Annotated in this window: 64 protein-coding genes (1 of these 64 cut by a window edge); 33 read left to right on the forward strand and 31 right to left on the reverse strand. The window is 40.3% G+C overall.

Going from position 1 to position 56893, the window contains the following annotated elements:
* Positions 1-156: 156 nt before the first annotated feature.
* On the reverse strand, positions 157-378 hold the full coding sequence (locus IEV18_RS04155; RefSeq protein ID WP_188391120.1) for a hypothetical protein: 222 nt from the start codon (positions 376-378) through the stop codon (positions 157-159).
* Between the two features lie 87 nt (positions 379-465).
* Between IEV18_RS04155 and IEV18_RS04160 the strand changes: the two genes are divergently transcribed.
* Positions 466-1818: an acetyl-CoA carboxylase biotin carboxylase subunit gene (locus tag IEV18_RS04160; protein ID WP_188391121.1), complete on the forward strand. Its 1353-nt coding sequence runs from the start codon at positions 466-468 to the stop codon at positions 1816-1818.
* Positions 1819-1874: 56 nt separating this feature from the next.
* Here IEV18_RS04160 and IEV18_RS04165 read toward each other — a convergent pair whose 3' ends face one another.
* The 4 genes from IEV18_RS04165 to IEV18_RS04180 all read right to left on the reverse strand — a co-directional run bounded on the left by IEV18_RS04165 (position 1875) and on the right by IEV18_RS04180 (position 6867).
* The gene (locus IEV18_RS04165) at positions 1875-3248 is read right to left on the reverse strand and encodes an FAD-binding oxidoreductase (RefSeq protein ID WP_373281884.1); all 1374 of its coding nucleotides are present in this window, start codon (positions 3246-3248) and stop codon (positions 1875-1877) included.
* Positions 3249-3389: 141 nt separating this feature from the next.
* Entirely contained in the window at positions 3390-3641 is a 252-nt protein-coding gene (locus IEV18_RS04170; protein ID WP_188391123.1) for a YuzB family protein, read from the reverse strand.
* Between the two features lie 181 nt (positions 3642-3822).
* Entirely contained in the window at positions 3823-5526 is a 1704-nt protein-coding gene (locus tag IEV18_RS04175) for a putative bifunctional diguanylate cyclase/phosphodiesterase (protein WP_188391124.1), read from the reverse strand.
* 90 nt (positions 5527-5616) lie between these two features.
* Entirely contained in the window at positions 5617-6867 is a 1251-nt protein-coding gene (locus tag IEV18_RS04180) for a DNA polymerase IV (RefSeq protein ID WP_188391125.1), read from the reverse strand.
* A gap of 340 nt (positions 6868-7207) precedes the next feature.
* Between IEV18_RS04180 and IEV18_RS04185 the strand changes: the two genes are divergently transcribed.
* Both IEV18_RS04185 and IEV18_RS04190 read left to right on the forward strand, forming a co-directional pair.
* Positions 7208-8416, forward strand: a complete 1209-nt coding sequence (locus IEV18_RS04185) for an NAD(P)/FAD-dependent oxidoreductase (RefSeq protein ID WP_188391126.1) — start codon at positions 7208-7210, stop codon at positions 8414-8416.
* Positions 8417-8653: 237 nt separating this feature from the next.
* Positions 8654-9508, forward strand: a complete 855-nt coding sequence (locus tag IEV18_RS04190) for a VanW family protein (RefSeq protein WP_188391127.1) — start codon at positions 8654-8656, stop codon at positions 9506-9508.
* 115 nt (positions 9509-9623) lie between these two features.
* On the opposite strand, the gene IEV18_RS04195 is transcribed toward IEV18_RS04190, so the two are convergent.
* Together IEV18_RS04195 and IEV18_RS04200 are read right to left on the reverse strand one after the other, a co-directional pair.
* On the reverse strand, positions 9624-10979 hold the full coding sequence (locus IEV18_RS04195) for an IS1182 family transposase (RefSeq protein WP_188391128.1): 1356 nt from the start codon (positions 10977-10979) through the stop codon (positions 9624-9626).
* Between the two features lie 121 nt (positions 10980-11100).
* Positions 11101-11637, reverse strand: coding sequence for a YceI family protein (locus tag IEV18_RS04200; protein WP_188391129.1), 537 nt, complete (start codon positions 11635-11637; stop codon positions 11101-11103).
* 167 nt (positions 11638-11804) lie between these two features.
* Here IEV18_RS04200 and IEV18_RS04205 point away from each other — a divergent pair, with 167 nt between their 5' ends.
* The 3 genes from IEV18_RS04205 to IEV18_RS04215 all read left to right on the forward strand — a co-directional run bounded on the left by IEV18_RS04205 (position 11805) and on the right by IEV18_RS04215 (position 14761).
* Positions 11805-12083 (forward strand): phage holin, encoded by a 279-nt coding sequence (locus IEV18_RS04205; protein ID WP_188391191.1) that lies wholly within the window; start codon positions 11805-11807, stop codon positions 12081-12083.
* 61 nt (positions 12084-12144) lie between these two features.
* Positions 12145-13563, forward strand: coding sequence for a hypothetical protein (locus tag IEV18_RS04210; protein WP_188391130.1), 1419 nt, complete (start codon positions 12145-12147; stop codon positions 13561-13563).
* A 214-nt stretch (positions 13564-13777) separates the two neighbouring features.
* Positions 13778-14761: a zinc-binding dehydrogenase gene (locus tag IEV18_RS04215; RefSeq protein ID WP_188391131.1), complete on the forward strand. Its 984-nt coding sequence runs from the start codon at positions 13778-13780 to the stop codon at positions 14759-14761.
* 127 nt (positions 14762-14888) lie between these two features.
* Here IEV18_RS04215 and IEV18_RS04220 read toward each other — a convergent pair whose 3' ends face one another.
* The 7 genes from IEV18_RS04220 to IEV18_RS04250 all read right to left on the reverse strand — a co-directional run bounded on the left by IEV18_RS04220 (position 14889) and on the right by IEV18_RS04250 (position 18600).
* Entirely contained in the window at positions 14889-15746 is an 858-nt protein-coding gene (locus IEV18_RS04220; RefSeq protein ID WP_188391132.1) for a DUF421 domain-containing protein, read from the reverse strand.
* A gap of 31 nt (positions 15747-15777) precedes the next feature.
* Positions 15778-15978 carry a DUF1657 domain-containing protein gene (locus IEV18_RS04225; RefSeq protein WP_188391133.1) on the reverse strand — a complete coding sequence of 67 codons (201 nt, stop codon included), beginning with the start codon at positions 15976-15978 and terminating at the stop codon, positions 15778-15780.
* Positions 15979-15989: 11 nt separating this feature from the next.
* Positions 15990-16340 carry a stage V sporulation protein AE gene (spoVAE, locus tag IEV18_RS04230; RefSeq protein ID WP_188391134.1) on the reverse strand — a complete coding sequence of 117 codons (351 nt, stop codon included), beginning with the start codon at positions 16338-16340 and terminating at the stop codon, positions 15990-15992.
* The gene (spoVAD, locus tag IEV18_RS04235) at positions 16337-17353 is read right to left on the reverse strand and encodes a stage V sporulation protein AD (protein ID WP_188391135.1); all 1017 of its coding nucleotides are present in this window, start codon (positions 17351-17353) and stop codon (positions 16337-16339) included. The genes spoVAE and spoVAD overlap by 4 nt, the downstream gene beginning before the upstream one ends.
* Positions 17354-17833, reverse strand: a complete 480-nt coding sequence (gene spoVAC / locus IEV18_RS04240; protein ID WP_188391136.1) for a stage V sporulation protein AC — start codon at positions 17831-17833, stop codon at positions 17354-17356.
* Positions 17834-17852: 19 nt separating this feature from the next.
* Positions 17853-18311, reverse strand: coding sequence for a hypothetical protein (locus tag IEV18_RS04245; RefSeq protein WP_188391137.1), 459 nt, complete (start codon positions 18309-18311; stop codon positions 17853-17855).
* 85 nt (positions 18312-18396) lie between these two features.
* Complete coding sequence (locus IEV18_RS04250) at positions 18397-18600, reverse strand: DUF1657 domain-containing protein (RefSeq protein ID WP_188391138.1); 204 nt, start codon at positions 18598-18600, stop codon at positions 18397-18399.
* A 165-nt stretch (positions 18601-18765) separates the two neighbouring features.
* Here IEV18_RS04250 and IEV18_RS04255 point away from each other — a divergent pair, with 165 nt between their 5' ends.
* The 4 genes from IEV18_RS04255 (at position 18766) to IEV18_RS04270 (ending at position 23109) form a co-directional block, all read left to right on the forward strand.
* A complete protein-coding gene (locus IEV18_RS04255) occupies positions 18766-19206 on the forward strand; it encodes a hypothetical protein (RefSeq protein WP_188391139.1) in 441 nt (146 codons plus the stop codon).
* Between the two features lie 119 nt (positions 19207-19325).
* Entirely contained in the window at positions 19326-19655 is a 330-nt protein-coding gene (locus tag IEV18_RS04260; RefSeq protein WP_188391140.1) for a YwpF family protein, read from the forward strand.
* 139 nt (positions 19656-19794) lie between these two features.
* On the forward strand, positions 19795-21153 hold the full coding sequence (locus IEV18_RS04265) for a TrkH family potassium uptake protein (RefSeq protein ID WP_188391141.1): 1359 nt from the start codon (positions 19795-19797) through the stop codon (positions 21151-21153).
* A gap of 21 nt (positions 21154-21174) precedes the next feature.
* Positions 21175-23109 carry an EAL domain-containing protein gene (locus IEV18_RS04270; RefSeq protein ID WP_188391142.1) on the forward strand — a complete coding sequence of 645 codons (1935 nt, stop codon included), beginning with the start codon at positions 21175-21177 and terminating at the stop codon, positions 23107-23109.
* A 170-nt stretch (positions 23110-23279) separates the two neighbouring features.
* Here IEV18_RS04270 and IEV18_RS04275 read toward each other — a convergent pair whose 3' ends face one another.
* The 4 genes from IEV18_RS04275 to lepB all read right to left on the reverse strand — a co-directional run bounded on the left by IEV18_RS04275 (position 23280) and on the right by lepB (position 26755).
* Complete coding sequence (locus tag IEV18_RS04275; protein ID WP_188391143.1) at positions 23280-23396, reverse strand: YjcZ family sporulation protein; 117 nt, start codon at positions 23394-23396, stop codon at positions 23280-23282.
* Between the two features lie 114 nt (positions 23397-23510).
* A complete protein-coding gene (locus IEV18_RS04280; RefSeq protein ID WP_188391144.1) occupies positions 23511-24635 on the reverse strand; it encodes a S1C family serine protease in 1125 nt (374 codons plus the stop codon).
* Between the two features lie 67 nt (positions 24636-24702).
* Entirely contained in the window at positions 24703-25863 is a 1161-nt protein-coding gene (locus tag IEV18_RS04285; protein ID WP_188391145.1) for a zinc ribbon domain-containing protein, read from the reverse strand.
* Positions 25864-26227: 364 nt separating this feature from the next.
* Entirely contained in the window at positions 26228-26755 is a 528-nt protein-coding gene (gene lepB / locus IEV18_RS04290; RefSeq protein ID WP_188391146.1) for a signal peptidase I, read from the reverse strand.
* Between the two features lie 202 nt (positions 26756-26957).
* On the opposite strand from lepB, the gene IEV18_RS04295 reads away from it, so the two are divergent.
* Together IEV18_RS04295 and IEV18_RS04300 are read left to right on the forward strand one after the other, a co-directional pair.
* A complete protein-coding gene (locus IEV18_RS04295; protein ID WP_188391147.1) occupies positions 26958-27122 on the forward strand; it encodes an aspartyl-phosphate phosphatase Spo0E family protein in 165 nt (54 codons plus the stop codon).
* 355 nt (positions 27123-27477) lie between these two features.
* Entirely contained in the window at positions 27478-27633 is a 156-nt protein-coding gene (locus tag IEV18_RS04300) for an FbpB family small basic protein (RefSeq protein ID WP_188391148.1), read from the forward strand.
* A gap of 46 nt (positions 27634-27679) precedes the next feature.
* Here the strand turns inward: IEV18_RS04300 and IEV18_RS04305 are convergent, their stop codons facing one another.
* The gene (locus IEV18_RS04305; RefSeq protein WP_188391149.1) at positions 27680-28579 is read right to left on the reverse strand and encodes a DMT family transporter; all 900 of its coding nucleotides are present in this window, start codon (positions 28577-28579) and stop codon (positions 27680-27682) included.
* 118 nt (positions 28580-28697) lie between these two features.
* Here IEV18_RS04305 and IEV18_RS04310 point away from each other — a divergent pair, with 118 nt between their 5' ends.
* Positions 28698-29039, forward strand: coding sequence for a hypothetical protein (locus IEV18_RS04310; RefSeq protein WP_188391150.1), 342 nt, complete (start codon positions 28698-28700; stop codon positions 29037-29039).
* A gap of 23 nt (positions 29040-29062) precedes the next feature.
* Here the strand turns inward: IEV18_RS04310 and IEV18_RS04315 are convergent, their stop codons facing one another.
* From IEV18_RS04315 to IEV18_RS04330, 4 genes are all read right to left on the reverse strand, one after another.
* Positions 29063-29551 (reverse strand): YkyB family protein, encoded by a 489-nt coding sequence (locus tag IEV18_RS04315; RefSeq protein ID WP_188391151.1) that lies wholly within the window; start codon positions 29549-29551, stop codon positions 29063-29065.
* Between the two features lie 209 nt (positions 29552-29760).
* Positions 29761-30330, reverse strand: a complete 570-nt coding sequence (locus IEV18_RS04320; RefSeq protein ID WP_188391152.1) for an SCO family protein — start codon at positions 30328-30330, stop codon at positions 29761-29763.
* A 177-nt stretch (positions 30331-30507) separates the two neighbouring features.
* The gene (locus IEV18_RS04325; protein ID WP_188391153.1) at positions 30508-30708 is read right to left on the reverse strand and encodes a hypothetical protein; all 201 of its coding nucleotides are present in this window, start codon (positions 30706-30708) and stop codon (positions 30508-30510) included.
* A 74-nt stretch (positions 30709-30782) separates the two neighbouring features.
* A complete protein-coding gene (locus IEV18_RS04330) occupies positions 30783-31634 on the reverse strand; it encodes a metallophosphoesterase (protein WP_188391154.1) in 852 nt (283 codons plus the stop codon).
* Between the two features lie 413 nt (positions 31635-32047).
* Here IEV18_RS04330 and cbpB point away from each other — a divergent pair, with 413 nt between their 5' ends.
* From cbpB to IEV18_RS04350, 4 genes are all read left to right on the forward strand, one after another.
* Entirely contained in the window at positions 32048-32503 is a 456-nt protein-coding gene (cbpB, locus tag IEV18_RS04335; protein WP_188391155.1) for a cyclic-di-AMP-binding protein CbpB, read from the forward strand.
* Between the two features lie 157 nt (positions 32504-32660).
* Entirely contained in the window at positions 32661-32903 is a 243-nt protein-coding gene (locus IEV18_RS04340) for a YkuS family protein (protein WP_188391156.1), read from the forward strand.
* A 141-nt stretch (positions 32904-33044) separates the two neighbouring features.
* Positions 33045-33488, forward strand: coding sequence for a TlpA family protein disulfide reductase (locus IEV18_RS04345; RefSeq protein ID WP_188391157.1), 444 nt, complete (start codon positions 33045-33047; stop codon positions 33486-33488).
* Between the two features lie 73 nt (positions 33489-33561).
* Positions 33562-34227, forward strand: a complete 666-nt coding sequence (locus IEV18_RS04350) for a potassium channel family protein (RefSeq protein ID WP_188391158.1) — start codon at positions 33562-33564, stop codon at positions 34225-34227.
* A 42-nt stretch (positions 34228-34269) separates the two neighbouring features.
* Here the strand turns inward: IEV18_RS04350 and rnjA are convergent, their stop codons facing one another.
* The 3 genes from rnjA to def form a co-directional block, all read right to left on the reverse strand.
* On the reverse strand, positions 34270-35937 hold the full coding sequence (gene rnjA, locus IEV18_RS04355) for a ribonuclease J1 (RefSeq protein WP_188391159.1): 1668 nt from the start codon (positions 35935-35937) through the stop codon (positions 34270-34272).
* Positions 35938-35939: 2 nt separating this feature from the next.
* Positions 35940-36155, reverse strand: coding sequence for a DNA-dependent RNA polymerase subunit epsilon (locus tag IEV18_RS04360; RefSeq protein WP_188391160.1), 216 nt, complete (start codon positions 36153-36155; stop codon positions 35940-35942).
* Between the two features lie 439 nt (positions 36156-36594).
* A complete protein-coding gene (gene def, locus IEV18_RS04365) occupies positions 36595-37146 on the reverse strand; it encodes a peptide deformylase (RefSeq protein ID WP_188391161.1) in 552 nt (183 codons plus the stop codon).
* 168 nt (positions 37147-37314) lie between these two features.
* Between def and IEV18_RS04370 the strand changes: the two genes are divergently transcribed.
* From IEV18_RS04370 to IEV18_RS04415, 11 genes are all read left to right on the forward strand, one after another.
* Positions 37315-37983 carry a YkyA family protein gene (locus IEV18_RS04370; protein WP_229733547.1) on the forward strand — a complete coding sequence of 223 codons (669 nt, stop codon included), beginning with the start codon at positions 37315-37317 and terminating at the stop codon, positions 37981-37983.
* 417 nt (positions 37984-38400) lie between these two features.
* Entirely contained in the window at positions 38401-39486 is a 1086-nt protein-coding gene (gene pdhA / locus IEV18_RS04375) for a pyruvate dehydrogenase (acetyl-transferring) E1 component subunit alpha (protein ID WP_188391162.1), read from the forward strand.
* 3 nt (positions 39487-39489) lie between these two features.
* Positions 39490-40467, forward strand: coding sequence for an alpha-ketoacid dehydrogenase subunit beta (locus IEV18_RS04380; protein ID WP_188391163.1), 978 nt, complete (start codon positions 39490-39492; stop codon positions 40465-40467).
* Between the two features lie 19 nt (positions 40468-40486).
* Positions 40487-41755, forward strand: a complete 1269-nt coding sequence (locus IEV18_RS04385) for a dihydrolipoamide acetyltransferase family protein (RefSeq protein ID WP_188391164.1) — start codon at positions 40487-40489, stop codon at positions 41753-41755.
* A gap of 3 nt (positions 41756-41758) precedes the next feature.
* Positions 41759-43165 carry a dihydrolipoyl dehydrogenase gene (gene lpdA, locus IEV18_RS04390; RefSeq protein ID WP_188391165.1) on the forward strand — a complete coding sequence of 469 codons (1407 nt, stop codon included), beginning with the start codon at positions 41759-41761 and terminating at the stop codon, positions 43163-43165.
* 74 nt (positions 43166-43239) lie between these two features.
* Entirely contained in the window at positions 43240-43872 is a 633-nt protein-coding gene (locus IEV18_RS17205) for an MFS transporter (RefSeq protein ID WP_229733548.1), read from the forward strand.
* A gap of 20 nt (positions 43873-43892) precedes the next feature.
* Positions 43893-44426: an MFS transporter gene (locus IEV18_RS17210; RefSeq protein ID WP_229733549.1), complete on the forward strand. Its 534-nt coding sequence runs from the start codon at positions 43893-43895 to the stop codon at positions 44424-44426.
* Positions 44427-44730: 304 nt separating this feature from the next.
* Positions 44731-44838 carry a GapA-binding peptide SR1P gene (locus IEV18_RS04400; RefSeq protein WP_188391166.1) on the forward strand — a complete coding sequence of 36 codons (108 nt, stop codon included), beginning with the start codon at positions 44731-44733 and terminating at the stop codon, positions 44836-44838.
* Positions 44839-44959: 121 nt separating this feature from the next.
* Entirely contained in the window at positions 44960-45916 is a 957-nt protein-coding gene (locus IEV18_RS04405) for an NAD(P)H-dependent flavin oxidoreductase (protein ID WP_188391167.1), read from the forward strand.
* A gap of 209 nt (positions 45917-46125) precedes the next feature.
* Positions 46126-46320, forward strand: a complete 195-nt coding sequence (locus tag IEV18_RS04410) for a YkzI domain-containing protein (RefSeq protein ID WP_188391168.1) — start codon at positions 46126-46128, stop codon at positions 46318-46320.
* A gap of 87 nt (positions 46321-46407) precedes the next feature.
* Positions 46408-47214 (forward strand): inositol monophosphatase family protein, encoded by an 807-nt coding sequence (locus IEV18_RS04415; protein ID WP_188391169.1) that lies wholly within the window; start codon positions 46408-46410, stop codon positions 47212-47214.
* 7 nt (positions 47215-47221) lie between these two features.
* On the opposite strand, the gene IEV18_RS04420 is transcribed toward IEV18_RS04415, so the two are convergent.
* The gene (locus IEV18_RS04420; RefSeq protein ID WP_188391170.1) at positions 47222-47392 is read right to left on the reverse strand and encodes a DUF5325 family protein; all 171 of its coding nucleotides are present in this window, start codon (positions 47390-47392) and stop codon (positions 47222-47224) included.
* Positions 47393-47502: 110 nt separating this feature from the next.
* Here IEV18_RS04420 and IEV18_RS04425 point away from each other — a divergent pair, with 110 nt between their 5' ends.
* Positions 47503-47805, forward strand: coding sequence for a YlaH-like family protein (locus tag IEV18_RS04425; RefSeq protein ID WP_188391171.1), 303 nt, complete (start codon positions 47503-47505; stop codon positions 47803-47805).
* Positions 47806-47862: 57 nt separating this feature from the next.
* On the opposite strand, the gene IEV18_RS04430 is transcribed toward IEV18_RS04425, so the two are convergent.
* The 3 genes from IEV18_RS04430 to IEV18_RS04440 all read right to left on the reverse strand — a co-directional run bounded on the left by IEV18_RS04430 (position 47863) and on the right by IEV18_RS04440 (position 49444).
* Positions 47863-48066, reverse strand: coding sequence for a YlaI family protein (locus tag IEV18_RS04430; protein WP_188391172.1), 204 nt, complete (start codon positions 48064-48066; stop codon positions 47863-47865).
* A 180-nt stretch (positions 48067-48246) separates the two neighbouring features.
* The gene (locus IEV18_RS04435) at positions 48247-48852 is read right to left on the reverse strand and encodes a YhcN/YlaJ family sporulation lipoprotein (protein WP_188391173.1); all 606 of its coding nucleotides are present in this window, start codon (positions 48850-48852) and stop codon (positions 48247-48249) included.
* Between the two features lie 100 nt (positions 48853-48952).
* Positions 48953-49444 (reverse strand): hypothetical protein, encoded by a 492-nt coding sequence (locus IEV18_RS04440; protein WP_188391174.1) that lies wholly within the window; start codon positions 49442-49444, stop codon positions 48953-48955.
* A 212-nt stretch (positions 49445-49656) separates the two neighbouring features.
* Here IEV18_RS04440 and IEV18_RS04445 point away from each other — a divergent pair, with 212 nt between their 5' ends.
* From IEV18_RS04445 to pyc, 3 genes are all read left to right on the forward strand, one after another.
* On the forward strand, positions 49657-49938 hold the full coding sequence (locus tag IEV18_RS04445; RefSeq protein ID WP_188391175.1) for an Fpa/YlaN family protein: 282 nt from the start codon (positions 49657-49659) through the stop codon (positions 49936-49938).
* Between the two features lie 220 nt (positions 49939-50158).
* On the forward strand, positions 50159-51280 hold the full coding sequence (gene ftsW, locus IEV18_RS04450; RefSeq protein ID WP_188391176.1) for a putative lipid II flippase FtsW: 1122 nt from the start codon (positions 50159-50161) through the stop codon (positions 51278-51280).
* A 26-nt stretch (positions 51281-51306) separates the two neighbouring features.
* Complete coding sequence (gene pyc / locus IEV18_RS04455) at positions 51307-54750, forward strand: pyruvate carboxylase (protein WP_188391177.1); 3444 nt, start codon at positions 51307-51309, stop codon at positions 54748-54750.
* 35 nt (positions 54751-54785) lie between these two features.
* Here pyc and IEV18_RS04460 read toward each other — a convergent pair whose 3' ends face one another.
* On the reverse strand, positions 54786-55754 hold the full coding sequence (locus IEV18_RS04460; protein ID WP_188391178.1) for a COX15/CtaA family protein: 969 nt from the start codon (positions 55752-55754) through the stop codon (positions 54786-54788).
* A gap of 867 nt (positions 55755-56621) precedes the next feature.
* Between IEV18_RS04460 and coxB the strand changes: the two genes are divergently transcribed.
* Positions 56622-56893 carry the 5' portion of a cytochrome c oxidase subunit II gene (gene coxB, locus IEV18_RS04465; RefSeq protein ID WP_188391179.1) on the forward strand. It continues 784 nt past the right edge of the window, so only the first 272 of its 1056 coding nucleotides appear in the window; it begins with the start codon at positions 56622-56624; its stop codon lies off the right edge, out of view.

Consider the following 56893-nt stretch of genomic DNA (forward strand, 5'->3'; position numbering starts at 1 on the left):
GCTAAAGAGCATATCCGCTAGATATGAAATTTTGCGTCATACATAATCTGGAACCGCCGTATACGGAACCGTACGTACGGTGGTGTGAGAGGGACGGAGGTTAGTCACCTCCCCCTATCTCAATTAGTGCCCGGCGCCGGTCGCAACCAATATGTTCTATGACATTTTTCTTGATGCAGCGAAGGTCAGTTGTCCGCCGCGCATTTCGTAGATGGTGTCACAGTATTTCAGGAGCTGTTTGTCATAGGTAACCATAATTGCTGCTTTATTTCTCTGTTTTCCCCCTTTGGCGATGAGTTCTGCGGCGTTAAAGGCATTCGATTCGCAAGCCGAAATGACATCCGGGTCGTTCATAAAAGCGAGCGGATACTCTAGCAAATGCAGCAAACATTAATCTATAGTATAATAACTTTCGAATAATCGGCAAAATACAAATTTTTCGTTTTAGCAAAAGGGGTGTGGGAGATGGCTTTATTTCAAAAAGTACTTATCGCCAATCGGGGAGAAATTGCCAGACGTGTAATCCGGACGTGCAAACGGCTCGGAATTGAAACGGTAAGCATATATTCCGACGCGGATCAGTTTGCTCCATATGTGAAGGAAGCGACAGAAAGTGTACATATTGGCGAAAGTCCGGCTCGAAAAAGTTACTTAGATATGGAAAAAGTGATAGATGCTGCAAAGAAGACAGGTGCCGATGCCATTCATCCGGGATACGGCTTTTTGGCGGAAAATCCGGAGTTTGTTTCCCGTTGTGAAGAAGAAGGAATCGTTTTTATCGGTCCCAAAGCTGATGTCATTCGGCTGATGGGCAGCAAGCTGGAAGCAAGAAAACAAATGGGAGAGGCGGGAGTGCCAATCGTTCCCGGTTCGGCAAAAATTTCCTCCTTAGAAGAAGCGCTAAAAGAAGCCGAATCAATCGGATATCCGCTGATGGTGAAGGCAAGTGCCGGCGGCGGGGGAATCGGCATGAAATTGGTCCATAATGAGGAGGAACTAAAAAAAGCCTACGAAATGACGATTAAGCAAGCCGGTTCTTTCTTTGGCGACGAAACGCTATTTTTGGAAAAATATATTGCAAATCCAAGGCATATTGAAGTCCAAGTGGCAAGAGATCGTTACGGGAATAGCGTTCATCTTTTTGAAAGGGAATGTTCCGTGCAGCGCCGGCATCAAAAAGTAATCGAAGAAAGCCCGTCGCCGTTTTTAGACGAGAAAACCCGACAAAGATTATTTTCTGCCGCCCTTTCTGGAGCGGACAAGCTCGGATACACAAATGTAGGAACGATGGAATTTATTTTTGATGAGAACAAAAACTTTTATTTTTTGGAAATGAATACCCGCCTCCAGGTAGAGCATCCGGTTACGGAAGAAATTACCGGGCTTGATCTTGTGGAATGGCAGCTGCGGATTGCGGCAGGGGAAGAACTGCCTGGAAGACAAGAAGAAATCGGACAGTCCGGACACGCAATCGAGGTCCGTTTATATGCAGAAGATCCGAATACTTTTTTCCCGTCTCCGGGGAAAATTACGAAACTTTCATTGCCTGAATGGAAGGTCCGATTGGAAATCGGGGTGGAAGAGGGAGCAGACGTTACCCCTTTTTACGACCCGATGATCGGAAAGATAATCGTTCATCAATCATCCCGGGATAAGGCAATTGAAGGGATGCTGGACGCGCTGAAAGATACAGAAATAGAAGGAATCAAAACGAATGTGCCGCTGTTAATGCAGGTTATGGAAAATGCTGACTTCCGGTCCGGAAATTATACGACAACTTTTTTGCAGGACCTGTTCGCCGCTGCTAAAGGAAAGTAATGTAAAAAAGCCTCTTTTCAAGTGAAAGAGGCTTTTCATGTGGCAATCAGCAAATTCTACAAGTCTTGTAAAGTGCCTGACACCAGTTTATTTGGATTGAGGATGTTTTTCGGATCCAGCACTTGTTTAATTTTTTCCATCACTTGAAGGGCATCACCGTGTTCCTGCTTTTGATATTTCTGTTTGCCGATGCCGACACCGTGTTCTCCAGTGCAGGTCCCGCCCCGTTTTAGCGCGTATTGGACAATTTCTTCATTAAGCTGGTTCGTCTTTTCCATTTCGACCGGATCATCCGGTTTAATCATGAGCAATACGTGATAGTTCCCGTCTCCGACATGACCGACAATGCCTCCCGGCAAGTCGAGCCTCGTTAAAGCTTCCCTCGCATGACGAATTGCTCCCGCAAGTTCGGTAATCGGCAGGCAAACATCGGTTACCATTAATTTTCGGCCCGGATGGCCGTGAATATAAGCGTAAGCCAAGTTATGGCGGGCATCCCACAGTTTATTTCTTTCTGCCGTTTCCGTTTCAAAATGAATTTCACTGCATTGAAAGTCTTGGACAATTTCCCGCATGAAGCTAACATCTTGTTTCAGCCCTTGTTCGTTGCCGTGAAATTCCAAAAATAAGGTCGGCTTCACCGGATAGTTTGTCTTGCTATGTTTGTTCACCTGCTCGATGGAAGGTTCGTCGACAAGCTCTATTCTTGCAATCGGAATTCCTGCCTGAAGGATTGCTACAACCGCTTCAACCGCATCATCAATCGTTTCAAAACAGGCCCTTGCAGCTGTAATATGTTCAGGAATTCCGTATACTCTCAAGGTGATTTCCGTAAAACAGCCGAGGGTTCCTTCCGAGCCGATAAACAGGCCGTTTAAATGGAGGCCGGAGGAAGATTTCGCCGCTAAACTTCCGGTATGTATAATGGACCCGTCGGCAAGGACGACTTCCATATCCCGCACATTATCCCGCATAATGCCATATTTTACCGACATGGTGCCGCTCGCATTGGTGGCTGCCATCCCGCCAATGGTAGCATTTGCGCCAGGGTCTACGGGGAAAAATAACCCGTATTTTTTTAATTCCGCATTTAGTTCTTCCCTTGTAATACCAGGCTGTACGGTAACGAGAAAATCTTTCTCCCGTATCTCTACAATTTGCTTCATTAAAGAGAAATCCATCGATATTCCGTGGTCATAAGGGATAACATGACCCTCCAAACTGGAGCCTAATCCGAAGGGGACAACGGGAACTTCGTATTGATTGGCAATTTTCATGATCTCGCTTACTTCCTTTGTCGTTTTTGGAAAAACGACAACATCCGGATTGCTCGGTGTATGGTACGATTCATCTTTACTGTGCTGTTCGATTACGGTTTCGTTCGTGCTTATCCGGTCTGCATCAATTCTTTCTTTTAACTCCTCAATCATACCGTGAATAGCTGTATTCATCTTTTCTAATTCCCCCCATCAGTTTCCATATTAATGTCAGTATAGCGCGATTATTTAGGGAAGTCTATACAAAAAAATCTGCGGATCTGTAATCCGCAGAATCATCTTTTAGGTACACACTCAAGAATAAAAGTCGTTCAGTTTTTCCAGCTCTTCCTCTACAGCAGCTTTAATTTTTCTGATGCATTCTTCAGCCGTTTTTCCAAAAATGCGCCTGCCATTTACCATTGCATAAGGACCCATGGCACACATGCCGCAAAAATTCATACAATCATAGCTCATTACAGCAACGTCATTGCGCTGAAACACTTCTTCCAGTTCTGCCGCCGAAAGAATGTTGTAATCACATACTTCAACAATGACAATTCCCATATATACACTTCCTGCTCATCGGATGGAATGATTTTTTTCCGTTTTTTTGTTCGTATGCCATTGGACAGCCTTCCTTTGTTTTTTATTGATTATACTAGAAGATGAAGGGAAAGTGCTAATGCAATGCATCCATAAAAAAGCTGCCTTCCTGTTGCAGCAAGGAGGCAGCCATCCAGCATGATCAGTTTTCCAAAGCATAAATTTTCGGTATTTCATCATGTTTCATCGGTTTGCTAAAGTAAAACCCTTGCCCTTCATGGCATTTTTGCTGTTTTAAATATTCGAGATGCTCTTTCGTTTCGATTCCTTCTGCGACAACCCGATAACGCAAGTTTTTGCTCATGCTGATAATCGTATTAACGATTATTTTTCCGTCCCTATCCAAATCATTAATAAAGGATTTATCTATCTTCAGCGTGTCAATCGGCAATTTCTTCAAGTAGCTTAAGGAGGAATATCCTGTTCCAAAATCGTCGATGGATATTTTTACTCCTAATTGCTGCAATTGCTTCAGCAATTGGACAGCATTTTCGATTTCAATAATTGTTCCTTCGGTAATTTCCAATTCCAGATAGGATGCATCAAGTTCCGTTTCATTTAAAATTTTTTGCAAGTCTTGAACAAAATTCGGATCTTTCAGCTGGACAGGTGCAACATTGACGGACACTTTTTCTAAAAATATTCCTTTGGTTTGCCAAAGCTTCATTTGGTTGCAGACGGTCCATAAAATCCATCTGCCAACTTGAACAATTTGTCCGGTCCTTTCTAAAATGGGGATAAATTCTCCCGGAGAAATATGTCCTAACTCCGGATGATGCCATCGCAATAGCGATTCGACACCAATCATTTGGTTGTTTCTCAAATTGACGATGGGCTGGTATACGATGTAAAACTCATCGTTTTTTAAAGCATGATTCACGTTCTGTTCAATTAGGAAGGAACGCTCCATTTCGATATTTTGGTAGGGAGTGCTGAAATGATAGCCATTTCCTCCTTTTTTCTTCGTATGGTACATGGCGATATCAGCTTTGCGAATTAATGAATCGATAAAATGCTTCCCGTTTAATATCGTGCTGCCAAATGTTTCGTGGCAGATACCGATGCTTGCCGTAATCGTAATTTCTTTATCTTCTACGTTGAATGGCGCTCGTATGGATTGAAGCAGGTTTTCGGCTATCTGTTCTGCTTCTTCTTCCTGATCGTTATTGGCTAAAATAATAATAAATTCATCTCCGCCCTGCCTGGAGGCAAAATCGGTTTTTCTTAAATTTTTCCGGATTCGGGCAGCGATTTCCTGCAACACCCGGTCGCCGATATAATGCCCGAAATTGTCATTAATGGCGACAAAATGATCAATGTCAAGAAATAAAACAGTAAAGGATTTCCCTGCCGCTTTTAAATGGACGTGCCGCTCTACCCATTTGCTTAATTGGTTGCGATTTGGCAGTTTTGTTAAAGAGTCAAAGTAGGCCATCGATTCAATATATTCTTCATATTTTTTTCGCGTCGTAATATCATGGCGGATGGAAATATATTGATAAGGTTCCCCATGTTCGTCAAGAAAGGGAACGATCGTCGTATCTACCCAATAATGGCTGCCGTCCTTTGCTTTGTTTTTAATTTCTCCACGCCACACTTTGCCAGATTGAATCGTATTCCACAAGTTGCGAAAAAAGGATTTTGGATGATATCCTGAATTGACTAAACTTTGTTTCTTGCCAATGAGCTCTTCCCGGCTATAGCCGGATATTTCACAAAACTTATCATTGGCAAATTGAATTACGCCATCTTTATCGGTAATGGAAACAATCGTTGATACATTAAGGGCAAATTCAATATCCCGAAGCTTTTTTAACGTCTCATCCAGCTGTGCTGACTTTGTCATTTTTATCTCTCCAATAAATTCTGCTTCCCTTTTTAACGCTATTATACATTTTTTGACAAAATTTTTAAACGGTAATTTAGTACTAACGATTTACGCAAAATGGCCGCCGATCTTTTTGCTTCGGTCCAGGGAGATGCCGGCATCGGTATAGCTGGATGCCCGCAAAATGGCTGTGGAGCCATGTTTATCCCGAATGGCATCCATGACATAGCCAATATTCGTTTTTTTTATCCGGTCTTCAAACAGTTCCAGCTGGGTTTCGCCAACGTCATGCAGATTGGTCAAAGTAACGTAAACGCGGCGAATGTCGCTTTTTCCGTCGTAATGTTCGTGAAATAGCCGCATGCATACATCGTATACATCCATCGTAACGTTTGTCGGCAAATCGATGGAGCGGGAACGGGAAAATCCTCCTCCGGTTTCTTTGGAGTAGCCAATTCCGAGATGGATTGTTCGTCCGGCTTTTCGGGCGGTACGGGCCCGGCGGCAAACTTCTTCACAAAGGTCAAGAATGCAGACAGCTACTTCCTCCTTTGTATAATCCCGAAGGAGGGAGATCCCGTGTCCGAATCCTTTCTGTTCGGTTTTCGTAAAGTTGCCGTATACTGGACTTAAATCAATGCCCCATGCGTGCCAATACATTTGCTCTCCCATCACTCCAAACCGTTTTTTCAGCTGTCCTAAGTCATAGTTGGCCAGCTGGCCGAGGGTGACGATGCCCATCCGATTCAAGTGGCGTTTCAGTCTGCTGCCGATTCCCCAAATAGCTTCTACCGGGAAAGGCCAAAGCTTTTCTTTTACATCTTCATATTTGCACTCGGCAATTCCCGTTTTTTTTCCGTGCAAATCCATGACGACTTTGGCGAGAAATTTATTGTCGCCAATACCGATGGAGGCCGTGATGCCAAAACAATCCAAAATATCTTGTTTTATTTTTTTCGCTATTTCAAACCGGTTTCCAAAAATTTTTTGCAGCCCATCCACAGTGACCCAAACTTCATCGACAGAGTATGGATGGATTGCTTCTTTTGGAGCGTATTGGAGTAGGAGTTTTGTTATTTCAATCGAGACTTGCAGATAATCCGCCATATGAGCCGGAACGATGCGGATGTTCGGATCTTTTGGCAGCTCAAAAAAACGGCTTACATTGCTGATTCCGTATTTTTTCTTTAATGCTGGCGATGCAGCCAAGACAATGCTGCCGGAACGGTTTGGATCGCCTACAACGGCAACCATTGCCTTCATTGGATCGAGTCCCAGCTTTACTGCTTCGATACTGGCGTAAAAAGAACGCATATCGATGCAAAGCACGTCGTGGCGCGGATAAAGGGAATAGTCCATGTTGTTCACCCCTTAAACAGAACATTTGTTCCTATTATATGGAGTTTCAGACAAAATATCAATGGAGGCTATTTCCAATTGTGCTGGAAAGGGATTAAGATTGGCGGCGGGGGAGGGGAAAAAGCCGTTTGAAAAATAACAAAATAAACAATTGGGCGAAAAAGCTTTCTACTAAAAGATATTAGCCTAATTGTGACAAATTTGTTATTATATAAATGTATGGACAAAATATGATAAATTAATTGTATAAGCGACACGTTCATCATTTTTTCTATATTCTGATTGAAAACGCTTATACGCCTAATTTAGTATTACATAATGAAGAAAGGTGGAAGGTTTCATGAGTAAACCAAAGGTTGTTGTTCTCGGCGCTGGGTATGCCGGGTTAGTAACGGTTAGACAACTAACAAAAAAACTATCTCCAGAAGAAGCAGAGATTGTGCTAATTAACAAGCATAATTATCATTACGAAAGTACTTGGCTGCATGAAGTGGCTGCAGGTACGATTAACCCGAACCAAGCCCGCTTTATGATAAGTGACGTAGTAAATCCTAACCGCGTCCGCCTCATTTACGATACGGTACAGGAAATTAAGAAAGACGAAAACCGCGTCGTATTGGAGAACAGCGAAGTTACATATGACTACTTAGTAGTTGCTTTAGGCTTCGTAACAAATACATTTGGCATTAAAGGCATGGATGAGCATGCATTCTTCATTCAAGATATCGATTCTGCACGATTAATTGCTGAACATATCGAATATCAATTTGCGAAATACAGTGCTGGTGAAATTACCGATGACGATGCACTGAATATCGTTGTCGGCGGCGGCGGATTCACTGGCATCGAATTTGTCGGGGAACTGGCAGACATCGTGCCTAAATTATGCAAGAAATACGACATTCCGCGTAACAAAGTGCGAATTATTAACGTGGAAGCTGCACCTTCCATCTTGCCGATGTTTGATAAAGATCTAGTATCTTATGCGATTCAGTCTTTAGAGTCCCGCGGCGTAGAATTTAGAATGGGAGCAGCGATTTCCGAATGTACTCCTGAAGGATTTATCGTTGGCGAAGACAAAGAACTTATTAAAGGCGGTACGATTGTCTGGACTGGCGGGGTAACGGGAAATCCGGTTCTTGGCAAATCCGGCTTTGAATTAGTAAGAGGAAAAGTGAATGTGGATGCAGATCTGCGTGTGCCTGGCGAAGAAAATATCTTCGTACTTGGAGACTGCTCCTGGGTAATGAATAAAGAGACAGGACGCCCATATCCGCCAACAGGTCAGTTAGCTACCCAAGAAGGTGTTGTAGCGGCAGAAAACATTAAAGCGTTAATCCGAAATGAACCTTTGAAAGACTTTGTATTTGATGACAAAGGTACAGTCGCGTCTTTAGGATTTTCCGACGGTATCGGCAATATTTTCCAAGGCAAAAAATTACAAGGAAAAGCAGCAGCAGCAATGAAAAAAGTGGTGGACGACCGTACTCTTTATTTGGTTGGCGGACCAAAAGCTGTACTTAAGAAAGGTAAAGTTCGTCCGTTCTAATCATTGGCTGTTTACAACCTGAATCAAATATGAGGAGGTAGCTTAACCGATGAAAAAATTCTTTTGTGGTCTATTAATTGTCCTTGCATCATTAATTGGTTACCGAATGGTTAGTGACTATCTGGAAGATAATCGGGACTTCCATTAATCCGAAAAACCATCTGGCTAGAAAAGCCGGATGGTTTTTTACATGTTTCTAATATTTATCCTCATAATAGAAATGAGGTGATATGAAACATGTTATTTTCCTTCTTCTTTCTCCTGTTTACTTCGCTGCAGCCGCCCAAATCTTCACCATTGGACGACGGCTTCATATATTTGACTCCTGTAGAAATCCAGCAATACGGTTTATCTTATGTAGACTCAATCTTTATTGACAGGGATAGGCTATTGACTTTAATGAAACAATTGGAAGGGAAAGTTTATAAAGCCCCGATTAATGCCCGAATGACAGAAAAGGGAATTATTCCCGAAAAAAATGGGTTTACATTAGACCGGAGAAAATTTCAGGAAGAATTTTTTAAACATTACTACAGAAACTTACAGACAAAGTTGAATGTTCCTGTCAGGCCGATTTTTCCAAAAGTTAACCAGGGATTATTAAGAGAAATTTCTGAAAGGCAGTTAGGAAGCTACTCTACCTATTACAAACCGTCGAATAAAGAACGTTCTCATAATATCGTTTTAGCTGCAAAGGCGATAGACAATACGGTCGTATTTCCCGGCGAGACTTTTTCCTTCAATGAAACGGTAGGAGAAAGGACGAAAGAGAGGGGATACAAGAGAGCGCCGGTTATCGTCAAAGGAGAGCTGGAAGAGGATATTGGCGGAGGGATTTGTCAAGTTTCCTCTACACTTTTTAATGCTGCAGACATTCATGGAATCCAGATGATTGAGCGCTACACCCATAGCAGAAAAGTGCCATATGTTCCTCCTGGGAGAGATGCCACGGTAAGCTGGTGGGGACCGGATTTTGTTTTTCGCAACATGTTTAATGAACCGATATTAATTCGGGCCAGAGCAAAGGATGGGATAATGTCAGTTGCGGTCTACACTTCTGAGACAGCAGAGTATTTTTCCGGAAAACAGTAAAAAGCGACCTTCCAATTGGAAGGTCGCAGACTGTCGACAAACCCCAACTCAAATGCTTCATTTGAGTTGGGATTTGTCTTTTTTTGCTCATCATTTTCTAAGATTCTTATCTTATTTAGGCTGGACATGGTCTTTTCCATGTCCAGTTTGCCATTTTCTTTAAGTTCATGGCAGCAAAAGTAAGCATCGCTTGCATGGACAATTTTCCCAGTCCCCGAAGGGTTGTCCATCGCATGCCATGCTTCTCTTTTCCATCGGCAAAGACTCGTTCAATCGTTTCTTTGCGCTTCTCATATATGTTTTTATTGATCTCTGTATGCCTTAAATGATCCGCTTCTTCCACATAATGTTCCCAAATGTGGCGATGAATGAATTTGATATGATCTTTATTTTGGGTACACTTTTCTAAGAACGGGCACGTTTTACATATTTCCGGATTAGAAGCGTACTGTCGATAACCTTCTCTTGTCGTGGTTCGGTATTCAAGAATTTGGTTCTTTGGGCAGATATAACAATCATAATGTTCATCGTATACATACTCATACTTTTTAAAGAAACCGTCTTTTGTTCTTGGTCTTGTATATGGCATAACGGGACGAATCTCTTTGTCCAACAGACTTTTCGCATTCGCTGGGGTTTTGTATCCGGCATCTACGGCTACTGCAGTTGGTTTGCCTACTTTTTCGATGACTTGTTCGAGTAATTGACCAAACACCTGACTATCATGAATATTCGCTCCCGTTACCTTGGTAGCTAAGACAAAGCCTTTTGCGTCACATGCGGTATGAAATGAATAGGCAAACATCTTTTCCCGTTCATCTTTTACGTAATAGCCACTATCAGGATCTGTTTTACTGACCTTTATTTCCTTGGCTTCTTCCTTCTCTTTCGGGGGAAAGGGCTTTTTTCCATGGTTTTCGCGGTCTTGGTTAATCTCTAACTCTAATTGCGCTTGATAGCTTTTTGTTTCTACCCGGACCATTTTCTTATCGTACTTCTTTTTATTGGCGCTTGCTTTGACATGTGTAGAATCAATAAAGGCAACAGAAGGGTCTACTAACCCTTTATTCATCGCTTCTTCTAAGATACGATAAAAAATCTGTTCAAATAAATCAGTACCTTGAAAGCGACGAACATAATTCTTGCCGAACGTTGAAAAATGAGGAATTTTCTCTGTGAAACCATATCCTAAGAACCATCGATACGCCACGTTGGTTTCAATTTCTTTGATCGTTTGACGCATGGAACGAATACCAAATAAATACTGCACAAAGACCATTTTAATGAGCACAACAGGATCAATACTAGGCCTTCCGTTATCTAGGCAATAGGTATCTTTGACAATATCGTAAATAAAATCAAAGTCTATGGCTTGTTCAATCTTCCTTACCAAATGATCTTCTGGAACCAATTGATCAAGAGCCACCATTTCCAATTGATTTCGATTATTGTCTGTACGCTTCGATAACATCCTAAATTTCCCCCGTTAACCAAGAATTCTATCCCTATTATACAAAAAAAACCTGTAGATTTGGCCACTAGTTAGGGACTTTGTCTACAAGCTGCGACCTTCCAATTGGAAGGTCGTATTTTTAGTCTTCTTTCACTAGTTCTAATTCAAAATGAATGTTCACGTCTTCGCCAACGAGCACACCGCCTGTTTCAAGGGCTGCATTCCACTCAAGGCCAAACTCTTTCCGGTTAATCTTCGTTTCGCCGCTAAACCCGGCTACCGAAGCGCCATTCATAGGGTTTTTGCTGATTCCGGTGAAGGTAACATCAATCGTAACTGGCTTAGTTGTTCCGCGAATCGTTAAGTCGCCGGTCAGATCATAAGAAGAGTCAGATTTTTTCTTAATGTCAGTCGCTTTGAAAGTAATATGCGGGTGATTTTCCACATCAAAGAAGTCGGCAGAACGCAAGTGATCATCCCGATCTTTATTCCGCGTATTGATGCTTGCTGCATCCACAGTTGCTTCAATTTTAGAATCTGTCAAGTCTTCAGTGTCTGCTTCGACAACGAGATCAAATTTGTCAAAGGTTCCTTTCACTTTGGAAATCATCATATGTTTTACTGTAAATCCTAATTCACTATGGGCTGTATCAAGCTTCCATGTAGCTTTTGCCATATTTATCCCTCCAATAATTTTTCAATAGTTACTTTATGTTACTTAGTATAAAATGATAATCATGTAAAGTCAAGTATTTTTAATTAAAAAGTTTTTAATTAATTGTAAAAAACACCGTTCCTATCTCGCGCAAAAAAGATATACATAATAGTAAATTTATAAAGGTGGTGTTGCCTTTGGACAAGGGTACAATTATACGCACGGCAGCCCTTTTTCTCGCATTAATAAATCAGGTGCTCGTTATTTACGGAAAATCACCGCTGCCTATTTCCAGTGAACTGTTAGAAGAAGTGATTGCAGCTGTTTTTACAACAGTTACTGCTATTATTGCCTGGTTTAAAAATAATTATGTAACAGAGATTGGACGCAAACAAAGGGAAATCATTGAACAAAACGGATTGGCTAAAAAGAAAAATAAAAAGCAAGCGAAGAGAAGAAAGCAATAGTGTAGCATCCTTCCCCGGCCCTGCATAGGCTATAGCACTAAAAAGGAAAGGAACGGGGAATATGGATTTAACAATCTCCCATCTGTTATATGGTTTGTTTACACTAATTATCATCGTCACGATGATCTTTCGTAAAGGAGTCGTTTTGCCGAGCATATTAGGCACATTTGCCATTGCATTAGTATATACCGGCAGTTTGACGAAAGGATTTACGGCAATATTTACTGCCAATCTCGTTGCAGCAACAGAACTGTTTAGCATCTTTTTAATCATTATGTTTATGCTGGCATTGCTCCATTCTTTGCGCGATTTAGGTGCAGACGAAAAAATGATCCGGCCGATTCAGAAGATGATGGTCAATGGCCATATTTCGTTTTTTATACTCGTTGCCGTAACTTACGTTATTTCTTTATTTTTTTGGCCGACACCGGCCGTACCGCTTATTTGCGCTCTTCTTGTTCCGGCCGCCATCCGGTCGGGGCTGCCTGCGATGACGGCAGCTGTCGCTGTTGCATTAGCCGGGCAAGGAATGGCCCTGTCTTCGGACTACATTGTTCAAGTAGCTCCAAGCCTGTCGAGTGCACCTGCCGATTTAAATACGGCGTTAGTCGCAGACTATGCCTTGATTTTATCCTTGATTTCCGGAGGAATTGCAATACTGCTTGCCTATTTTCTGTATCGGAAGACGATTCGAAACAGGGACGATGAGCGGAACGAACAAGAAGCATTGCAAATACAGGCAGCAGAAAGCGGAAATAAGAAAGCAGCAACTGCGAACCTGTCAAAATGGGGAAAAATCTTTGCTGTTTTTGTCCCGTTATCGTTGTTGATTGTCGTTATCGTCATGGTGTACAGTAAATTTGCTTCAGCAGAAACCGGCTTTGTTGGCGGCGACGGTGCAGCCTTCGTCGGCGGAGTCGCAGCAATGCTATTGCTTTTATCGACTATCGCCTTCGGAAAACACCATGCGTTAGATTACATTAGCAATCACATTACAAACGGTTTTGTCTTCGCCTTTAAGGCGATGGGTCCAGTCATCCCGATTGCCGGTTTCTTCTTTCTCGGCAGTCCCGAGTTTTCCGCAAGCATACTAGGGGTGGAAGAAGGTCCTTCCCTCCTGTTTGGCCTCGTTGAAGCAGGTCAGGAATATTTGCCGCAAGGACCTTTATTGGCAGCTTTTAGTTTATTAATTATCGGTATTATTACAGGTTTGGACGGTTCCGGATTTTCCGGATTGCCATTAACCGGTGCCCTGGCAGGTTCTTTAGAAACAGCTGGAATTAGCGCTGAAACGTTGGCAGCCATCGGGCAGCTCGGCGCAATCTGGACCGGAGGCGGCACGTTAATTGCATGGTCCTCCTTAATCGCGATTGCCGGATTTTGCGGGGTCTCCGTCATGGAATTAGTCCGGAAAAACTTTGTTCCCGTAATGATTGGATTAATCGCTGCTGCCATCTGTGCGGTCATATTCCTCGCATAATTTATTTCTGATGAAAAGCGTAAGCGGATTTTACAGTTCTATAAGGAAATTAAAATTATGAAGGCGGAGAGAATATTCTCCGCCTTTTTGCCGGGAAAATGACGCATCGTTCCTCGGGCGTTAATTTTAGAAGAAAGGGAAAATTATGATAGAATGGTTTTAATAGATTGCCATTGTTGTTGCACAATCCAAATTTTTAATGGAGGGAACGAGAGTGAAGGCATTTGTTTTAGAGTACGGGAAACTATTTTTGAAAGAAATGGAAGAACCGGAATGCGGGAAAAATGATGTAGTTGTTAAGCTGAAAGCGGCAGGATTGAACCGACGTGATTTAATGATTCCTAAGCGGCATGGAGATGACAAAGAAGCGCTCATTTTAGGATCGGACGGTGCCGGCATCGTGGAAGCGGTCGGGGAAAAGGTGACTCGCTTCCAGCCAGGGGATGAAGTTATCATTAATCCTTCGTTAGGGTGGTTTGAAAACACCCCGGCTCCCCCTGCCAATTACGAAATTTTAGGCATGCCAGACCACGGCACTTTCGCTGAAAAAATAGTAATTCAAGAGGAGCAATTAGAAAAGAAACCGAGTTACTTATCGTGGCAAGAGGCAGGGGTCCTGGTTTTATCTGCCCTGACCGGATATCGGGCGCTCTTCACGAAAGGACAGCTCCAGTCTGGCCAAACGGTTTTTATCCCGGGAGCCGGAAGCGGCGTTGCCACTTTCCTTATTCAATTTGCGAAACATATTGGTGCGAAGGTTATCGTCACTTCCCGTTCGGAAGAAAAGCGGAAAAAGGCGAAAGAGCTAGGTGCGGATCTTGTCCTCGAAACAAACAGTGACTGGAAAAAGGAACTTGTCAATGAAACAGTTGATTTAGTTATTGAAAGCGTCGGACGGGCCACCTTTAACCGTTCTTTGGAGGTGGTAAAAAGGGGAGGAAAAATCGTGACATTTGGTGCAACAACAGAAGATAATGTCGATTTTAATTTAAGAAACTTCTTCTATGGACAATATCAGTTATTTGGTTCGACGATGGGGAGCAGGGAAGAATTGAGGGAAATGTTAAAATTTATGAAGGAGAAGGAGATGCGTCCGGTTGTGGATCAAGTTTTCTCCTTGGAAAATACACAAGATGCCCTTGATTATTTGAGAGAAGGAAAACAGTTTGGAAAAGTTGCATTAAATATTGGCGATTAAATGGTGCGGGAGATTCAAAGTCTCCCGCTTTTCATTGCATGTTGGAATCTGCATCAGCTGTTTGGATCAAAAACGTTGAAAAGGAAGTGCATTTAGCTAAAAAGACACTGCCATGCCAAGGTTAAAATTATTGAAGAAAAGGCTCGACTATATCAATTGCTTTCTGGAGTTTTTGACTGTTCTTTTTATACATTGCTTTCGTTTGTTCATTATCGGTAGCCAACATAAATAATTCCAAATCAGCCTGGCATTTTTTCATCGTGGCCAATAGCATCTCGGTTTCAGCAGGTTGTGGAACGACAATTTTATCATCGTACAAATCGACGTAAAGATTTCCGTTCGTATCCGCCTGGCCGAGAAAGACGTTCTCTAAGCTGACATTTAATTTTTCCAGCTCTGTTTCCAGCCAATTCAGATTAAGGTTGAGATTTGCCAATGATTCATGGATGACTTTTCCATCCATAATGACCGTTTGCGGCTGTTTTTCCGGTGCTACTTTAATTCCTAAATCTTTGGCGGTAAGGGGGCGATTTTCTTTTTTTGGCAGGACATTTAAGCTTCCATTCGGCTCTAATACGGCAAATTCTACATCGGAAGCAAGAAAAATATCACGGTCACGGAGTTTCTCCAATAAATCGTCGGTAGAATATCCGGCTTTTTTTAAATTTTCCTCCATAATTTTTCCGTCTTGAATAAAGACAGTGCTTTTTCCTTGCGTAAAATCACGGAAGCTTTTGCTTTTTAAAGAGATTTTTTCAAAACTGAAAGGAATGACAAACCAGATGACCATGGCAATAATTGCATAACTGATATTTTTATCCGGATCAATCGTATGAATGGCAACAATGCCGCCAAGTACAATTCCTGAAATATATTCAAATACGTTCATTTTCGACATATGTTTCGTACCAAGCAGTTTCGCCATGAAAAACAAGATGACCAGGAGAGAAATAGATTTTATGACAACAGTAATCCAATCAGGCATGGCAATTATCCTTTCTTTGTATTAATATCTCTTATTCATATTGAGGTTCTTCTCTCGTAAGATGAATCAGATGTTTTTGAAGATCATCCTTAATTTCCGAAACGAGCTGTTTCGCCTCCTGAAACGCTAATTGCGATTCCTGATGCTGGGCTTTATTTGCCAATAATGCCAGGCTAGCTTCTACCGATTTCATCGAGGCATAGCATCCTTTTACTTGCGAACCGACTGTCATTGTATCTCTCCTCACCCTTTTGGCTTGAATAATAATGAACCGATGACGCCAAAAATAATCGCTGCCGATATTCCTGCACTCGTCACTTCAAACATTCCTGTAACAACACCGATAATGCCGTGTTTGTCAGCCTCCTGCAATGCGCCGTGGACTAGAGCATTTCCGAAGCTGGTAATTGGCACGGTAGCGCCTGCACCGGCAAAATCAATTAAAGGTTCATACAGACCTAATCCATCAAGTATCGCTCCGAAGACAACTAAAATTGTTAACGTATGTGCCGGTGACAGTTTAAAAACGTCAAACATTAGCTGACCAATGACACAAATAATACCGCCGACAACAAATGCCCAAAAAAATATCATGTTACATCACTTCCTGCTTCAATGGAAACTGCATGGGCGATACAAGGTATGGAATCTCCCTGATTGACGCTTAATGGAGATTGCAAAGAGCCCGTTGCTACAACGAGAATTCGGGACAATTTTCCTTCTTCCATTTGTTTTAAGAAATGTCCGTACGTTACGACAGCGGAACAGGCAGTACCGCTGCCTCCAGCCAATACCTGCTGGTCTTCCTGATAAATTTCAATGCCGCAATCTACATATTTTTCTTCCGGTATATCAATTCCCCGCTTATGAAGCAGTTCTTTTGATATTTCATGACCGACACGGGCCAAGTCACCGGTTATAATCAAATCGTAATACGTATGATCAACTCCCCTTTCCTTTAAATGGGTTTCGATTGTATCCACAGCAGCCGGTGCCATCGCACCGCCCATATTGAAAGGATCCTTCATCCCCATGTCTACGACCTTGCCAATCGTTGCCGAAGTAATAACTGGTCCGGTACCAGTTTTTGCAACAAGTGCACATCCGGCTCCGGTTACCGTCCATTGGGCAGTAGGGGGTTTTTGGCCTCCGTATTCGGTCGGATAGCGAAATTGTTTTTCTGTTGCGGAATTATGGCTGGCAACGCCGCTTAAAATATAATTTGCCCCATCGGCATTAATAATGGCGGCAGCTAATGCCAAACTTTCCATCGAAGTGGCACAGGCGCTAAAAAGACCAAAGTACGGTACGCCGATTGTTCTTGCTGCAAAGGTCGTCGGTGTAATTTGATTGATTAAGTCTCCGCTAATAAAAAATTCCACTTGCTCCTTTTGAATGGGGCTTTTTTTTATTGCTATCTGGGCCGCTTCTTCCAGCATAACCTGTTGTGCCTTTTCAAAGGATTCCTGCTGCAGCCATAAATCATCATGCAAAATATCAAAGGATTTCCGAATCTTCCCCTCTGCTTCATATGGGCCGCCAACGGTTCCAGTAGAAATAATGACGGGATGATTTTGAAAAATCCATGTTTGCTTTCCTTGAAGCATTTACATTCCACCCCATTGCGTGAGAATCGTTTTTATTAAAGCGACGATAAAGGCACTAAATACGCCATAGACAATGACAGGACCTGCTACTTTAAACATGTTTGTGCCAACGCCGATAATATAGCCTTCGGTCCGATGTTCAATTGCTGCCGAAATAACCGCATTGCCGAATCCGGTTACAGGTACGGCCGATCCCGCTCCTGCAAACTGTCCAAGCCGGTCATAATAACCGAAACCGGTAGCCAGCATTGTGAGAAATATAAGGGTTGCCGTTGTCGGATTTCCGGCTGTCTGTTCAGTGAAAGGGAAAAAGTGGATATAAAATGTCATAATAATTTGTCCGATGAAGCAAATCGTGCCGCCGACGAGAAATGCCATCATGCAGTTTTTTACAATAGGACGCTTCTCTTCTTTTTTGTCTTGCAACGCCTGATATGCTTGTGCTTTTGGCGGAAGTTTCTTTTTCTTTTCGTCTGCCATTCGTTATTCCCTCATTTCCTTAAGTTTGCTCCTTGGAAAGTTTTATAATATGTTTCATCTCTTTTTTCAATTCATCTTTTGATAATGTATCTTTGTTTATTTTTTCTTCTAATTTATCCAGTTCTAAGTAAATTTTTCTGTCTGTAGATAATTCCACTTTCCATCCCGGGAATTGCTTTTCCATCTCTTTTTGCCAAGCTTTTCGATGCTTTGCCATAAAAAAACGCTTCATATGCTTAATTTGTACCGCAATAATCATTTCTTTGTCCGAATTTACCGCCTTAATTCCAGTAATTTCCTCATATTCCATCAGACTTTCTTTTGCCATGTTAGACGGACTCTGATCGAAAAGGGATGGTTTAGCCGATAATGGATTAATATCCAAGGAGGATTGGCTTTCCATCGTCTCATCGGTTCCACAACCTGCACATACAATGGCGAGACTAAAGAATAGGAAAAATTTCTGAAAAAATGTCATGTTCATCCCCATTTCCTAAACGAAATATAGCCGTTAGCAAAACTTCGGTTAGTTTATGTAGAAGAGGCTGGGACAATCCAGCCCCTTATTGTTTATATTGCGGCTCTTCCTGTTCAATTTGCTCCATTCTAGGCTGAATGCTATCGATAATCAATTGGGTTTGTTGTGCAGCATTTTGATAAAGCTGTTTTGCCTGTTTGTTTTCGGTTTGAAGAGCAAATTGTTCAAAACTTGCCTGGGCGCTTTTTAACCCGGCAATCGTCTGTTTTACTTGCGTAGCTACAGTCATCGTTGACCTCCTCCTTAAATGAAATTAAGTCAATATGAGTTTTTGCACATTTTTATCAAATATACTTTCTATTATTTTCCAGTCACCTAAAATGTTTTTACTATTTGAAACATTTCTTGCCCATTATCCGTCTTAGAAATAGGTGATTAGTGGAGGGAGTTCAGATTGAAACGAAGAGCACTATTTTTAATCGGAATCGCATTGGGGATAAGTCTTCTCTTACTGATGTTTGCACATGAAGGGCAATCGGGTATAAAGTATGAAAAAGTATTTTCTTCCAGGCAGGACGATTTTATTCTCCATATTCGAGTCGAAGAAATGAACAAAGGAATTCGAATCCTGCGGTCTTTGCAATATGTCGGGAAAGATACGGTGGAAATTAAGCACCAGACACCATTGATCTCGGTTTCGCTGCAAAACCGGAACCATGATTATACGGGAAGTACGGTTAAGAAAATGTTAAAGACCGGAAATATTTATTATCAGGAACCGGTGATTATCGATGTGCCAATCGAAAAGGAAAGTGAATTATACGTACAGGCAAAGTTCTCTGTCGATGATGAGTGGATTTACATGAATCACGTAGAGACGTTAATTTTTAATTAAACAATGATGAAGGAAAACGGGCAATGAGGCTCGTTTTTGTCTTTTGATGGACACTTTCAAAGTTTTCCTTTGCCTGTCTTTCTGATACACTCATGAGTAAATGAGCAGGGGGGAGCAGATTGAAGACGTTTAAATTAAAAATGCTGCACATAATATCGGACGAGAACAAGGAAATCCATATTCCTCTGTTAGATGGGTTGATTATTGACAGAGAAGACGAAAAAAGCAATTGGCTAATTGAAGCGTATATAAATAAACAATATGGGGATTTATTCCGAAAATTAGAAGGAAGAGAGCAGATATTTGTTAAAGTAAAAATAACGAAAGAATCAAATAACCCGGCATGGTTTCGGGCAAAAATGCTCGGTCTGAATCAGATTGGGGAAAATGTAAATGTTCTCTTTCTCGGTAAATTGTTATCGGAAAAGGAAATTCCAAAAACATTGTAAAAAAGTGTATAAAAATGTCTATATTCCTGCCAAAACCCTGTTATAATAGGGATTAAGATAAACAGAAAATGGTTTGGCCATTATTTATGTAAGGCTAAACTGGATGCAAAAATAGTGAAAACAACGTGGAGCAAAAACGATGAAATTATATAATCGGAAGAAAAACTGGCTGCATCAGTTAAAACCTGTCCAGATGCTTTTTATATTTTATTTTGCTTTAGTAATTATTTCAACGATGCTTTTATCTTTGCCCATTTCTCAACAAGAAGGTGTAGATTTACCATTTATCGATGTTCTTTTTACAGCAGTAAGTGCCGTCAGTGTTACCGGCCTTAGCACCATATCGATTGCGGATAGTCTGAGTACGGCCGGAATCATCATCCTGGCCGTTATTATGCAATTTGGTGCAGTCGGAGTCATGGCAATCGGGACGATGATTTGGCTTATATTAGGAAAAAAAATTGGCCTTAAAGAAAGACGGCTCATTATGACGGATCAAAATCAATCGAGCATTGAGGGAATCGTCCGATTAACGAAACAAGTCGTATTTATTTTTCTCTTTTTCGAGCTGATTGGTTTTCTTTTGCTGGGAACCTATTTTCTGCAATATTTCCCAAATGCAAAAGAAGCATATTTGCAAGGTTTTTTCGGCACAGTAAGTGCTATTTCCAATGGCGGATTTGATATAACCGGCAATTCCCTAATTTTCTTTCAAAAAGATTATTTTGTCCAAAGCGCAAATATGCTGCTCATTATTGTAGGGGCAATCGGGTTTCCGGTTCTGATTGAAGTGAAAGAGTATATCGTTTCGAAAAAGAAACGAAAGTTCCGATTCAGTCTCTTAACGAAAGTAACTTCGACTACTTACTTTTTATTAATTGCCATTGGGGCTTTAGGAATTTATCTCTTTGATTTTAGAAATTACTTTGCGGGACTGACTTGGCACGAAAATCTTTTTTATGCCTTATTTCAATCGGTAACAACGAGGAGCGGCGGTCTTGCTACGTTGGATGTCAGTCAGCTGACGGAAGAAAATCATTTATTTATGTCGATTTTAATGTTTATCGGGGCATCCCCGAGCAGTGCGGGGGGCGGAATTCGAACGACCACTTTCGCACTTGTTGTTATTTTTATGATTACTTATATTCGAGGCGGGAAAGGGATTCATGTTTTCCGGCGGGAAGTGCATGAGGAAGATTTAGTGAAGGCTGTAACAGTAACATTTATGGCAATTCTGATTTTCGTTGCTTCTGTATTTGTTTTATCGATCGTAGAAGACTTTTCCTTAAGCCAAATTATTTTCGAAGTGACTTCCGCCTTTGGTACAGTTGGTCTGTCATTAGGCATAACAGCTGAATTGCATACGATAAGCAAAATTATCTTAATGATGCTCATGTTTATCGGAAGAATCGGCATTTTAACCTTTTTATTTATGTTTGCTGCAAAAAAACCGAAGGAACGGATTCGTTATCCGAAAGAACGGATAAGCATCGGTTAAGTAGAGAAAGGAGGACGGCAGATGGATTCTTTTCTAGCTGATCAAATGATATTGACCCATTTGCGCGAGCCGATTCTATTTGTAAATAGTGAAGGATTAGTCATACAAGGAAATGATGCAGCATTTTCTTTGTTAAATAGAAAAGAAGAGGAGCAGGTCAATATATCCGGTTATTTAGATTTTAATACTTTAAAGGGAAAGCAGAAAATACATACGCTGATGGAACTGGAGGATAAGATTATTGAAGTGAAATCGCTGCCAGTTGACGATAACCATTACTGCCTCTTGTTAAATGAAATTTCCTTGCAAGAGAAAGCAATGGAAATAAAAAATTATATCCAATATGTTACCGATACATTTGATGAAGGAATCGTCATGTACCATAATCAAAAAATACTGGATTGCGATCCTCAATTTGCTGCAATTTTCGGGTATGAAGCAGACGAGCTAAAAGGAATGGATATAGGAAATTTATTTGCTGACCAAAGTATTTCTTGTTTGCAAAATAAACATAAACCTGCCGACGAATTGCTAGAACTAAATGGGGTAAAAAAGGACGGAAAAGAAATTTATGTAGAAATGGCGGAACACCCGTATCATCATAACGGCAACATTGTCCGTGTTGCTTTAGTAAGGGATATTACCGAGCGAATCAAAAACGAAAAACGGATGGAATATATCGCCTACTATGATGAAGTGACCGATTTACCCAATTATAAGTTTTTTACAAAAGTATTGAATGAAGCAATCAAAGAAGCAAAATCGTCCAATGAGTCTTTAGCGGTTTATTATATTGACTTAAATTATTTTAAAGAAATTAACGATACTTTCGGCTATGAGTTCGGAAACCGGTTATTAAAAACGTGCGGCAACAAGTTTAAATCATTTTTGCAGACGGACACCTTTATTGCCAGGGATGGCGGAGATGAATTCCTAATTTTAAAAAGAAATGTAAAGGACGAGCAAGAGGCAAAAATTCTGGCAGAAAAATTAATTAGTGAATTCGAAAAGCCAATCCGAATTGATGACTTTGAAATTTATACTTCTTTAAGCATCGGAATCAGCATTTATCCGGAACATGGCCGTCAAGCCTCGGAGCTGCTGAAACATGCTGATTCTGCCATGTATGTTGTAAAAGAGGCACGCAGAAACAATTATAAGTTGTTTGACAATTCCATTGCCGAAGATTTCAAAAAAATGCTTCTGATGGAAAGCGATTTGCGGAGGGCAGTGAAGGAAAATCAATTTGAGCTGCATTATCAGCCGCAAAAAAATATAAAAACAGGAAAGCTGGTCGGAATGGAAGCATTGCTGCGGTGGAACCATCCGGAGAAGGGATATATTCCGCCAACGGAATTTATCCCGCTGGCAGAAAAATCTGGTCTGATAATTGAAATTGGCGACTGGGTCATCCGCAAAGCTTGCGAACAAAATAAGAAATGGCAAGATGAAGGATTTGAACCGATTACAGTAAGTGTCAATCTGTCAGCAAAACAGCTGCATCAGAAGGATTTTGTCGATAAAATCAAAAGGATTTTAGAAGAAACTGGATTAGAGTCCAAATATTTAGAATTGGAAATAACAGAGAGCATGGCAATGTCCAATGAAGAATATATTTTGCGCACCTTGAGGGAACTGAGAAAAATAGGTGTAAACGTCTCCATTGATGATTTCGGCACCGGATATTCTTCATTAAAATATTTAAGCCTATTTCCCGTAACAAAACTGAAAATTGACAAAATGTTCATGGATGATACGCTAAACCATAACAAACAAATTGTCAAATCCATCATTAACATGTCCCATTCCTTAAAGATGAGGGTGATTGCTGAAGGGGTGGAGACAGAGGAACAGATGAAATTTTTGGAAAATGAAAAATGCGATGAAATACAAGGATATTATTTTAGCAAACCTTTACCGCCAGCAGAGTTAAAAGATTTTTTACCGGTCGTTTAGTAAGGTTTAATAAACAACTCCCCTGAGATTTACTTAGGGGAGTTTTTCCGTCCGCAAGCGAAAGGGTATGGGAATTATAACAATATTTTACAAACTAACTCAGCGGGGGAGAGGATCCCGCCGCTGAGTGAAGCTTCATTTTATCATGTACTTTTGTGAATAAACTGATTTTAGTAGTAAAATGCAGCACCTACAATAATTAGTAAGATGAAAAGCACAACGATTAGCGCAAAATTATTTCCATATCCGTAGCCACCATAACCATAGCCATATCCGCAGTAACCCATGACCTTTCACCTCCTACATGTTACATTGATACTATATGTGATTTTGGAGAAAAGGTCTGGACGTTTGTACCGGTTTCGTTAACATTATTAGGTTGATTTTTGCATTCCATATATTTATTTCATGCTTAAAATTTTTAACTGGTCATTTTCATAACCGATAATGAATTCTATTTCCACTGTTTCTTCTTCCATTTCCTTATCTTTTGCATTTCTTTTTTTTAGTACGAGTTCCGTATTAATTTGAATTCGCTTATCTTCCCGCACTTTTTCTTCAGCAGTACGGTAGTCCAGGCTAATAATGTGGATATATTGATCACGAAAATCAGTATAGGTTGTCTCCGACTGTAACGAGCTTCCAAGCAGGGCATAGGCGCTTACGTAATCCCGTATTTCAATACTATTAAAAAAGTATTCCACAATGTATTTCGCATCTTCCACATATAATTCAGGCTGCAGCTGATAAATGTCAGCGGTATTGGAAAAATATAGCTCATTATTTGCAGTTTCATTAGACCAGGTTTCAATCTGTTCGTAAACTTCGGAAATCGGAATACTGAATCCGATCAGCCCGTCTGCCGTTCCAACCGAGTTGATGCCGATTACTTCACCGGTTTTCCGATGGATGAGCGGACCACCGCTATTTCCATGGGTAATCGGCGCGGAAATTTGATACAAATTGGAATAATTGTAGCCATCCACGAAAAATTCACGACCTGTACCCGAAATAATCCCCAGTGTTACCGTATTTTGAAACCCGTGGGGACTGCCAAGCGCTATTACTTCATCTCCAATTTCTGCGATGTTTTCCTTTTGAATCGGCAATGAATACTCCTGACCAAGCTGGGGAACACGAAGGAGGGCTATATCCATTTCCTCGCCGATACCGACTACGGCAGCAGGGTAAATCCGGGCATCGGCCGTCTTCACATAGATTAAATCCGCATCTTGTATGACATGGGCGTTTGTAACAATATCTCCTTTATCGTTGTATAAAAATCCTGAACCTGTTGTCGTATTTGAACCGCTAATGCTTTCTATCTGAATGACGTTTTTCTCTGCTTCGTGGATAATCGTCTTTAAATTCACCTCAGATGATTCTTCTGTTATCTGTTCAACGGCAGGATTGTGGACAGCAAAGTCATGTTTTGCCCATTCCAAATACATTTGAATAAGAATGATCCCCCCGGCAAGAAAAATAAGGATGGATAGGGCAGCTGGAATAAATCGCTTTTTATGCATTAGGTGTTTCACCTCTAATAGTCAGAATATGCCTGTTTATGATGCGGATGTAAGGAATAGGGGAAGGTTAATCCGTATACCACGTAATCTTTTTGACATGAACTTTCCATTTGCTCGAATTTCCATCCATTTCATAATGGGTAAATTCAAAGTTTCCCTTTTCATCCGGATAGATTGTGTCAGGGTAAACGAACACTTCATTCGTTAAGATTTGCTTCCCCTTTTCGGTAACTATTTCATATTCGATAAGAATCGAATGGATTGGAACGGTAGCCGTGCTTTTTACTGCCCCTTTCACGATAAGATTGTTTTGTTTATCTTTGCCTAACTCTACGTTTAATAGTTCTACAGCGTCTGTTTCATTGCGCTTGCTTTCCTCTTCAGCAATCGTCAATGCCTGCTCAATGCGTTCCTGTTGAGCTGTTTCGAAGGCAACTTTTTCCTTATCAATCGTAGTTTTTAAGCTTAATAGTTTTTCCGAACTAGGTGCAAATTTTAATCCGTCTTCCACGATGAGGAGAGCGTCGTTAAACTGTTTCTCGTTTAATAGTTCACTAGCTTTGGAAAACGTATAATCGACAATTTGCTGCCGGATGGATGCGGTAATGTCTTCTGCTTTTGTCCCGATATTTTCTGCTTCCCATAACAGGACTTTCAAATCATCAATACTCGTCTCATCGTTTAACAAATGATTGAGCTGGGCTATTTTAAATTCATGATGTTTCTCTTTAATGTGGTCAATTAATGCACTCACTGCCCGGCCATTATAATTTTTCAGTTCATTCTCGCCTTGTGCAGCAATATCAATGGCATCTTTATACTGCTGTTTTTCAATATGCTTTTCTGCCTGTTCAAGCCTATTGGCAATTTGAAGCGCCTTGTTGGCAAACTCCATTGCGACGGCTGCCTGTTCAAAATTAGGATGATGTTCCAAAGCTTCGGCAAACAAATTCTTTGCTGAGTTGTAATCTCCTTCCAACAGCTTTTCTTCACCATCTATATATAATTCCTTCGCATGGGAAATTTTGCTTTCCAGCCAAAAGTAAGAAATACCGATAATAAATAGGGTGGAGAGAAGTACGGTGAGGGGAAAGAGCCAACCCTTAGGAGAAGGAGTTTTGCTATTGTTCCTTCTATTATTCAAATCGTCGGGCAGCTGCTTTCCACAATGTATACAGTATAATTCTTCTTCCTTGACATAATTTCCGCAATATGGACAATGAAGCATTCGGTTTCCCCCTGCAAGCTGAATTTAACAAACGTATATGTAAATATTTTAACATAATTTCACTTTATTTAGGTGGCTATTATGGTATATGATAGAGAGGGAAGATTATCCATTACATGTCTTCATAGTTAGAGCTTTTCATTTGCATCGGATTGAAAGCAGATGGACTAACTGTTTCTACAACAGGAAAGGAGTGCAATGAAATGGAAATTCTTTTTGGTGTCCTTTGTTTTTTAATTCTTGCCTTTAATATTGGCTCATGCATTGTTGATAATGAAAAATAACAAACGGCCAATGGCACATTCACATTAAAAAAGCTGTCTCCATTCATGGGACAGCTTTTTTCTTACATATGCCAGGAATTTTATTTTGTAAATTCCCATTCACTAAAAGGAAAAATGATTAATTCTGATTTCCCGATTATTTCTTCTTTCGCAATTAAACCGAGACCGTTACGGCTGTCTTTGCTAATTCCTCGATTGTCACCCATAACAAAATACTGATTATCAGGAATTACAATCGGGCCGTAATTCCCTGTTTGCTGAATGGCGTCCAGAGACAGAAAGGATTGGATGTGTTTTTTGCCGTTGATGAACAGTTCACCGTCAATAATTTCAATCGTTTCACCGGGGAGTCCTATAATGCGTTTTACGTAGTTTTTTACCGGTTTTTCGATAATGACAATATCACCCCGTTCCGGCTCGCCGAATATATAAACAAATTTATTAAAAACAACCCTTTCCCCGTGTTCCAAAGTGGGTTCCATGCTTTCTCCTTCCACAATAGAAGTAGCAAATAAAAAAGATCGTATAAAGATGGCAATAATTAAAGCAATGACAATTGCTTTTCCCCACTCTATCCATTCATTATTGCTTTTTGTCACTGAAGACATTCCTTCCGATTTGGTATCCATGTTTATAGTAGCATAGTGTTAATGAGATGACGAATTTTTCTTTCCTTCCGATTTTTCTTGAGGAAAAGGCAGAAAAGAAAAATAATAGATAAAATTTGCTATCATTTCTATTTTTGTGTTAAATTATACAGGAACTGTTTTGAATACCACCAATCCAACAAAGGAGGCAATGAATTGTCTAATGAATGCACTCGAAAATTTATTAATCAAAATAGAGGACCTGCGAAACAAGATGACAAAAACGGCTTCAAAAAAAGGATTGACGGATTCTGAATCCTTGGCATTAAGTCAAGAATTAGACCGGTTATTAAATAAGTACGAACAGCTAAAAAAGGAAAAAAAATAAGCGCTTATATCGGAAGTTTCTAATCTGTTAAATTTCCCTCTGTTTGTGCTTGGAACACCTCCTATTTCTTCCTCTCGCAAAAATTTGAGTCTGCAAAATGCGCTGACCAATTGCAATCCTGTTCCCAATGATTGCTCCTCTTGAGATGCACTTCGTATACAATTGTCAAATTTCCCGGATTTTGATTGTGGCGAAGAAGGGGGTTTAGCCAATTGGAGCTAAAATATTTCTGCATCCATCCCAATTATTCATTCCTCCAGCTGCAAAGTTTAACAAAATGTTCAAACAATTAAAATTCATATGACGAAATATGGCGTATAATGTACATAGAAGAATAAATGGGGAGTGCAGGAAAATGAGACCAAGAATGTTAAGTTTTGAACAATTAGTAAGACAAAATAAACAAGAATTAATGCGAGACGAAGATACAATTCGGAAGATTGAATTAAGGCTGGAAAACAAATTGCAAAAATATGCTGAAGAAAAAGAAGAACAGGCGGTACGATATTGAAGACAAAAAGTGTCCAAATGGAAGGACACTTTTTTATTAGAGAAAATTAAGCTGATTTCGGAAGCCTTTTTTTTCTGTTTTCCTGGTTCTGGATAAGAAATACGGCACTAATGATGAAGACCATTCCGATAAGCTGAATGAAAGTGAAGCTTTCCTGAAAGACGAAGACCCCGATTACCGTTGCCACTACCGGTTCAATCGTTGATAATATGGAAGCCTTCGAAGCTTCGGTTTTCTCAAGACCGTAGGTATAAATAATGTATGCGAGTGCGGTTGGCAATAAACCAAGGCCGAAACTAAAAAGGAGGACTTCCGGCTGCCAGAAGAGATAGGCTTTTTCTTTAAAAGGGAAAAAGGGCGTGAGTGAAATGGCAGCAATAATAAATGTAAAAGTTGTGATTTGCATGCTTGAATAGGTTCTTAAGGCAATTTTGCTAAAAATGCTGTACAGTGCATAGCCAAGTCCGGAGCCAAGGCCAATAAAAATGCTTATCCATGGCAATGAATCCAAATCACCAGGAAATAGTCCGACGACGAGACAAGTACCGATGAATGTAATCGTTAAGGCAAAAAGTTTATTTTTCGTAACCGGCTCCTGAAAAAGAAAATAAGAAAATATGGTTACGAAAGCCGGTGCGGTATACAATAGCGCTGTGGCAACCGGAATAGTGGAAATTTCTATCGATTTAAAAAGACAAAAATTAAAAAAGATAATGCTGAAAATACCTGTGCCTATAAATAACCGGAGATCTTTCCATCGATAGATTCGCAAACTCTTCCGCGAACGGATAAATAAAAAAGCTGTAAGTATGAATGCGCTTATCCATGCCCGAAAGGTTACTACCTCCATTGGAGTCATTCCGAATTCGTATAAGTTCCTCACATACCAGCCAATCGTTCCCCAAAGTGCTGCTCCTGCAATGATACACAAAAACGCCCGGTTCAATCTGTATCTCCTACCTTTCGAAGCAATTATACCAAATTTTCGAAAATTAAAAAGCAAAAAACGGTATAAGAAAAATGTAATTCGGCTAATATGGTAAAAAAGGAGGGGGACTGGCAGCATGGGATTATTATTATTTCAGTTTCCTTATATTGCGCTTTTCGGAACCGAAGTGCGATATGAATATGCACTTATAGTGACCATTGCAACACTTGTCAGTTATTTTATCGTTTCATCCTTCGTAAAATGGCTAATATCCTTGCAGTCTGAGCGGCTAATAAGTTATTTGTTTTCAAGTTTCATTATAATGTTAGCCCTATTCAGCATCCCGGCTTTTTTCGATGTTCAGCCGGGAAAAGTAATGCCATTGTTTATCTTGACTTTGCAAATTTTGGCATTGTATGGAATGGTGTTGGTTCTCTTTAATAGCCTTCGCCATCTCTACTATTATTTCAAAAAATAATTTTAAATAAAGAAAAGAAGCTTTTAAAAAAGCTTCTTTCTTTCGTATTTAAACGTATTTCTTCGCGACCAGTTCATTTTTCCTAATGAGGAAGGGGTGTAATAGGATGATGAAAAAGATCTCCGATTCCCAGGTGGTTTGTGGTCGTTTTTCCAATTCATATATTTATAAATGATTCGCTTTGCCTGAGATAAGGACATTTTCGTTTGGGGATTCCGGTAATTTTGATCCAATTCACCTAAATGTTCCAGTTGTTTGAAGTCTTCTTTTGTTGGGGGAATGTGAAAGTAATATTCATCCACCTGCACAAGTAAAGTAGAATGTTGATTGCTGAATTTTGGATGATCGGAAAAATGCAGACCTATTTTTTTTGCCCGATTTTCTTTTAATAGTTTATGAATTGTTTCCTTTTTAATATAGTATAAATGCTGTGGTTCAGGAGCGGTTTTCGCATGTCGGTTAACCGTATATAACGCCTGTGCTAATTCTTTTAGCGGAGTGTCTGAATCCATCATGCTCCTCCTTTCGATAAATCGGCTGCTTCTATTGCTAAAGTTTACACTTTTAAATTATGGATGGTGATTGACATATTTTGGTTTCATTCATTATCGTACCGTAAAGCCTGTCCAAGTTCAAGAAAAATCATAATGCCGCTGGATGGACAAACTTATAAGAAAAAAGAAGTTCCAATCCCTGTCCGAATTGGAACTCTTTCTTATTGTTACTGTACTTTTTTCAGATCCGAAATAATCGATTTCATATTATCAGAGATTGTACCGTTATAAGACTTAATTACTTCACCTTCAGGACTGACTAAGAAAAAGGAGGTGCCATGGGTCACTTGGTTTGTCCCTTCAGGCGGTTCTGCGAGTATACTTTTGAATGTTTTAATGGAAAGTTCTTTAATCGTATCAAAATCATAGCCCGTCAGAAAATTCCAGTTGGAAAAATCTGCCTTGTAGCTTTCACCGTATGCTTTCAATATTTCCGGGGTATCAAAATCCGGATCAACGCTGAAGGAGACTAATTGGGCGTCGATTCCTTCCTCTTTCATCATTTCTTGCAATTTTGCCATATTAGCTGTCATTGGCAGACAGACGTCAGTACAATTCGTAAAGATAAAATCGGCAATCCACCATTCTCCTTCTAAATCTTTTAAGCCAAAACTTTCCCCTTCCTGATTCACAAATTCAAACTCCGGCACTTCTTCGGACATCGTCGTTTCGATCGGATACCCGCCGCATGCAGAAAGAATGATACTTAAGCCGATGAGCAGGAATAGTTGTCTCATGTGAATGCTCCTTTTTACGTATATTGTTTCCAATTTAAGTATAACATTACAGCGGAGATTTGCCAGAAAAGGAGACAGGGTATGTTGTGAAAACTTTATGACAAATGTTCCTCGATGTGAAGGGCTGCAAAAATAGAGCTTTTCCAAAACATTTAAAGGAAAAGCTCTCATGTCCAGTTAGGAATAGTAGTTATAAGAATAGGTCGGATAAGGATAATACGGATAAACCGGAGGGTACGTATAAGGATAATATGGATACGGCTGAAACGCATTATATAGAAGCGGACCCAAAACTAATCCAGTTAAAAATGGCACGACCGGAAATACCCGCTGATTATCTCCGAAATAAGAGGGATAAATCGGATATTGCTCGTTCATATCAAAACTCTCTCCTCTTCACATTAATTTATTCTACATTGTATGCGATTCGTTTTTGAATAGAGCCTGGACATTTACCGTGAAGATTTAAGCTGATATACATGAATTTCCGGCTGACAGAACAGCCGGTATGGAAGTCTTGTTGTTCCAATGCCGCTGTTTACAAATAACGTAAAGTTTGGGTTGAGGACAAATTTGCCCCGAACGTATTTTTCTGCCATCAGCGGAGTATATACATGACCGATAAAAGGAAGGCGAATTTGCCCGCCGTGACTATGGCCAGACAGCTGGACATCGACAGTATAATGTACAGCTTTGTCGGCAAGATCCGGCTCATGGGCAAGCAAAATGGTAAAATCATTTTCACTTACAGAACGAAGGGTATGCTCAAAATCTGGTTTCCCAAGCATTCCGTCATCAATTCCTGCAAGAATTAATTTTTCCCGTTCCCTTTGAATGACAGTATGACTGTTTTGTAAAAGGACAAAACCGGAATTATCCATGCATTGGCGGATAATTTCTGTTCCGTAGCCGCCATGGTCATGGTTGCCATAAATCCAATATTTCCCATCCTTCGCCGTCAGCATCGACAATGCTTCCTGCAATCGGCCATAGTCATGGAACTTGTTTGGATTATCGACGAGATCTCCGGTAAATACAATCATATCAGGTTCTTGGGCATTGATGAGATGAATCAATTCATGCAGCTGGTCAATGGAATAGTGGAAGCCGACATGGGTATCGGAAAATTGGATAATCGTGTAATTGTCAAATTGCCGGGCAATTTTATCAGAAAAAATTTTTTCTTTCCGGATTTCAATTAGTGATGGTTCAATTTCCCGCGCATATAAATATCCTCCGCTCCCGATGCCGAGAAGTACAAACAAACTGGTTAATCCTTTTTTTAGGAAGGAACGTCGATTCATCTATGTCAAACCTCTCTCCGGTATCTTTTTTTGTTGAAAAATGGAATCTTTATTGGCGAAATATGCACCCGTGTATAGAATTTTCATCTTCAAGACATATTTTACGAATGGATAAGACATGATGGAGTTTAAATCTGCTTGCAGCCTTGAAATATGTATTTGCCGATGAGATATAAGAACTATATGGGATTGTATTCATTAGTGATACTGAGCAACTTTCGTTTGCTCTAATAACATCCTAACATGTTCAGCTTCCGCGGAATAATAATATATATGTTTTTTTGACTTTTTTTCACGGGAAGCTAACCGTTTTGATCGGGAAATCAAATGTTATGATTTAAACCGATTTCATGATAAACTTAAATTAAAGAAAACGTGTGTGTTATAAAGTTCTTTTAAAGGGGAGTAATACGATGAGCATGATTCAAGAAAATAAGCAGCTCACAGAGATTTCTGTAGGTGAGCTGATGATTCCCTCTGAAAAAGTTGCCCATGTACAAGTGAACAACCCGTTAGAGCATGCTTTATTAGTGCTGGTGAAATCCGGATACTCCGCAGTTCCGGTATTGGACGCTTCGTATAAATTAACTGGAATAATCGGAAAAACGATGATCTTAAATAACATACTAGGTTTGGAAAGAATCGAAACCGAAAAACTATCCGAATTGAAAGTGGAAGAAGTAATGAAGCGGGACATTCCTACGTTAACGAAGGATGATAATGTTTTAGATGGTTTAAATGCGGTAATTAATAATACCTTCGTCTGTGTAGTCGACCCGGATGGCTATTTTGACGGAATTTTAACCCGCAGAGCCATTTTAAAGCTATTAAAAAAGGAAATATATACTTCGAAATGGTTCAAAAAATAAAGCCGATATTTTCTTTTCTTTTCCTCACTTACTATTCTCATTGGATGATACATCATCTTCAAAGTTAAGTCGTGATTCCCATTTGTTTATTTGCATATATTATTTGCTAATGGTGAAACTACATATGTAACAACATATGTAGAGGAGGATTAGCAAATTGGCTCGAATTGGGGTAGAAGAATCGCTGACCCACGTAAAACAGGTATTAATAGAAATGGGTCATGAAGTCGTTGATTTACGGTCGGAAAGTGATGCAGCAGGGTGTGACTGTTGCATTGTTACGGGTATGGATGAAAATGTAATGGGAATTCAAGATGCGAGCATAGGCGGTCCGGTTATTAATGCACACGGATATAGTGCAGAGGCGATTTGTCAAATGGTCGATGAAAAATTAAGCTAGAACAGAAACAAAGACTTCTTCAGCTGAAGAAGTCTTTTTCCTTTCGGGAGAGCACGGTTTGCAAAATTATAAGAAGTTTTGTTCCCTATTTTTAAATATATTCATATATAGATTGTAGAAAAATTTTTAGGGGGATAAAGGATGCGCTTACGAGATCCATTGCCAAATTTAGAAAAGGCGGTAAATTTTTTAAACGAAAAACCGGTTAATCCAATATCAACACCATCACTCGTTTATTTTTGGTCCATCAGTTGTGGGGACTGTAAACGGCGAATGCCGGAAATCGAACGAATAAGAGAGGAGTTTCACGGACGATTACAGCTGATTTCGATTCATATGCCGCTGAGCAAAGCCGACGAAAACGTGGAAGAAATCGAAAGGCTTTCCAGAAAGTACAAAATTCAAGAACCGATTATCATTGACAATGATTACTATTTTTCAACCATCTTTGGCACAAAATTTGTTCCCAGTTTTTACCTGTTTGATGGAAAGGGAAGACTGAGACATTTCCAGGCGACAAAGGGATTAAGGCCCTTAATGCATCGAATTAAAAAATTGGTGCTTGAAGCAGAAACGGCAGATTAAAAAATGGATATTGCTCCGGCAAAAGTTATGCTAATATGAGAGTGACAATTTCGTAATTGCTGGAGGAAATTCAATGAAAAAGGAATTTGCAGTTATCGGTTTAGGAAGGTTTGGCGGCAGTATTTGCCGGGAATTAAGCGGAGAAGGCATGGCGGTTTTAGCCATCGATAAAGATGAGGATAAAGTGAATCAATTTAAAAATATTGCAACTTACTCCGTTATCCTCGATTCTACTGATGAGGATGCGTTAAGAGAAATTGGCATTTCCAATTTTGAACATGTTATCGTCGCGATTGGTGAAAATATTCAGGCGAGCATTTTAACAACGGTTATATTAAAAGAACTGGGAGTGTCAAGAGTAACCGTTAAGGCGCAAAATGATTATCATGAAAAAATTTTAAGGAAAATTGGGGCAGATCAAGTTGTTCATCCGGAGCGGGATATGGGAAGGAGGCTTGCGCACAATTTTATTTCCAGCAACATATTAGACTATTTGGAGCTTTCCGATGACCATAGCATTGCCGAAGTGAAAGCAGGCAGGAAAATGGCCGGAAAAACGTTGGCTGATTTGGATATTCGCGCAAAATACGGCTGTACGGTAGTAGCGATTAAACAAGGAAGGGAGATTATCGTATCGCCATCAGCGGATGAGTCATTGCAGGAAGAGGATATTTTAATCGTCATTGGAGCAGACAAAGATTTGTCCCGGTTTGAGAAAAACCTGGTTATCGAAGAATAATGAACAGAAAAAGGGCCCCGTAAAAAATAGGGCCCTTTGCTTTTATACTTCCATAATAATTGGCAATACCATCGGTCTCCGTTTTGTCTTCTCATAAAGAAACGGTGCAATTGTATCAGTAATTTCATTTTTAATTTCGGACCATTGATTCGTTTTCCGTTCCATTACTTTCTCCAAATGGCTGGAAACGAGCTTTTGCGCTTCATTGATCAGATCTTCCGATTCCCTCATATAGACAAATCCTCGGGAAATAATATCAGGTCCTGCCGCAATTTTATAATCTTTCATGTTGATGCTCACAACAACGATGACGAGTCCTTCTTCGGATAAAATTCTCCGGTCGCGAAGTACGATATTGCCGATATCCCCAATACCGCTTCCATCAACGTAAATAGAACCAGATGGAATTTTTCCGGCAATTTCAGCGGTATCTTTGCCTAAAGCTAATACATCGCCATTATCCATAATAAAACAGTTTTCTCTTTCAACACCGCATAATTCAGCCAATTTTGCATGTTCGATAAGCATGCGGTATTCCCCGTGAATTGGCATAAAATATTTTGGTTTCATCAGTCGGAGCATCAGTTTTTGCTCTTCCTGGCTTCCGTGGCCTGATGTATGAATATTGTTTAACTTGCCATGAATAACTTCGGCGCCGGCCCGGTATAATTTGTTAATCGTTCTCGATACGCTCACCGTATTTCCAGGGATTGGAGAGGAGGAAAATACGACTGTATCACCAGGAATCAGCTGAATTTGGCGATGGGTGCCATTTGCAATCCGTGACAAGGCAGCCATCGTTTCTCCTTGGGAACCGGTGCATAAAATGGCGACTTCATTTGCCGGCAATCGATTAATTTGATTACCGTCAATAAATGTATCTTTTGGCACCTGTATATACCCAAGTTCCTGGCCTAAATTAATCGCAGATTCCATACTGCGGCCGAACACTGCTACTTTTCGGTTATGTTTTACAGCTGCTTCGACCATTTGTTTTAAACGGTAAATATTGGAGGCAAAGGTAGCGAAAATTAGTCTGCCGCTAATTCGGTTAAAAATATCATTTATGCTTTCACCAACAACTCTCTCGGACATGGTAAATCCGGGCACTTCACTATTTGTACTGTCTGATAATAGGCACAATACTCCTTCTTTTCCGATTTCCGCCATTTTCGTCAAGTTTGCCGGCTCACCTACCGGCGTAAAATCAAATTTAAAATCACCGGTATGAACGATATTGCCTGGCGGTGTTTTCACAACAATCCCGTAAGCATCAGGAATGCTGTGGGTAGTCCGGAAAAAAGTAACAGAGGTTTTACGGAATTTAATAACATCATCTTCCTGTATTACATTTAACTTTGCATTTCTGAGCAATCCATGTTCTTCCAATTTGTTACGAATCAGTCCGATTGCGAGTTTTCCAGCATAAATTGGCACATTAATTTCCCGCAGCAAATATGGAATACCGCCAATATGGTCCTCGTGTCCATGGGTAATAAACAGACCTTTAATTTTATCCTGATTTTGGACGAGGAACGTATAATCAGGAATGACATAGTCAATTCCTAACAGTTCGTCTTCAGGAAATTTAATTCCAGCATCGATGATGATAATCTCATCTTGAAATTGAACAGCGTACATATTTTTTCCGATTTCATCCAATCCACCTAAAGCGAAGACAGCAGTCTGATCATTTTTTACAAATTTCATCGTTACGCATTCTCCAATTTAAAATGATCTGATTGTTTTTCGTAATTTAGGTGGGCTTCGTTCAATGGCTGGATATATTCAATATTGTGCTGGAAATTTCTTTCTCTTAAAATTTGCCGTACTTCTCTTACTGATTGTGCTTCTATATATATACTTTTCGTTCGTTCACGAATAGGCATTTCACCATCTAATTCCTGATATAATACCTTAAAAATCATACAAATCTCTCCTATCTTCCATTACCGATGATGAACAACAGTAATTTTATCAGGAGCGATGTGTTATTTTCCGTTTCTTTCTCTGTATATACGTGCCTATATCCTTTGATTGGTTTGCTTACTGGTAGTCTTGTTCAAATGTTGTCGGTACACGTCCTTCTTTACCTAATAATTCCTTCCAACGTTTCTTTAGCTTTTCTTTTAACCGTTTTAACATGATGTTCACGACTCCTTTCAATAGATTAAGAAAAGCTTTAAAAACATCTACCGTTCCAATCCCTCTTATCTATAGTATAGTATGTTTTGGAAAATATGGAAACAAAAAAAGCAAATCGAGCGGTTAAAATAGGCATTGATATGCATATTTTGAACAGAAATACCGGATTTATTCATTGGAGCAGCGGGCATTGCGGCAAAAAAAATACCCATTGAAATAAATTTATTCAATGGGTATCGCACCTTCCGGAACTTTATAAGGGTGCTTTTCATCAATGTGGTCGTAGAACATAATCCCGTTTAAATGGTCGATTTCATGCTGAAAGACAATGGCTGGGTAGCCTTTAAGACGCAATTTCAGTTCCTTTCCATCCATATCTGTCGCTTTCACCGTAATCCGTGCATGGCGGACAACGAATCCTTCGACAGGGCGGTCGACAGATAGACACCCTTCCCCGCCGGCTAAATAGGACTTTTCCACCGAATGGCTGACAATTTTGGGATTGACGAGGCCGTAACTGTATAATTTGCCAGATGTGTCTTCAAAGTGAACAGCGATTAATCTTTTTTCGATCCCTAACTGGGGTGCCGCCAATCCGACTCCGGCCCGGAGCTGATATTTTTGCGCCATTTCTTCGTCCTGGCTGTTTTTTAGAAACTCAAGCATGTCATTTAACAATTTTTTCTCTTCTTCTCCAATAGGCAAGGGAACTTCTTTTGCTTGCCTTCTTAAGGAAGGATGCCCTTCCCGGACAATATCTTTCATTGTAATCATCGTCCATACTCCTTTATTGTTGATCTTGTGTGATAAAAATATTTTAACATAAATACTCTATGACTATCATATAATTGCTAATAGATATGATAGACAAGCCCTATTTTTTGTATGTTTTATGCTATACTGTAAAACATAAAAATATCGTAATGTTGGGGAGGATTGGGAGTGTTAACGCGTAATTTTCTTTTATTTCATATGATGTTATTCAGCCTCCTTTTGCTATTAGCCGGATGTGCTGGACAAAACGCATCCGAGAAAATTTACACCCATTTGGAGGAAGCGGTTCAATTGGAAGAGGACTTTGAGCAGCAGCAAGAAGCAATTACTGATCTGGAGCGGGAAGAGCAACAAATTTATAGTGAGATTATTGAACTTGGAATGGACGAGTTTGATAAAATCGTCAATTTATCGGACCAAGCGATTGAAATTATTGAAGAAAGGAGAAAATTGATTGATAAGGAGAAGGAGAGCATAAAAAAATCCGAGGAAACGTTTCTGCAAATCGAACCATTATTAAACGATTTAAAGGAAGAAAAGCTGCAGCAAAAAGGCGAAACGATGTTTCACGTCATGCAGGACCGTTACGCTTCCTATGATGAACTGCATGATGCGTATTTAGCTTCATTGGAGCTGGAAAAGGAATTATATGAAATGCTGAAGGACGAAGACTTGGAGCAGGAAACATTAACCGAGCAAATTAACAAAATAAATGACAGCTATAAACAAGTACTAGAAATTAATGACGAATTTAATGAACTGACGATTGAATACAATAACTTAAAAAAGGAATTTTATGAATTGGCGGAGTTGGATGTTTCCCTTGAAAACGATTAGGACGGGTATCCTTAAGGATGCCCCTCTTTTTATTTCGGAAACATCGGAATAATCTTTTCATTATTAGGTTATGCTACAGTCCGAAATCCAAATCGGCACCGAATGGAATGAACTGTGATAACACAGATACAAAAACTTATATAACAGAGTAGTACAGCTTGATGGCAACGGTATATGATTTTATTACTTTTCCATATATAACTGTACAAATTTATTGACCTTTATAGTTGAATGAGCTATATTGTAATTGGTTCTATTGTATCAGTTTTTCTTTTAATATTTTTATAACAGTTTTACACTTTATTTTAGGATATTAAAGAAAACGGATACAAAAGAAATATTAAAGTACAGTTTTTTCTGTTTTGGGAAAGGCTAGAAATGATATTAAAATTTGCGAGAGAAAGGAAGAGGTGAACGATGTTGAAACACGTTCTAGAAACTGTTGAAAATCAGTTTGAAATGCTCCAGATTCTTAATGAAGAAGGAAAAATTGTCAATGAAGACCTAGTTCCTGACTTATCGGATGATGAGTTGAAGGAACTAATGCGGAGAATGGTCTACACCCGTATTTTAGACCAGCGTTCCATTGCGTTAAACCGTCAAGGACGACTAGGATTCTATGCGCCGACTGCCGGACAGGAAGCATCCCAGCTTGCTAGTCATTTTGCGCTGGAAAAAGAAGACTTCCTGCTGCCAGGGTATCGGGACGTTCCGCAATTAATTTGGCATGGCTTGCCGCTATATCAAGCCTTCCTGTTTTCTAAAGGTCATTTCCATGGAAACCAAATTCCTGAAGATATGAACGCGCTGCCGCCGCAAATTATTATCGGCGCCCAATATATCCAAACGGCCGGAGTAGCCTTAGGAATGAAAAAACGCGGCAAAAAGGCTGTTGCAGTAACATACACAGGCGATGGCGGTACTTCCCAAGGGGACTTCTATGAAGGAATTAACTTTGCCGGGGTCTATAAAGCTCCTGCTATCTTCATTGTTCAAAATAACGGCTTTGCTATCTCTGTTCCGCGGGAACTGCAAACAAACGCGAAAACATTGGCACAAAAAGCAGTAGCAGCGGGAATTGAAGGTATCCAAGTAGACGGTATGGACGTGTTTGCTGTATATGCTGCGACAAAACATGCCAGGGAACGTGCAATTAATGGAGAAGGGCCAACACTTATTGAAACAATTACGTATCGTTATGGTCCGCATACAATGTCTGGTGATGATCCTACCCGTTATCGTTCGGAAGAACTGGATAACGAATGGGCGAAAAAAGATCCACTTATCCGTTTCCGCAAATACTTAGAAAGCAAGAACTTGTGGTCGGAAGAAGAAGAAAATAAAGTGATTGAAGAAGCAAAAGAGGATATTAAGAATGCCATCAAACAGGCTGAGAAATATCCAAAACAGAAAGTAACTGACTTGATTGCAAATATGTTCGAAGAGCTTCCATCCCATCTCGCTGAACAAATGGAAGAATATAAAGCAAAGGAGTCGAAGTAAACTATGGCACAAATGACTATGATTCAAGCAATTACTGATGCGATGCGCAATGAATTAAAAAAAGACGAAAATGTGCTTATTTTTGGGGAAGACGTTGGTAAAAACGGCGGGGTTTTCCGGGCGACAGACGGCTTACAGGCTGAATTCGGGGAAGACCGGGTATTCGATACTCCGCTTGCTGAATCAGGTATCGGCGGTTTAGCCATCGGACTTGCATTAGAAGGCTTCCGTCCAGTACCGGAAATTCAATTCTTCGGCTTCCTTTTCGAAGTAATGGATTCTGTTGCCGGACAAATGTCCAGAATGCGTTACCGTACAGGCGGACGCTGGAATATGCCGATTACTGTCAGATCTCCATTTGGCGGCGGTGTACATACACCTGAGCTGCATGCGGATTCATTAGAAGGGTTAGTTGCCCAAACGCCAGGATTAAAGGTAGTTATTCCATCCACTCCATATGAGGCGAAGGGGTTATTAATCTCTGCAATCCGCGACAACGATCCGGTAATTTTCCTTGAACATATGAAACTTTATCGCTCTTTCCGCGAAGAAGTTCCTGAAGAAGAATACACGATTGAGATTGGAAAAGCAGATGTGAAACGGGAAGGAACAGACGTAACACTTATCGCTTATGGCGCTATGGTACATTCTTCCTTAAAGGCAGCAGAAGAGCTGGAAAAAGATGGCATTTCCGCAGAAGTAATCGACTTGCGCACTGTATCCCCGATTGATATCGATACAATTATCGAATCGGTGAAGAAAACGAATCGTGCAGTTGTTGTGCAAGAAGCGCAAAAACAAGCAGGTATTGCGGCAAACGTTGTTACTGAAATCCAAGAGCGGGCTATTCTCCATTTGGAAGCACCAGTGCTTCGTGTCGCGGCACCAGATACGGTTTATGCATTTTCCGATGCAGAAGAAGTATGGCTTCCGAATCATAAGGACATCGTAGAAAAAGTACACGCAGTGTTGAATTTTTAATTTGAGGAGGTACTCATTCATGGCATTTGAATTTAAGTTTCCCGACATTGGTGAAGGGATTGCCGAAGGTGAAATTGTTAAATGGTTTTTTAAAGAAGGCGACGAAGTAAAAGAAGACGACGTGCTCTGTGAAGTACAAAATGATAAGGCTGTAGTAGAAATTCCTTCGCCAGTGGAAGGTACGGTAAAAGCAATCCACGTTGGCGAAGGAGAAGTAGCCAGAGTCGGCGATGTGTTTATTACCATCGATGCAGAAGGGTATGAAAGCGAGCCGGCAGCTGAGGAAAAGACGGAAGCTCCTTCTGAAGCTCAAGCTGAAAAACCGGCTGAAGCAAAAGCGCCATCCGATGCAAAAGCAGACGGCAAACGGGTGATCGCCATGCCTTCCGTCCGGAAATATGCAAGAGACAATAATGTAAATATCCATGAAGTAACTGGCACCGGCAAAAATGGCCGAGTATTAAAAGAAGATATTGACCGATTCTTGGCAGGAGGAGAAACAGCTCCTGTTGCGGCTGAAACAACTTCGGTTCCAGAGGAAAAAGCAGCACCAGCTCCTGCTGAACCAGTCGTTCTTAGCGGAGACTTCCCTGAAACCCGTGAGAAGATGTCGCCAATCCGGAAAGCAATTGCAAAAGCAATGGTAAATTCCAAGTCGAAGGCACCGCATGTTACTCTGATGGATGAAGTGGACGTGACAGCACTTGTTGCCCATCGCAAGAAATTTAAGCAGGTCGCGCTGGACCAAGGCATTAAACTTACGTATTTGCCGTATGTTGTAAAAGCACTTGTTTCGGCGTTAAAACGATACCCGATCCTAAATGCATCCATCGATGAGGATACAGATGAAATTATCCAAAAACATTATTACAACATCGGAATTGCTGCCGATACGGATAAGGGATTGCTCGTACCTGTAGTGAAACATGCTGATCGCAAATCGATTTTCGCCATATCGAAAGAAATTAATGAATTGGCAGAAAAAGCTAGAAATGGTAAACTAACACCAGATGAGATGAAAGGCGCTTCAAGTACGATTTCCAATATCGGTTCTGCAGGCGGTCAATGGTTTACACCAGTAATCAACTATCCAGAAGTTGCTATTCTAGGCATTGGCCGAATTGCTGAAAAACCGATTGTCCGGGATGGGGAAATTGTTATCGCTCCAGTACTTGCAGTTTCCTTGAGCTTTGACCACCGCATCGTTGACGGCGCGACAGCTCAAAATGCCTTAAATCAAATCAAACGGTTGTTAAATGATCCACAATTAATCATGATGGAGGCGTAGGTAATGGTAGTAGGAGATTTTCCAATTGAAGTGGATACTCTCGTCATCGGAGCAGGTCCAGGGGGATATGTAGCTGCAATCCGTGCTGCCCAGCTGGGACAAAAGGTTACCATAGTTGAAAAAGGTTCCCTTGGAGGAGTATGTTTAAACGTGGGCTGTATCCCTTCAAAAGCATTAATCGAAGCAGGGCATACCGTACAACATGCCCGCGGCAATGAAGAACTGGGGATTACTTCTTCTGATGTCAAGGTAGATTTCTCCAAAGTTCAAGAATGGAAGGGAAACGTTGTTAAAAAGCTTACTTCTGGTGTAGAAGGGCTGTTAAAAGGAAATAAAGTTGATATTGTCAAAGGGGAAGCATATTTTGTAGACAGCCATACAGTTAAAGTAATGGATGAAAAAAGCTCCCAAACATATAAGTTCAACAATTGTATTATCGCAACCGGGTCAAGACCGATTGAAATCCCTGCATTCAAATTCTCAGATCGTGTCTTGGATTCCACTGGCGCCCTTAACTTAAAGGAAATTCCGAAAAAGTTAGTTGTCATCGGTGCTGGATATGTCGGAAGCGAATTAGGAACCGCTTATGCAAATTTTGGCACGGAAGTAACGTTCCTTGAAGGTGCGAAAGATGTGCTTGGCGGATTTGAAAAGCAAATGACCCAATTGTTTAAAAAACGGGTTAAGAAAAAAGGCGCAACCATTATTACCGAAGCAATGGCGAAAAGCGTTGAAGAAACAGAAAACGGCGTGAAAGTTACGTATGAAGCAAAAGGTAAAGAAGAAACAATCGAAGCAGATTACGTATTAGTTACCGTTGGCCGCAGACCGAATACCGACGAACTCGGGCTGGAGCAAGTTGGCATTGAAATGGACGAAAGAGGCATAATCCAAGTAGATAAACAATGCCGTACGAATATTCCAAACATCTATGCTATTGGTGATATTGTACCAGGTGCTCCGCTTGCCCATAAAGCTTCCTATGAAGGAAAAGTGGCTGCGGAAGCAATCAGCGGCAAAAAATCGGAAGTGGATTATATCGGTATGCCGGCAGTTGCCTTCGTTGAGCCGGAGCTTGCTATGGTCGGCTTAACAGAACAACAAGCAAAAGAACAAGGCTACAACGTAAAAGTAGGCAAATTCCCATTTGCTGCCAATGGACGTGCCTTGTCACTCAACGAAACGGATGGCTTCCTAAAACTTGTCACCCGGAAAGAAGACGGGTTAATTTTAGGAGGACAAATCGCAGGACCAAACGCAAGCGACATGATTTCCGAAATCGGGTTAGCAGTAGAAGCCGGAATGACTGTAGAAGATTTAGCATTAACGATTCACGCCCACCCAACATTGGGAGAAATTACGATGGAAGCAGCCGAAGTTGCATTAGGATCTCCAATTCATATACTATAATGGTCATTAAGGGTGATTCGCTTAGAATCACCCTTTATTATGCAAAAAAATAAAGAAAAAAGGATTCAGTTAAATTGGGTAAAGAAAAAAAGAAAATGTATTTTCTGCTTATTGCAGGAATTTTATTTGTATCCTTTAATTTGCGGCCGGGCATTACTTCAGTTGGTCCGGTAATCGGCATGATTCGCGATGATATAGGCTTATCCAATTGGAGTGCCGGCATATTAACGAGTTTGCCGTTAATTGCCTTTGCTCTTATTTCGCCAGTCGCACCTCAGCTTGGAAAAAGGATTTCGAATGAAAGGGCCTTATGTTTAGGGCTTGCCATTCTCGCCTTTGGCATCGGAATCCGCTCTCTATTTTCACCTTTCCTCTTTTTAGGCACTTGGTTTGTAGGAGCAGGAATAGCTATTTGCAATGTGCTATTGCCAGGCGTCGTTAAAGAGCAGTTTCCGGAGAAAGTAGCTTTGCTGACCGGCCTTTATTCGGTCGCCATGGGAATTTTTGCCTCCGTCGCACCTGGGTTAAGTATTCCGATAGCTGAGAAGCTGAATCTCGGCTGGGAAAATGCATTGCTCCTTTGGGCAGTTCCCGCAGTCATCGGAACATTTCTTTGGCTTTACATTAGTAAAAATACAAGGAATCAGGAGGATGTTAACATTCGGGTGCAAAAGAAAAAGCGTCCCAAATATGGCGCTCTCTCTTAGCATGGCAGCTAGCCTTTTTTATGGGGCTGCAGTCATTTTTATTTTATGTCACCATTTCCTGGCTTCCGGAAATGATGACAGCGAAAGGAATAGACATCGAAACGGCCGGGTGGATGCTGTCTGTTACCCAATTGGTCGGCTTGCCCTTTGGTTTTCTTGCACCCGTACTGGCCGGACGCTTCAAATCCCAATGGTTTCTTGTTATCATGTTAGGCGGTTTTGCCCTCTTCGGTTATGTTGGATTATTCATTGGAACAGCTAGTTTTGCTGCTCTATTTGTCTATTCTGTTTTTATCGGCATGGCATTAGGAGGGATTTTTCCGTTGTGCTTGGCTTTTATTGCCTTACGGGCTAGAACAGCAGGACAAGTTGCCCAACTGTCGGGAATGGTTCAATCGATCGGCTATTTGTTGGCTGCAATCGGCCCGATGTTCATCGGTTATTTGCATGATATATCCGGAACATGGTCAATCCCATTAATTGCTATTATTATTGTAACTATTTTCGTCATTATTTTTGGCGTCCTTTCCGCCCGGGACCGTTACGTTGCTTAAACTTTTTTGCCTTCAATAAAGCATAATCAAGTGCTCCGATGCAGATCCCGGGAAGGAGCCATGCCAGAAAATCCTCAAATAATTCATTTCCATATCTTCTCTTTAGTTCCGTAACACTTTGATTCCCGTAAAATGTAGATTCATAACCTGTTATTCCAACGCTTTAGCATGTATTTTGCATAAATATTATTCTCTGAGGCAACATATAACTCTTTTTGGATAAAAGTGACATACTAATTAGTTGTTGACAGTCTTAATGTGTTACATTATAATAAAATTAAGCTTAACAAAAGGAGATGGCAAAATGGGTATAATCGTTTGTCAAGATTGTGATAAAGTAATAGAAACATATGAAGATGAAAAAGTTACTACGTTGTATGGAACATGCCCAGAATGCAATGATTGTGAATAATAGATAATGCTGTCCTCGTTATGAAGCGAGGACAGTTTTTATTTGCTTATAAAATATGGACTGTTTGTAACTGCGAAATTATTTTGATACTATCGAATAAAAGGCAAAGGGGGATGAAAGAATGAAATGGAACACTAGGGTAACAGAATTACTGTCGATTCAATATCCGATCATTCAAGGAGGATTAGCATATCTTGCCTATTCAGAATTGGCTGCTGCGGTATCAAATGCTGGCGGTTTAGGCCAGATTACGGCCATGAGCTTAAAAACTCCGGAAGATTTACGGGACGAAATACATAAAGTAAGAAAACTGACAAATAACCCTTTTGGCGTTAACTTTGCCATCGGGCAGCATGGAAGGCCTTATGAACATATGCTTGAGGTAGCAATTGAAGAAAAAGTTCCAGTTATTTCTATTACAGGCGGAAATCCAAAGGGGATTTTAGATAAAGTCCGGGGAACTGGAATAAAAACGCTCGTCTTAGTAGCAGCAAAACGGCAGGCAAAAAAGGCCGAGTCACTTGGTGCCGATGCGGTAATGGTTGTCGGACAGGAAGGGGGAGGACACCTTGGACGGAGCGATTTAGGCACCTTTGTTCTAACACCAGAAGTAGTTGATCATGTTTCCATCCCTGTAATTGCTTCAGGAGGAATAGTGGACGGCCGTTCCTTTTTGGCCGCATTGAGTTTAGGGGCAGAAGGTATTGAGATGGGGACGCGGTTTATTGCAACGAAAGAGTGTGTTCATGCCCATCCCCAGTACAAAAAGGATATATTAGCAGCGGACGAAAACAGCACTGTAGTCATAAAACGGTCCATCGGAGCTCCAGCACGTGCATTAAAAAATGCTTGGACTGAAAAAATATTAAAAATTGAAGAAGAAAACGGAGGCTACGAAGCGCTAAAAGATTATATTAGCGGGGAAGCGAATAAACGTTATATTCATCACGGCGAAATGGATAACGGTTTTGGCTGGGCAGGTCAATCTGCCATCCGAATACACGATATTCCAACGGTAGAACAACTGATTCATTCAATACTTTCTGAAGCGGAGGAGATTGTAAGCAAGTGGAGATAGCTGTCTCCGCTTTTTTTATTTATGAAGAGCTAAAAGGAGATGATGCATGAAAGGCTTGATAACTAGTAAGAAGGAATGAAGCAAAAAACAGTGAAAGTATCGTTTTATTAATCCCTTTTGAACCATTGTCACAGATGACGAACCAATTTAGCAGACGGTCATAAAATATATAAAATACTTGGCATATCCAGGTGTGAGGAGGTGAAACATTGAAATTTGTCATTGAGTCGATGAATAAGGAGAAAGAAAGAAAAAAGCTGCCGGTTATTAAGATGGAAATCGACTATGAACTGCTTACATTACATGATGCGATGAAAGCAGGAGATAAAGTCCAGATTATCAAATCAAAAGAACGGTTAAAAGTGTTGAGGGAACAATTAATGAAATTAATGGATACATCCTAAAGGGAATCTGTATATTCATTCACGAAAATGACGTCATCCCTTCTTTTTGTTACAATGAGTACAATTAGTTGTAGTGGAGGCGTCATAATGAAAAAAATACAACGAGATCAGCTATACGATCAGGCAAAAGCTTGGGTGCTGGAAGCAGGAAAAAATATTCGGGAAAAAATGACAGGCACTTTCGAAATTGCTTCCAAGTCAAATCCGAATGATTTGGTGACGGAAATTGATAAAAATACAGAGGAATTTTTCGTACAGAGGATTAAGGAAACCTTTCCGAACCATGGCATCATCGGGGAAGAAGGCTATGGGGATAAGTTGACATCATTGGACGGTATCGTGTGGATTATTGATCCGATTGACGGAACGATGAATTTTGTCCATCAAAAACGGAATTTCGCCATTTCCGTCGGAATATATAAGGACGGCGTTGGAGAAATCGGCATAATATATGATGTTATGGCAAATAATTTGTACCATGCGAAACGTTCTGAAGGGGCATATAAAAATGCCCGGAAGCTGGCACCGCTGAAAATGAATCCGATTTTTTCGGAAGCGATTATCGGTATGAATCATTTCTGGCTTTGCGAAAATCGGCATGTAGATGAAAAAGTAATGCAGCAATTTGTCCGCACAATCCGAGGAGCAAGAACTTACGGCTCTGCAGCATTGGAATTTGCCTTTCTTGCCGAGGGAATTATCGATGGCTATATATCGATGAAACTGTCACCATGGGATATTGCCGCTGGCAAAGTCATTGCCGAGGAAGTGGGAGGATTGGTGACGACCATCGATGGCGAGGAGCTGACTATGCTCGATAAAAGCACTGTGCTCGCTTGTAATCGGCAATTACATCATGATATTGCTTCATTTATAAAAAAGGGAAGAAAGTGACAAATTGTCACTTTCTTTTTCTCTTTAGCCAGAATCCTGAGCCCATAAAGCCAAATCCAAGCAAGAGAAACAGAACGAGGAGCCATACATTTCCCATAGAAAGGGCAATACCAACTCCGGAAAACATCCCAATTACTAAAATTGCCAAAATGAGCATCATTATGTCCAAATTTTTCATAGTAACACCTCAGTTTTTTTCTATTTACTATATTGTTCATTGTTAAACTAGCAAGATGTTAAAACTTCTTGTATGATAAGAATTGGAACAAGAGCTAATGGGGGAGACGCATGGAAAAATTACATCTCGTTTTTGACTTCGTTGTCGAAGTAAACGGCATTGAAAATATTTTTTGGATTTTTTATGTAATGAATTTTATCCTATCGATTATTGCTTATGAACTAGGTTTTGCAAAGAAATTGCCGCTTTTTAAAAAGCTGATTGTTTATATACTGATGTTCATCGGTGTATATATCATTACAATATTCAGTACCGTCATGCGCATGCCTACCGTTGAGGTACTGATTGTTACGATTATAGTTCTGGCTATATATCGGACAAGGCTTTATTATCAGCGAAAGGCAAAAGATTAAAGTTTTCCTATTAGGTGGTCAACTTCTCTCGTGACCACCTTTTATTATTGGAAAGACTTAGAATAATTCATCGTTATCCTTTTTTTCCTGATATAATCGAAATTTTCCGGTAGCATGCCTTTTTTGTGTATTCGTACCTATTCGTTCATAGCATGATTTGCATAAATACATATATATACGCCGGTTGCGCAGGCGCTTTGCATGCAATGAATCATCTGGCAGTGTATCGATACGGTCACATATCGTACATTTTACTTGCATATTTTCACCCCAAAACGAATTCAATTTTACCCGGGACTTTTGGCTTTTAAAAATATTGCAGCCATACCATTTTATTATACAAGGTAGAGGGGAAAATGTCTGTTAATGTTGCTATTGTTTTGGCAGAGTAAGAAAAAAACTAACAAGCAGGTTTTCACTCCGCTTGTTAGTTTTACAAGTTTATCTGTTTAAATTTTCATTGGACTGCTCCTCTTCAATATCTTCCAGCTCTTTTTCCTTATTTTCCGGCATGATTTGTTTGTTTTGATCTGGTTCTTGAGGAGGATTTTCATTTAGAGGGAACTCAGGCATAAATCGCCCTACGATTTCTGCAATTTCTTCGATAACCCCTTGAACCGGATGGCCTTGCTGAATTTTGTATCCCATATCACGCAATCTTTCCATTACATCACCATCGGCAATGACGACCGCCGTTTTGCCGTAAGGATCATGATACAGAGCTTCCAATACGCTATATTTGATCGTGCCAACTCGAGATCTATCTAAATCTTTATCAACATCGATTCCAACTACCGTATACGGACCAGCAACAATGGCTGCTGCATCGTTTACTTCCGGAACACTGGAAGCTACATTCGCCAAATGAGCGGCAATTTCTGAGTTTGTCAAGTCTAATTTTTCAGTCGGCTCGGAATCTTTAACATTTACAATCGGCTGATCTTGATTGTTCGTTCTTTCTTGCTCAAGGGCCTGATCATCTTCCTGGCTGCATCCTGCCAGGAAAGCAAAAAAGAAAATGGCGATGAGATGAAGATGAAATTTCATGTTTCATTCCTCCTTATTTCATGTGCTTATTTTGAGTATTAAAGGGAAAAATATACAAAAAAGGTTGATTGTCTGCTGACAATCAACCTAAGAAATGCAATTATACAATCATTATTTTATTTATATTTTTTATCGGTTCATCTTTATTCGAACCGTCACCATAGTAAAAATGAACAGGGCCGTCTTCTCTTAACGGTTTTCCGTCTTTGGCAAACAGCAGATACCCTTCCTTTAAGGCTTTCAGGGTGATTTTTGTTTTATGTTCATCCTTCGTTAATAGGTAGGCGGCAGCAGCATCTTCCGTTATTTCTGCATTTTGGATAAAGTCTTTAAGCGGCATCACGTAGGAATTTTTAAGAACGTCTTTATTGAGGTTTTTCTCTACATTATCATTAATGTTCGGGTATTTCTGCTGATACACTTCCCGGTTCCATCGTTCCATCGCTTTTTCCGCTTCTGATTTTTCCTGCTGTTTTTCTGCCTTTTTTTCCTTGAAAGCTTCGTCTAATGGAACTTTCCTGCTGTCAAATATCCATACTGTTGGATCTAACGTAATAGAGTATTTCACTTTCCCGACAATCGTCACAATCATTATGTATCCCTCCAGTTGATCCTCTAAAAAATAGCAGTTAAGTATATGTTTGTTAGGCATATAATAACTGGAAATAGAAAAAAATTCTCCAATACTTTAATCGTAATATAGTCTGTTCATAAAAGAAAGAACTTCTTTAATTTATTTGCATTTTTCAAGTGTAAAGGATAATATAATATAAAGAAAGTCTTTTAGCGGAGGGGATAGATTTGATGCCTGAGGTGACTGTAAATCATCGTGAAAAAGCCCACGCTCTTCTTAAGGCTGATGCGGATAAAATTTTGCGACTTATTGAAGTTCAAATAGAAAATTTAACGATGCCCCAATGTCCTGTTTATGAGGATGTTTTGGATACACAAATGTTCGGACTTTCTCGGGAGATAGATTTTGCCGTTCGCTTAGATCTTATAAGTGAAGAAGAAGGAAAAGCATTGATGGAAAACCTGGAAAAGAAGCTGAATATTTTACACGAAGCTTCCCAAAACTCTTTATAAAGTGACGGGATATTATCACTTGCGATGAAAGAAAAACTTTGCCGATCCATGTCAAAATGGCAAGGTTTTTTTGTTTATATATGGCTTTATTGTTTTTCGATATAAAAAGGTATTTATAAATCTATGGAAATAGAAATATGTGTTACACTTTTTGGGGATATGTGTTATACTAATTAATAATTTCTATTTTCATCCATACTTTGAACCGGGGAGAAGTAAGATGATAGATAGAATAAAATATTATGATTTTACACTTATGATTACACCGCTGCTGCTATGCGGGTTTGGCCTGATCATGATTTACAGCGCAAGCATGGTGACTGCGGTAATGGAAGGTTATGACAGCAATCATTATTTAATTCGCCAGCTAATGTGGTTTGCGCTCGGGCTAATCGGTTTTGCCTTTACTAGTGTGTTTCCATACCGATATTACCAAAAGCTGATGAAAATTATTATTTTAACAATCCTTATATTGTTAGCTGGATTATTTGTTTTTGGTACAGAAGTAAACATGGCAAAATCGTGGTATATCTTTGGCCCGTTAAGCATGCAGCCTTCCGAATTTGCAAAATTGGGTTTAATTATGTATCTCGCTTCCGTATACTCCAATAAACAGTCTTATTTAGACGAGTTTAATCGCGGAGTGTTGCCTCCGCTCATTATGACAGGCCTGATTATCGGAATGATCGTTTTGCAGCCCGATATTGGAACAGCCGCGATTATTTTTCTGATTGCCTGCTCTGTCATTTTTAGTTCCGGTATCCGTTTCAAACATTTGTTCTTCCTTTTCTCCATTGGTGTGCTAGTGCTTTTAGCATTTCTTCCGTTTATGAAAACAGAGGAGCGGATTTCCCGTTTCACAGGCGCATATCAGCCTTTTGAAGCGCCAGAAACCGATGGGTATCAGCTTATTCAATCCTATTTGGCCATTGGTGTTGGCGGATTAACCGGACAAGGTCTCGGACAAAGTGTTCAAAAATTAGGATACTTAACTCAGGAGTATACCGACTTTATTATGGCAATCATCGCCGAAGAGTTAGGATTTATTGGAGTCGTCATCGTTATTGGATTGTTAGCTACAATCGTTTTGCGAGGTTTGTATATTGCTAGGAAATGCCCGGACAGTTTTGGCTCGCTTCTCGCCATTGGCATCAGTTCAATGGTTGGAATTCAAACATTTATTAACCTTGGAGCCATCAGCGGCTTGCTACCCATTACTGGTGTGCCGTTGCCATTTGTAAGCTATGGCGGCTCTTCTTTGTTAATTATGTTAATTGCAATGGGGATACTAAATAATATTGCAATGAAAGTAAGAAAAGAAGAAATGACATCCGAAAGCTAACCAATTTTACATAGAGGAGGAAAAATATGAGCAGCATTCGTACAATCAATAAGTTATTAGTAGCAAACCGTGGGGAAATTGCCATTCGTGTTTTCCGTGCTTGTACGGAAATGAATATTAGAACCGTCGCAATCTATTCCAAGGAGGATTCCGGTTCTTATCACCGTTTTAAGGCAGATGAAGCATACTTGATTGGTAAAGGGAAAAAACCGATCGATGCTTATTTAGATATTGAAGGTATTATTGAACTGGCAAAAAGAGTCGGTGTGGATGCGATTCATCCGGGATATGGGTTTTTATCCGAGAATATTGAGTTTGCCCGGCGATGTGAGGAAGAAGGAATCATTTTTGTCGGTCCAACGACGGAACATTTAAGCATGTTTGGCGATAAAGTAAAAGCACGGGAACAGGCTAAGCTTGCCGGACTTCCGGTAATTCCGGGAAGTGACGGTCCGGTGAACTCCTTGGAGGAAGTAGTTTCTTTTGCCGAACAATACGGCTACCCGATCATTATTAAAGCTTCCCTCGGCGGCGGCGGAAGAGGAATGCGGATTGTCCGCAACGAAAAAAGTCTTGCTGAAGCGTACGAAAGGGCAAAGTCCGAGGCAAAAGCTGCCTTTGGCAATGATGAAATTTATGTAGAAAAACTCATCGAAAATCCAAAGCATATTGAAGTTCAAATCATTGGCGATAAGGACGGAAATATCGTCCATCTGTATGAACGGGATTGTTCTATTCAGCGCCGTCACCAAAAATTAATTGAGGTAGCACCGAGCACTTCTTTAAATGAAGCAATGCGCAAGAAGATTTGTGACGCAGCAGTTCAGCTGATGGAAAATGTCCGTTATTTGAACGCTGGCACTGTGGAGTTTTTAGTTACAGATGATGAATTTTACTTCATTGAAGTAAATCCGAGGGTTCAAGTAGAACATACGATAACGGAAATGATTACCGGCATCGACATCGTACAGACGCAAATTAAAGTAGCCCAAGGCTATCATTTGCATAGTGAAGAAATTGGCATTCCTGTACAAGACCAAATTAAGACTGTCGGTTATGCGATTCAATCAAGAATTACAACAGAGGACCCGCTAAATAATTTCATGCCGGATACAGGGAAAATTATGGCTTACCGGTCCGGAGGCGGGTTTGGCGTCAGACTCGATGCAGGAAACGCTTATCAAGGTGCAGTCATTACGCCCCATTATGACTCATTATTAGTAAAAGTTTCCACCCACGCCCTTACCTTTGAACAAGCAGCACAGAAAATGGTAAGAAATTTAAGGGAATTCCGTATCCGGGGAATCAAGACAAACATTCCGTTCCTTGAAAATGTGATGCTGCATAAACAGTTTTTATCCGGGGAATATGACACGACGTTTATCGATAAGACACCGGAATTATTCGTCTTTCCGAAAAGAAAAGACCGGGGAACGAAAATGCTCACTTATATCGGGCATACAACGGTTAACGGCTTCGAAGGCTTGAAAAAGAAAGAAAAGCCTGACTTTGATCCGTTGCAAATCCCGAAAGTAAATCATTTAGAAGATTATCCTAGAGGAACAAAACAAATTTTAGAGGAAAAAGGGCCTGAAGGTTTATCGGACTGGCTGAAAGAACAAGATCGCGTATTGCTTACCGATACCACTTTCAGAGATGCCCACCAGTCGCTGCTTGCAACGAGAATTCGTACGAAAGATTTGCTGCAAATTGCCGAACCGACAGCAAAATTGCTGCCAAATTTATTTTCCGTTGAAATGTGGGGCGGTGCAACCTTTGATGTTGCTTATCGATTCCTGAAGGAAGATCCGTGGGACAGACTGCTGAAACTAAGGGAAAAGATGCCAAATGTATTATTCCAAATGCTGCTGAGAGCAAGCAATGCCGTAGGATATACAAATTATCCGGATAATGTAATCAGTGAATTCGTCGAAAAAAGCGCCCATGCCGGAATTGACGTATTCCGGATATTTGACAGCTTAAACTGGATTGAAGGAATGATTCCAGCCATTGAGGCAGTCAGGAAGAACAACAAAATCATTGAAGCGACAATTTGCTATACCGGAGATATTCTCGATTCTTCGCGAACGAAGTACGACCTAAATTATTACAAAGAAATGGCGAAGGAACTGGAGAAAATCGGTGCGCATATTATCGGCATTAAAGATATGGCAGGACTGCTAAAACCGGAAGCGGCTTACCGTTTAATTTCAACATTGAAAGAGACGGTTGATTTGCCAATCCATCTGCATACCCATGATACGAGCGGAAACGGGATTTTTACCTATGCGCGGGCAATTGATGCTGGAGTGGATGTCGTTGACGTTGCTGTTTCAGCAATGGCAGGACATACTTCTCAGCCAAGTGCACAGACGTTGTATCATGCATTGGAAGGAAGCGAGCGCCAGCCGGAAGTGAACATCGATCATTATGAAAGTCTTTCCCGGTATTGGGAAGGTGTGCGGAATTACTACGGTGAATTTGAAAGCGGGATGAAAGCACCGCATACGGAAGTGTATTTCCATGAAATGCCAGGCGGCCAATATAGCAATTTGCAGCAGCAGGCGAAAGCGGTTGGCCTAGGTGATCGCTGGGAAGAAGTAAAAGAAATGTTCCGCCGGGTAAACGATATGTTCGGCGATATTGTGAAAGTTACCCCATCTTCCAAAGTTGTCGGCGATATGGCTTTGTTCATGGTCCAAAATAATCTGACGGAAGACGATATTTATGAACGGGGAGATACGATTGACTTTCCGGATTCAGTCATTGAATTTGTCCAAGGATATATTGGGCAGCCATATCAAGGATTTCCGCAGGAACTGCAGCGAATCATATTAAAAGGAAAAGAGCCAATTACAGTTCGCCCTGGGGAACTTCTGGATCCGGTAGATTTTCATCAAATTAAAGAAACATTATTTAAATCTTTACATCGGCAAATTACGAGCTTTGACGCCATATCCTATGCCCTATATCCAAAAGTGTTTATGGACTTCCAGAAGTTTTATGAAAAGTATGGGGATATGTCTGTCCTAGACACTCCAACCTTCTTTTATGGAATGAAGCTTGGAGAAGAAATAGAAGTGGAAATTGAACAAGGCAAGACGCTGTTTGTCCGTTTAGTTTCCATCTCCGAACCTAGACCGAACGGAACCCGTACTGTTTACTTTGAATTAAACGGCCAGCCTCGGGAAGTGACCGTCACCGATGAAAGTGTCATTTCGGAAGTAGAAACCCGGCCGAAAGCAGATCCGGGCAATGAGAAGCAAATCGGCGCAACGATGCCAGGAACTGTTCTTGATGTAAATTGCAAAAAAGGAGATCAAGTAGAAAAAGGAGATTACTTGCTGACTACGGAAGCAATGAAGATGGAAACGACCATCCAAGCGCCGTTTAAAGGAACTGTAAAAGCAGTACATGTGCAAAACGGGGATAAGATTGAAGTGGGCGATTTGCTCATCGAATTTGAATAGTAAAAAGGGTTATCCTGTCATCAGGATAACCCTTTTTATGTACGCGTATATGCAGAGCTTAAATTGGCGTCTGGTACATTTACTTCCAGCGATTGCTCTGCTTTTGCGCTTCTCGTCGAAAGAAGGACAAAATAACTTAACATACCGACATAGCATGTAATCACAAGGGCATGCATTAAGGCAACCCCAAGGTTTAGCAGAGTAAAGATGATCAGACCGCCAAAGATTACTTGAAGGGAAATTAAGAATAATGTAATTGACCAGCCCCAAAACATAATTTTGTTCCCGCGATAATGGAGAAAAACTTTAAAAAAGAACAGTACCGTCCAAATGAATAAAATGCCGGCAGCAAAACGGTGCCCCATTTGAATCCATTGTTCCAGGCTAAAACTGGCAAAAGAAAACGGCTGGCTATTGGAGCAGAGCGGCCAATCACCGCAAACTAAATTGGATTCGGTATGGCGGACGAGTGCTCCAGTATAGACGACGATGAATGTATAGATATAAAGGGAATAAATTTCAATCCGATGTTTCTTTTTAATATGCAATGCCGCGCTATCATATTTTTTATCGATTTCAAAAATAAGCAGCATTAGCAAAAATACGGATGCATAAGAGACTAAAGATATTCCGAAATGAAGGGCTAGAACAAAGTCAGATTGCCCCCAAACGACGGCTGCAGCACCGATTAGTGCTTGAATTATAAGAAAGCTTACCGACATGAAAGAAAGAAATTTAACTTCGCGAATATTGCCTATTTTTTTCCATGCAAGAACGGCAAGCAAAACGACAACGATGCCAACTAATCCGGAAACGAGACGATGGCTTAATTCCACTGCCATTTCAAAGGTAAATTCTGTCGGAACAAGCTGACCTTCACATAACGGCCAGGATTGTCCGCATCCGTCCTCCGATCCGGTCTTTGTTACGAGCGCTCCCCCCAACAATACAAACATCATTCCTACTGTTGCAGTTACCGACAACCACTTTAACGTTTTTATCATATGCGATGCCTCACTTTTGTTGTAATTTATAGTCTGCCAGATGAATATTTATTCGTATATTTCAGTTCACGAATTCATTTCTAGGAAAATTAGCAGTTATTTTTGACAAATTTTTGAATAAATTCGCTGTTTTGAATATTCGTCTTTAGCCTATAATATAATTATTTCTAAATTTAAGTAAAGCAAAATGCTTATATATCAACCCCTATCCAATACTAACATGTTTTATTTTTATTTTCACTATGGAAATAGTAAAAACCTTGCATTATGAACTATATTTTGCTAGAAATAGATTAAGGATACTTTTATATTTCTGCCTAATACAGCAATGACGAAGGATGTTACGTTCAATTGCTTAGGAATGGACTTGGAATCAGCAATCATTGGAAATGGTCTGGAATAGGCAATAGGACACCGTCCCTTACATGTTTGTCTTATCAACACGTCCTCTATTAACAAACTAGTTACTTGCATGCTGTGAGGAGGGATATACAGACTGGGAATTAACGACAAAACCTAAAAGATTAGGTCCAAAAATTGGTAATGTCAGAAACATGCCGGGAATTTTAGTGAAAAACATAAAGGGACGAGTTGCATTCCGGTAAATTTCGTAAAGCTTACCTGTAATGATTATTGTTTTTTGTATTAAACTAATCATTACAATGTATTTTGGCTTTATCTGATTTTTTTTATAATCCAATGCCTGCTATGTTGCGCCAGGTTAACAATCAGCAATTCATTTTGGCTGATTCGTAATGTATGATGTTTCCGGCACGTTTTAGCGATTAATTTGGAACTTCGGTATTGCTTCATTTTGACATGCCAATTTTTTATTATTTTAAATTACAGAAAGAGAGGTATAAACACATGAAAAGCCGGATGGGAAAAGTTAAGTTATTTCTTTTATTTGGAATTACGTCATTGGTGTTAGCAGCTTGCGGCAAAGAGAATTTAACCTCTTTGGATCCAAAAGGCTACGGGGCAGAATCATCCTTTAATATCATGATGCTATCCCTTATTATCATGATTGGTGTATTTTTAGTTGTTATTGTTATTTACACGCTTGCCCTTATTCGTTTCCGCCAGAAGAAAGGACAGGAAAATTACATTCCTAAACAGGTGGAAGGGAACCACAAACT

This window comes from Compostibacillus humi (assembly GCF_014637175.1).
GTDB lineage: Bacteria > Bacillota > Bacilli > Bacillales > Amphibacillaceae > Oceanobacillus > Oceanobacillus humi.

What these genes read in the sequence shown, in the direction of transcription:
- IEV18_RS04160 (WP_188391121.1), top strand. Translation starts at nt 466, where the DNA reads ATGGCTTTATTTCAAAAAGTACTTATCGCCAATCGGGGAGAAATTGCC.
- IEV18_RS04165 (WP_373281884.1), bottom strand. Translation starts at nt 3,248, where the DNA reads ATGATTGAGGAGTTAAAAGAAAGAATTGATGCAGACCGGATAAGCACG.
- IEV18_RS04170 (WP_188391123.1), bottom strand. Translation starts at nt 3,641, where the DNA reads ATGGGAATTGTCATTGTTGAAGTATGTGATTACAACATTCTTTCGGCG.
- IEV18_RS04175 (WP_188391124.1), bottom strand. Translation starts at nt 5,526, where the DNA reads ATGACAAAGTCAGCACAGCTGGATGAGACGTTAAAAAAGCTTCGGGAT.
- IEV18_RS04180 (WP_188391125.1), bottom strand. Translation starts at nt 6,867, where the DNA reads ATGGACTATTCCCTTTATCCGCGCCACGACGTGCTTTGCATCGATATG.
- IEV18_RS04185 (WP_188391126.1), top strand. Translation starts at nt 7,208, where the DNA reads ATGAGTAAACCAAAGGTTGTTGTTCTCGGCGCTGGGTATGCCGGGTTA.
- IEV18_RS04190 (WP_188391127.1), top strand. Translation starts at nt 8,654, where the DNA reads ATGTTATTTTCCTTCTTCTTTCTCCTGTTTACTTCGCTGCAGCCGCCC.
- IEV18_RS04195 (WP_188391128.1), bottom strand. Translation starts at nt 10,979, where the DNA reads ATGTTATCGAAGCGTACAGACAATAATCGAAATCAATTGGAAATGGTG.
- IEV18_RS04200 (WP_188391129.1), bottom strand. Translation starts at nt 11,637, where the DNA reads ATGGCAAAAGCTACATGGAAGCTTGATACAGCCCATAGTGAATTAGGA.
- IEV18_RS04210 (WP_188391130.1), top strand. Translation starts at nt 12,145, where the DNA reads ATGGATTTAACAATCTCCCATCTGTTATATGGTTTGTTTACACTAATT.
- IEV18_RS04220 (WP_188391132.1), bottom strand. Translation starts at nt 15,746, where the DNA reads ATGCCTGATTGGATTACTGTTGTCATAAAATCTATTTCTCTCCTGGTC.
- IEV18_RS04225 (WP_188391133.1), bottom strand. Translation starts at nt 15,978, where the DNA reads ATGACAGTCGGTTCGCAAGTAAAAGGATGCTATGCCTCGATGAAATCG.
- spoVAE (WP_188391134.1), bottom strand. Translation starts at nt 16,340, where the DNA reads ATGATATTTTTTTGGGCATTTGTTGTCGGCGGTATTATTTGTGTCATT.
- spoVAD (WP_188391135.1), bottom strand. Translation starts at nt 17,353, where the DNA reads ATGCTTCAAGGAAAGCAAACATGGATTTTTCAAAATCATCCCGTCATT.
- spoVAC (WP_188391136.1), bottom strand. Translation starts at nt 17,833, where the DNA reads ATGGCAGACGAAAAGAAAAAGAAACTTCCGCCAAAAGCACAAGCATAT.
- IEV18_RS04245 (WP_188391137.1), bottom strand. Translation starts at nt 18,311, where the DNA reads ATGACATTTTTTCAGAAATTTTTCCTATTCTTTAGTCTCGCCATTGTA.
- IEV18_RS04250 (WP_188391138.1), bottom strand. Translation starts at nt 18,600, where the DNA reads ATGACTGTAGCTACGCAAGTAAAACAGACGATTGCCGGGTTAAAAAGC.
- IEV18_RS04265 (WP_188391141.1), top strand. Translation starts at nt 19,795, where the DNA reads ATGAAATTATATAATCGGAAGAAAAACTGGCTGCATCAGTTAAAACCT.
- IEV18_RS04270 (WP_188391142.1), top strand. Translation starts at nt 21,175, where the DNA reads ATGGATTCTTTTCTAGCTGATCAAATGATATTGACCCATTTGCGCGAG.
- IEV18_RS04275 (WP_188391143.1), bottom strand. Translation starts at nt 23,396, where the DNA reads ATGGGTTACTGCGGATATGGCTATGGTTATGGTGGCTACGGATATGGA.
- IEV18_RS04280 (WP_188391144.1), bottom strand. Translation starts at nt 24,635, where the DNA reads ATGCATAAAAAGCGATTTATTCCAGCTGCCCTATCCATCCTTATTTTT.
- IEV18_RS04285 (WP_188391145.1), bottom strand. Translation starts at nt 25,863, where the DNA reads ATGCTTCATTGTCCATATTGCGGAAATTATGTCAAGGAAGAAGAATTA.
- lepB (WP_188391146.1), bottom strand. Translation starts at nt 26,755, where the DNA reads ATGTCTTCAGTGACAAAAAGCAATAATGAATGGATAGAGTGGGGAAAA.
- IEV18_RS04295 (WP_188391147.1), top strand. Translation starts at nt 26,958, where the DNA reads ATGAATGCACTCGAAAATTTATTAATCAAAATAGAGGACCTGCGAAAC.
- IEV18_RS04300 (WP_188391148.1), top strand. Translation starts at nt 27,478, where the DNA reads ATGAGACCAAGAATGTTAAGTTTTGAACAATTAGTAAGACAAAATAAA.
- IEV18_RS04310 (WP_188391150.1), top strand. Translation starts at nt 28,698, where the DNA reads ATGGGATTATTATTATTTCAGTTTCCTTATATTGCGCTTTTCGGAACC.
- IEV18_RS04315 (WP_188391151.1), bottom strand. Translation starts at nt 29,551, where the DNA reads ATGGATTCAGACACTCCGCTAAAAGAATTAGCACAGGCGTTATATACG.
- IEV18_RS04320 (WP_188391152.1), bottom strand. Translation starts at nt 30,330, where the DNA reads ATGAGACAACTATTCCTGCTCATCGGCTTAAGTATCATTCTTTCTGCA.
- IEV18_RS04325 (WP_188391153.1), bottom strand. Translation starts at nt 30,708, where the DNA reads ATGAACGAGCAATATCCGATTTATCCCTCTTATTTCGGAGATAATCAG.
- IEV18_RS04330 (WP_188391154.1), bottom strand. Translation starts at nt 31,634, where the DNA reads ATGAATCGACGTTCCTTCCTAAAAAAAGGATTAACCAGTTTGTTTGTA.
- cbpB (WP_188391155.1), top strand. Translation starts at nt 32,048, where the DNA reads ATGAGCATGATTCAAGAAAATAAGCAGCTCACAGAGATTTCTGTAGGT.
- IEV18_RS04345 (WP_188391157.1), top strand. Translation starts at nt 33,045, where the DNA reads ATGCGCTTACGAGATCCATTGCCAAATTTAGAAAAGGCGGTAAATTTT.
- IEV18_RS04350 (WP_188391158.1), top strand. Translation starts at nt 33,562, where the DNA reads ATGAAAAAGGAATTTGCAGTTATCGGTTTAGGAAGGTTTGGCGGCAGT.
- rnjA (WP_188391159.1), bottom strand. Translation starts at nt 35,937, where the DNA reads ATGAAATTTGTAAAAAATGATCAGACTGCTGTCTTCGCTTTAGGTGGA.
- IEV18_RS04360 (WP_188391160.1), bottom strand. Translation starts at nt 36,155, where the DNA reads ATGATTTTTAAGGTATTATATCAGGAATTAGATGGTGAAATGCCTATT.
- def (WP_188391161.1), bottom strand. Translation starts at nt 37,146, where the DNA reads ATGATTACAATGAAAGATATTGTCCGGGAAGGGCATCCTTCCTTAAGA.
- pdhA (WP_188391162.1), top strand. Translation starts at nt 38,401, where the DNA reads ATGTTGAAACACGTTCTAGAAACTGTTGAAAATCAGTTTGAAATGCTC.
- IEV18_RS04380 (WP_188391163.1), top strand. Translation starts at nt 39,490, where the DNA reads ATGGCACAAATGACTATGATTCAAGCAATTACTGATGCGATGCGCAAT.
- IEV18_RS04385 (WP_188391164.1), top strand. Translation starts at nt 40,487, where the DNA reads ATGGCATTTGAATTTAAGTTTCCCGACATTGGTGAAGGGATTGCCGAA.
- lpdA (WP_188391165.1), top strand. Translation starts at nt 41,759, where the DNA reads ATGGTAGTAGGAGATTTTCCAATTGAAGTGGATACTCTCGTCATCGGA.
- IEV18_RS17210 (WP_229733549.1), top strand. Translation starts at nt 43,893, where the DNA reads ATGGGGCTGCAGTCATTTTTATTTTATGTCACCATTTCCTGGCTTCCG.
- IEV18_RS04400 (WP_188391166.1), top strand. Translation starts at nt 44,731, where the DNA reads ATGGGTATAATCGTTTGTCAAGATTGTGATAAAGTAATAGAAACATAT.
- IEV18_RS04405 (WP_188391167.1), top strand. Translation starts at nt 44,960, where the DNA reads ATGAAATGGAACACTAGGGTAACAGAATTACTGTCGATTCAATATCCG.
- IEV18_RS04415 (WP_188391169.1), top strand. Translation starts at nt 46,408, where the DNA reads ATGAAAAAAATACAACGAGATCAGCTATACGATCAGGCAAAAGCTTGG.
- IEV18_RS04420 (WP_188391170.1), bottom strand. Translation starts at nt 47,392, where the DNA reads ATGAAAAATTTGGACATAATGATGCTCATTTTGGCAATTTTAGTAATT.
- IEV18_RS04425 (WP_188391171.1), top strand. Translation starts at nt 47,503, where the DNA reads ATGGAAAAATTACATCTCGTTTTTGACTTCGTTGTCGAAGTAAACGGC.
- IEV18_RS04430 (WP_188391172.1), bottom strand. Translation starts at nt 48,066, where the DNA reads ATGCAAGTAAAATGTACGATATGTGACCGTATCGATACACTGCCAGAT.
- IEV18_RS04435 (WP_188391173.1), bottom strand. Translation starts at nt 48,852, where the DNA reads ATGAAATTTCATCTTCATCTCATCGCCATTTTCTTTTTTGCTTTCCTG.
- IEV18_RS04440 (WP_188391174.1), bottom strand. Translation starts at nt 49,444, where the DNA reads ATGATTGTGACGATTGTCGGGAAAGTGAAATACTCTATTACGTTAGAT.
- IEV18_RS04445 (WP_188391175.1), top strand. Translation starts at nt 49,657, where the DNA reads ATGCCTGAGGTGACTGTAAATCATCGTGAAAAAGCCCACGCTCTTCTT.
- ftsW (WP_188391176.1), top strand. Translation starts at nt 50,159, where the DNA reads ATGATAGATAGAATAAAATATTATGATTTTACACTTATGATTACACCG.
- pyc (WP_188391177.1), top strand. Translation starts at nt 51,307, where the DNA reads ATGAGCAGCATTCGTACAATCAATAAGTTATTAGTAGCAAACCGTGGG.
- IEV18_RS04460 (WP_188391178.1), bottom strand. Translation starts at nt 55,754, where the DNA reads ATGATAAAAACGTTAAAGTGGTTGTCGGTAACTGCAACAGTAGGAATG.